Origin of the sequence: Bradyrhizobium sp. Ghvi (genome assembly GCF_900115265.1) — a bacterium.
In the GTDB taxonomy this organism is placed as follows: domain Bacteria; phylum Pseudomonadota; class Alphaproteobacteria; order Rhizobiales; family Xanthobacteraceae; genus Bradyrhizobium.
The window spans coordinates 57,672-110,134 of sequence record NZ_FOVU01000001.1 but is presented as its reverse complement, the minus strand read 5'-3'; the positions used below and the strand labels follow the sequence as shown (position 1 = coordinate 110,134).

The 52,463-nt window shown below is 64.1% G+C and carries 64 protein-coding genes, 1 pseudogene and 1 riboswitch (2 of these 66 cut by a window edge); of the genes and pseudogenes, 25 read left to right on the top strand and 40 right to left on the bottom strand.

Translation table 11 applies throughout. The annotated features are described in order from the left end of the window. The 6 genes from BM374_RS00535 to uvrC form a co-directional block, all read right to left on the bottom strand. Positions 1-538, bottom strand: the 5' portion of a protein-coding gene (locus BM374_RS00535) for a phage holin family protein (RefSeq protein ID WP_092288659.1). It extends 50 nt beyond the left edge of the window; only the first 538 of its 588 coding nucleotides appear in the window; it begins with the start codon at positions 536-538; its stop codon lies off the left edge, out of view. A 79-nt stretch (positions 539-617) separates the two neighbouring features. Continuing rightward, a complete protein-coding gene (gene prmB / locus BM374_RS00530) occupies positions 618-1,577 on the bottom strand; it encodes a 50S ribosomal protein L3 N(5)-glutamine methyltransferase (RefSeq protein WP_092288658.1) in 960 nt (319 codons plus the stop codon). Further along, positions 1,577-2,062: a molybdenum cofactor biosynthesis protein MoaE gene (locus BM374_RS00525; protein ID WP_092288657.1), complete on the bottom strand. Its 486-nt coding sequence runs from the start codon at positions 2,060-2,062 to the stop codon at positions 1,577-1,579. The genes prmB and BM374_RS00525 overlap by 1 nt, the downstream gene beginning before the upstream one ends. Positions 2,063-2,065: 3 nt before the next feature. After that, positions 2,066-2,317 carry a molybdopterin converting factor subunit 1 gene (gene moaD / locus BM374_RS00520; protein WP_092288656.1) on the bottom strand — a complete coding sequence of 84 codons (252 nt, stop codon included), beginning with the start codon at positions 2,315-2,317 and terminating at the stop codon, positions 2,066-2,068. Continuing rightward, complete coding sequence (gene pgsA / locus BM374_RS00515) at positions 2,314-2,931, bottom strand: CDP-diacylglycerol--glycerol-3-phosphate 3-phosphatidyltransferase (protein ID WP_092288655.1); 618 nt, start codon at positions 2,929-2,931, stop codon at positions 2,314-2,316. The genes moaD and pgsA overlap by 4 nt, the downstream gene beginning before the upstream one ends. 94 nt (positions 2,932-3,025) lie before the next feature. After that, complete coding sequence (gene uvrC, locus BM374_RS00510; protein WP_092288654.1) at positions 3,026-5,089, bottom strand: excinuclease ABC subunit UvrC; 2,064 nt, start codon at positions 5,087-5,089, stop codon at positions 3,026-3,028. Positions 5,090-5,342: 253 nt separating this feature from the next. Here uvrC and BM374_RS00505 point away from each other — a divergent pair, with 253 nt between their 5' ends. Then, on the top strand, positions 5,343-5,966 hold the full coding sequence (locus BM374_RS00505) for an outer membrane protein (RefSeq protein WP_177248020.1): 624 nt from the start codon (positions 5,343-5,345) through the stop codon (positions 5,964-5,966). Between the two features lie 86 nt (positions 5,967-6,052). On the opposite strand, the gene BM374_RS00500 is transcribed toward BM374_RS00505, so the two are convergent. From BM374_RS00500 to BM374_RS00485, 4 genes are all read right to left on the bottom strand, one after another. Next, a complete protein-coding gene (locus tag BM374_RS00500) occupies positions 6,053-6,268 on the bottom strand; it encodes a cold-shock protein (protein WP_008544396.1) in 216 nt (71 codons plus the stop codon). Positions 6,269-6,532: 264 nt separating this feature from the next. Beyond that, positions 6,533-7,393: a 23S rRNA (adenine(2030)-N(6))-methyltransferase RlmJ gene (locus BM374_RS00495; protein ID WP_092288652.1), complete on the bottom strand. Its 861-nt coding sequence runs from the start codon at positions 7,391-7,393 to the stop codon at positions 6,533-6,535. 151 nt (positions 7,394-7,544) lie between these two features. Further along, positions 7,545-8,258, bottom strand: coding sequence for a ribonuclease T2 family protein (locus tag BM374_RS00490; RefSeq protein ID WP_092288651.1), 714 nt, complete (start codon positions 8,256-8,258; stop codon positions 7,545-7,547). 119 nt (positions 8,259-8,377) lie between these two features. Further along, positions 8,378-8,839, bottom strand: a complete 462-nt coding sequence (locus BM374_RS00485) for a hypothetical protein (protein WP_092288650.1) — start codon at positions 8,837-8,839, stop codon at positions 8,378-8,380. A 182-nt stretch (positions 8,840-9,021) separates the two neighbouring features. Here BM374_RS00485 and BM374_RS00480 point away from each other — a divergent pair, with 182 nt between their 5' ends. Next, positions 9,022-9,327 carry a hypothetical protein gene (locus BM374_RS00480; protein ID WP_092288649.1) on the top strand — a complete coding sequence of 102 codons (306 nt, stop codon included), beginning with the start codon at positions 9,022-9,024 and terminating at the stop codon, positions 9,325-9,327. 47 nt (positions 9,328-9,374) lie between these two features. Continuing rightward, positions 9,375-9,905, top strand: coding sequence for a DUF3617 domain-containing protein (locus BM374_RS00475; RefSeq protein ID WP_092288648.1), 531 nt, complete (start codon positions 9,375-9,377; stop codon positions 9,903-9,905). A 177-nt stretch (positions 9,906-10,082) separates the two neighbouring features. On the opposite strand, the gene BM374_RS00470 is transcribed toward BM374_RS00475, so the two are convergent. The 3 genes from BM374_RS00470 to BM374_RS00460 are packed head-to-tail and all read right to left on the bottom strand — an operon-like array spanning position 10,083 to position 12,758. Next, entirely contained in the window at positions 10,083-11,471 is a 1,389-nt protein-coding gene (locus BM374_RS00470; protein WP_092288647.1) for an ATP-binding protein, read from the bottom strand. A 19-nt stretch (positions 11,472-11,490) separates the two neighbouring features. Continuing rightward, on the bottom strand, positions 11,491-12,222 hold the full coding sequence (locus BM374_RS00465) for a response regulator (RefSeq protein WP_092288646.1): 732 nt from the start codon (positions 12,220-12,222) through the stop codon (positions 11,491-11,493). Continuing rightward, positions 12,219-12,758, bottom strand: a complete 540-nt coding sequence (locus tag BM374_RS00460; protein WP_177248019.1) for a MarR family winged helix-turn-helix transcriptional regulator — start codon at positions 12,756-12,758, stop codon at positions 12,219-12,221. Before BM374_RS00460 ends, BM374_RS00465 begins: the two co-directional genes overlap by 4 nt. A gap of 341 nt (positions 12,759-13,099) precedes the next feature. Here BM374_RS00460 and BM374_RS00455 point away from each other — a divergent pair, with 341 nt between their 5' ends. The 4 genes and pseudogenes from BM374_RS00455 (at position 13,100) to BM374_RS00440 (ending at position 16,772) form a co-directional block, all read left to right on the top strand. Then, positions 13,100-14,182, top strand: a complete 1,083-nt coding sequence (locus BM374_RS00455) for a branched-chain amino acid aminotransferase (RefSeq protein ID WP_092290072.1) — start codon at positions 13,100-13,102, stop codon at positions 14,180-14,182. Positions 14,183-14,399: 217 nt separating this feature from the next. Next, on the top strand, positions 14,400-15,920 hold the full coding sequence (hisS, locus tag BM374_RS00450; protein WP_092288644.1) for a histidine--tRNA ligase: 1,521 nt from the start codon (positions 14,400-14,402) through the stop codon (positions 15,918-15,920). A 120-nt stretch (positions 15,921-16,040) separates the two neighbouring features. Then, positions 16,041-16,247 (top strand): annotated as a pseudogene (locus tag BM374_RS00445) (tautomerase family protein); the annotation flags it as partial. A gap of 120 nt (positions 16,248-16,367) precedes the next feature. Further along, positions 16,368-16,772, top strand: a complete 405-nt coding sequence (locus tag BM374_RS00440; RefSeq protein WP_092288643.1) for a thioesterase family protein — start codon at positions 16,368-16,370, stop codon at positions 16,770-16,772. Positions 16,773-16,889: 117 nt separating this feature from the next. On the opposite strand, the gene proC is transcribed toward BM374_RS00440, so the two are convergent. Then, positions 16,890-17,714, bottom strand: coding sequence for a pyrroline-5-carboxylate reductase (gene proC, locus BM374_RS00435; protein ID WP_092290070.1), 825 nt, complete (start codon positions 17,712-17,714; stop codon positions 16,890-16,892). Between the two features lie 189 nt (positions 17,715-17,903). Then, positions 17,904-18,404 (bottom strand): type III secretion system chaperone family protein, encoded by a 501-nt coding sequence (locus tag BM374_RS00430; protein ID WP_092290068.1) that lies wholly within the window; start codon positions 18,402-18,404, stop codon positions 17,904-17,906. A gap of 406 nt (positions 18,405-18,810) precedes the next feature. Further along, a riboswitch (FMN riboswitch) is annotated at positions 18,811-18,969 on the top strand. Between the two features lie 74 nt (positions 18,970-19,043). Here BM374_RS00430 and BM374_RS00425 point away from each other — a divergent pair. Continuing rightward, positions 19,044-19,601 (top strand): 6,7-dimethyl-8-ribityllumazine synthase, encoded by a 558-nt coding sequence (locus BM374_RS00425; RefSeq protein ID WP_092290066.1) that lies wholly within the window; start codon positions 19,044-19,046, stop codon positions 19,599-19,601. Positions 19,602-19,655: 54 nt separating this feature from the next. Here BM374_RS00425 and BM374_RS00420 read toward each other — a convergent pair whose 3' ends face one another. The 6 genes from BM374_RS00420 to BM374_RS00395 all read right to left on the bottom strand — a co-directional run bounded on the left by BM374_RS00420 (position 19,656) and on the right by BM374_RS00395 (position 25,172). Further along, a complete protein-coding gene (locus BM374_RS00420; protein ID WP_177248018.1) occupies positions 19,656-20,609 on the bottom strand; it encodes a ribose-phosphate pyrophosphokinase in 954 nt (317 codons plus the stop codon). 194 nt (positions 20,610-20,803) lie between these two features. Then, positions 20,804-21,430 carry a hypothetical protein gene (locus tag BM374_RS00415; RefSeq protein ID WP_092288641.1) on the bottom strand — a complete coding sequence of 209 codons (627 nt, stop codon included), beginning with the start codon at positions 21,428-21,430 and terminating at the stop codon, positions 20,804-20,806. A gap of 246 nt (positions 21,431-21,676) precedes the next feature. After that, positions 21,677-22,444 carry a peptidoglycan editing factor PgeF gene (gene pgeF / locus BM374_RS00410; protein WP_092288640.1) on the bottom strand — a complete coding sequence of 256 codons (768 nt, stop codon included), beginning with the start codon at positions 22,442-22,444 and terminating at the stop codon, positions 21,677-21,679. Then, positions 22,444-23,562 carry a class I SAM-dependent methyltransferase gene (locus tag BM374_RS00405; protein WP_092288639.1) on the bottom strand — a complete coding sequence of 373 codons (1,119 nt, stop codon included), beginning with the start codon at positions 23,560-23,562 and terminating at the stop codon, positions 22,444-22,446. The genes pgeF and BM374_RS00405 overlap by 1 nt, the downstream gene beginning before the upstream one ends. Before the next feature lie 21 nt (positions 23,563-23,583). Next, positions 23,584-24,426, bottom strand: coding sequence for a prolipoprotein diacylglyceryl transferase (gene lgt / locus BM374_RS00400; RefSeq protein ID WP_092288638.1), 843 nt, complete (start codon positions 24,424-24,426; stop codon positions 23,584-23,586). 8 nt (positions 24,427-24,434) lie between these two features. Next, positions 24,435-25,172, bottom strand: coding sequence for a dienelactone hydrolase family protein (locus BM374_RS00395; protein ID WP_092288637.1), 738 nt, complete (start codon positions 25,170-25,172; stop codon positions 24,435-24,437). 194 nt (positions 25,173-25,366) lie between these two features. Between BM374_RS00395 and BM374_RS00390 the strand changes: the two genes are divergently transcribed. From BM374_RS00390 to ychF, 4 genes are all read left to right on the top strand, one after another. After that, complete coding sequence (locus tag BM374_RS00390; RefSeq protein WP_092290063.1) at positions 25,367-25,627, top strand: accessory factor UbiK family protein; 261 nt, start codon at positions 25,367-25,369, stop codon at positions 25,625-25,627. Between the two features lie 304 nt (positions 25,628-25,931). Then, complete coding sequence (locus tag BM374_RS00380) at positions 25,932-26,660, top strand: 50S ribosomal protein L25/general stress protein Ctc (protein WP_092288635.1); 729 nt, start codon at positions 25,932-25,934, stop codon at positions 26,658-26,660. A 60-nt stretch (positions 26,661-26,720) separates the two neighbouring features. Continuing rightward, a complete protein-coding gene (pth, locus tag BM374_RS00375; RefSeq protein WP_092288634.1) occupies positions 26,721-27,317 on the top strand; it encodes an aminoacyl-tRNA hydrolase in 597 nt (198 codons plus the stop codon). Positions 27,318-27,475: 158 nt separating this feature from the next. Then, positions 27,476-28,573 carry a redox-regulated ATPase YchF gene (ychF, locus tag BM374_RS00370; protein WP_092288633.1) on the top strand — a complete coding sequence of 366 codons (1,098 nt, stop codon included), beginning with the start codon at positions 27,476-27,478 and terminating at the stop codon, positions 28,571-28,573. Positions 28,574-28,688: 115 nt separating this feature from the next. On the opposite strand, the gene BM374_RS00365 is transcribed toward ychF, so the two are convergent. Beyond that, complete coding sequence (locus BM374_RS00365) at positions 28,689-28,985, bottom strand: DUF4282 domain-containing protein (RefSeq protein WP_092288632.1); 297 nt, start codon at positions 28,983-28,985, stop codon at positions 28,689-28,691. A 160-nt stretch (positions 28,986-29,145) separates the two neighbouring features. Here BM374_RS00365 and BM374_RS00360 point away from each other — a divergent pair, with 160 nt between their 5' ends. The 3 genes from BM374_RS00360 to BM374_RS38380 all read left to right on the top strand — a co-directional run bounded on the left by BM374_RS00360 (position 29,146) and on the right by BM374_RS38380 (position 30,424). Continuing rightward, positions 29,146-29,598 (top strand): MaoC family dehydratase, encoded by a 453-nt coding sequence (locus BM374_RS00360; RefSeq protein WP_092288631.1) that lies wholly within the window; start codon positions 29,146-29,148, stop codon positions 29,596-29,598. Next, positions 29,598-30,077, top strand: coding sequence for a MaoC family dehydratase (locus tag BM374_RS00355; protein ID WP_092288630.1), 480 nt, complete (start codon positions 29,598-29,600; stop codon positions 30,075-30,077). Before BM374_RS00360 ends, BM374_RS00355 begins: the two co-directional genes overlap by 1 nt. A gap of 200 nt (positions 30,078-30,277) precedes the next feature. Next, positions 30,278-30,424, top strand: coding sequence for a hypothetical protein (locus tag BM374_RS38380; RefSeq protein WP_164936510.1), 147 nt, complete (start codon positions 30,278-30,280; stop codon positions 30,422-30,424). Between the two features lie 67 nt (positions 30,425-30,491). Here the strand turns inward: BM374_RS38380 and BM374_RS38375 are convergent, their stop codons facing one another. From BM374_RS38375 to BM374_RS00335, 5 genes are all read right to left on the bottom strand, one after another. Beyond that, on the bottom strand, positions 30,492-30,629 hold the full coding sequence (locus BM374_RS38375; RefSeq protein ID WP_177248017.1) for a hypothetical protein: 138 nt from the start codon (positions 30,627-30,629) through the stop codon (positions 30,492-30,494). A gap of 308 nt (positions 30,630-30,937) precedes the next feature. Then, on the bottom strand, positions 30,938-31,360 hold the full coding sequence (locus BM374_RS00350) for a hypothetical protein (RefSeq protein ID WP_092288629.1): 423 nt from the start codon (positions 31,358-31,360) through the stop codon (positions 30,938-30,940). A gap of 167 nt (positions 31,361-31,527) precedes the next feature. Then, positions 31,528-32,451 (bottom strand): hypothetical protein, encoded by a 924-nt coding sequence (locus tag BM374_RS00345; RefSeq protein WP_092288628.1) that lies wholly within the window; start codon positions 32,449-32,451, stop codon positions 31,528-31,530. Between the two features lie 272 nt (positions 32,452-32,723). Then, on the bottom strand, positions 32,724-33,164 hold the full coding sequence (locus tag BM374_RS00340; protein WP_092288627.1) for a nuclear transport factor 2 family protein: 441 nt from the start codon (positions 33,162-33,164) through the stop codon (positions 32,724-32,726). 198 nt (positions 33,165-33,362) lie between these two features. After that, positions 33,363-33,815 (bottom strand): nuclear transport factor 2 family protein, encoded by a 453-nt coding sequence (locus tag BM374_RS00335; RefSeq protein ID WP_092288626.1) that lies wholly within the window; start codon positions 33,813-33,815, stop codon positions 33,363-33,365. Between the two features lie 286 nt (positions 33,816-34,101). Here BM374_RS00335 and BM374_RS00330 point away from each other — a divergent pair, with 286 nt between their 5' ends. Both BM374_RS00330 and BM374_RS39265 read left to right on the top strand, forming a co-directional pair. After that, complete coding sequence (locus BM374_RS00330) at positions 34,102-34,335, top strand: hypothetical protein (RefSeq protein ID WP_092288625.1); 234 nt, start codon at positions 34,102-34,104, stop codon at positions 34,333-34,335. Between the two features lie 216 nt (positions 34,336-34,551). Continuing rightward, positions 34,552-34,641, top strand: coding sequence for an SEC-C metal-binding domain-containing protein (locus BM374_RS39265; protein WP_244552501.1), 90 nt, complete (start codon positions 34,552-34,554; stop codon positions 34,639-34,641). Positions 34,642-35,005: 364 nt separating this feature from the next. Here BM374_RS39265 and BM374_RS00320 read toward each other — a convergent pair whose 3' ends face one another. The 6 genes from BM374_RS00320 to BM374_RS00295 form a co-directional block, all read right to left on the bottom strand. Next, positions 35,006-36,091 carry a DGQHR domain-containing protein gene (locus BM374_RS00320; RefSeq protein WP_092288623.1) on the bottom strand — a complete coding sequence of 362 codons (1,086 nt, stop codon included), beginning with the start codon at positions 36,089-36,091 and terminating at the stop codon, positions 35,006-35,008. A 10-nt stretch (positions 36,092-36,101) separates the two neighbouring features. Continuing rightward, the gene (locus BM374_RS00315) at positions 36,102-36,974 is read right to left on the bottom strand and encodes a HEPN domain-containing protein (protein WP_092288622.1); all 873 of its coding nucleotides are present in this window, start codon (positions 36,972-36,974) and stop codon (positions 36,102-36,104) included. Between the two features lie 134 nt (positions 36,975-37,108). Beyond that, positions 37,109-40,009, bottom strand: a complete 2,901-nt coding sequence (gene uvrB, locus BM374_RS00310) for an excinuclease ABC subunit UvrB (protein ID WP_092288621.1) — start codon at positions 40,007-40,009, stop codon at positions 37,109-37,111. 92 nt (positions 40,010-40,101) lie between these two features. After that, positions 40,102-40,332, bottom strand: a complete 231-nt coding sequence (locus BM374_RS00305; RefSeq protein ID WP_092288620.1) for a hypothetical protein — start codon at positions 40,330-40,332, stop codon at positions 40,102-40,104. A gap of 59 nt (positions 40,333-40,391) precedes the next feature. Further along, the gene (locus BM374_RS00300) at positions 40,392-40,619 is read right to left on the bottom strand and encodes a hypothetical protein (protein ID WP_092288619.1); all 228 of its coding nucleotides are present in this window, start codon (positions 40,617-40,619) and stop codon (positions 40,392-40,394) included. 108 nt (positions 40,620-40,727) lie between these two features. Continuing rightward, on the bottom strand, positions 40,728-41,642 hold the full coding sequence (locus BM374_RS00295) for a LysR substrate-binding domain-containing protein (protein ID WP_092288618.1): 915 nt from the start codon (positions 41,640-41,642) through the stop codon (positions 40,728-40,730). 157 nt (positions 41,643-41,799) lie between these two features. Here BM374_RS00295 and BM374_RS00290 point away from each other — a divergent pair, with 157 nt between their 5' ends. From BM374_RS00290 to BM374_RS00280, 3 genes are all read left to right on the top strand, one after another. Beyond that, positions 41,800-42,579, top strand: coding sequence for a sulfite exporter TauE/SafE family protein (locus tag BM374_RS00290; protein WP_092288617.1), 780 nt, complete (start codon positions 41,800-41,802; stop codon positions 42,577-42,579). Continuing rightward, positions 42,576-42,806 (top strand): hypothetical protein, encoded by a 231-nt coding sequence (locus BM374_RS00285; protein ID WP_092288616.1) that lies wholly within the window; start codon positions 42,576-42,578, stop codon positions 42,804-42,806. Before BM374_RS00290 ends, BM374_RS00285 begins: the two co-directional genes overlap by 4 nt. A gap of 130 nt (positions 42,807-42,936) precedes the next feature. Then, complete coding sequence (locus BM374_RS00280) at positions 42,937-43,632, top strand: glutathione S-transferase family protein (protein WP_092288615.1); 696 nt, start codon at positions 42,937-42,939, stop codon at positions 43,630-43,632. Between the two features lie 60 nt (positions 43,633-43,692). Here the strand turns inward: BM374_RS00280 and BM374_RS00275 are convergent, their stop codons facing one another. Next, positions 43,693-43,896 carry a cysteine-rich CWC family protein gene (locus tag BM374_RS00275; RefSeq protein ID WP_092290062.1) on the bottom strand — a complete coding sequence of 68 codons (204 nt, stop codon included), beginning with the start codon at positions 43,894-43,896 and terminating at the stop codon, positions 43,693-43,695. Between the two features lie 114 nt (positions 43,897-44,010). On the opposite strand from BM374_RS00275, the gene BM374_RS00270 reads away from it, so the two are divergent. The 3 genes from BM374_RS00270 (at position 44,011) to hmuQ (ending at position 47,289) form a co-directional block, all read left to right on the top strand. Beyond that, positions 44,011-45,573, top strand: a complete 1,563-nt coding sequence (locus tag BM374_RS00270) for a DUF1800 domain-containing protein (protein ID WP_177248016.1) — start codon at positions 44,011-44,013, stop codon at positions 45,571-45,573. A 2-nt stretch (positions 45,574-45,575) separates the two neighbouring features. Then, positions 45,576-46,793 (top strand): DUF1501 domain-containing protein, encoded by a 1,218-nt coding sequence (locus BM374_RS00265; RefSeq protein ID WP_177248015.1) that lies wholly within the window; start codon positions 45,576-45,578, stop codon positions 46,791-46,793. A 172-nt stretch (positions 46,794-46,965) separates the two neighbouring features. Continuing rightward, complete coding sequence (gene hmuQ / locus BM374_RS00260) at positions 46,966-47,289, top strand: heme-degrading protein HmuQ (protein WP_092288612.1); 324 nt, start codon at positions 46,966-46,968, stop codon at positions 47,287-47,289. 16 nt (positions 47,290-47,305) lie between these two features. Here hmuQ and BM374_RS00255 read toward each other — a convergent pair whose 3' ends face one another. From BM374_RS00255 to BM374_RS00235, 6 genes are all read right to left on the bottom strand, one after another. Further along, positions 47,306-48,247: an aldo/keto reductase gene (locus BM374_RS00255; RefSeq protein ID WP_092288611.1), complete on the bottom strand. Its 942-nt coding sequence runs from the start codon at positions 48,245-48,247 to the stop codon at positions 47,306-47,308. Positions 48,248-48,503: 256 nt separating this feature from the next. Continuing rightward, on the bottom strand, positions 48,504-48,959 hold the full coding sequence (locus BM374_RS00250) for a GNAT family N-acetyltransferase (protein WP_092288610.1): 456 nt from the start codon (positions 48,957-48,959) through the stop codon (positions 48,504-48,506). Positions 48,960-49,033: 74 nt separating this feature from the next. Next, the gene (locus BM374_RS00245) at positions 49,034-49,846 is read right to left on the bottom strand and encodes a PAS-domain containing protein (protein WP_092288609.1); all 813 of its coding nucleotides are present in this window, start codon (positions 49,844-49,846) and stop codon (positions 49,034-49,036) included. A gap of 127 nt (positions 49,847-49,973) precedes the next feature. Next, a complete protein-coding gene (locus BM374_RS38370; protein ID WP_092288608.1) occupies positions 49,974-50,132 on the bottom strand; it encodes a hypothetical protein in 159 nt (52 codons plus the stop codon). Between the two features lie 73 nt (positions 50,133-50,205). Continuing rightward, complete coding sequence (locus BM374_RS38365) at positions 50,206-50,382, bottom strand: hypothetical protein (RefSeq protein ID WP_177248014.1); 177 nt, start codon at positions 50,380-50,382, stop codon at positions 50,206-50,208. Positions 50,383-50,536: 154 nt separating this feature from the next. Then, a complete protein-coding gene (locus BM374_RS00235) occupies positions 50,537-51,187 on the bottom strand; it encodes a glutathione S-transferase family protein (protein ID WP_092288607.1) in 651 nt (216 codons plus the stop codon). A 192-nt stretch (positions 51,188-51,379) separates the two neighbouring features. On the opposite strand from BM374_RS00235, the gene BM374_RS38360 reads away from it, so the two are divergent. Further along, positions 51,380-51,742 (top strand): hypothetical protein, encoded by a 363-nt coding sequence (locus BM374_RS38360; RefSeq protein ID WP_210188569.1) that lies wholly within the window; start codon positions 51,380-51,382, stop codon positions 51,740-51,742. Between the two features lie 67 nt (positions 51,743-51,809). Then, positions 51,810-52,463, top strand: partial view of a pyridoxal phosphate-dependent aminotransferase gene (locus tag BM374_RS00225; protein WP_092290060.1) — the 5' portion only. It continues 549 nt past the right edge of the window; the window shows 654 of its 1,203 coding nt (coding positions 1-654); the start codon lies at positions 51,810-51,812; its stop codon lies beyond the right edge, outside the window.

Sequence of the window (52,463 nt, the reverse complement as noted above, 5' to 3'; positions counted from 1 at the left end):
CCAGCAATCCGAGTGCGGCAAGCATCAGGCCAAGTTGCACGGGGCGGTTGGTTCGGCCTGAGAAAGTATGGCCGTGATGACCGCGTTCGCCCGGTGCCGTCGGCACCAGCGGAATTGTCGTCGCGACCTCTTTCACGGCCTCCTTGACAGTTCCGCGCGGGATCCGCGGCGTGGCGATCGCCACCCGCATGCGGCTGGCGAGCGGCACGATCGGCTTGGGCCGGCGGTTCATTTGGGCCATCGCCACACCCGCGCAGATCGCGGCGAGCACCAGCAGCACGACTGCGACGGCGCCAAAACCCCAGAATTGCCCGTAAGTGATGGCAACCCAGCGATACAGCGCGATCAGGCCGACAAAGAAGGCCGCGATCAGGAAAAGTCCGGCTACAGCGAACAGTCCCGCCGCGACCGCATAGGACGTCACCCGTCCGGTGGCCTGGCCGGTGCGGTCACGCAGGTAAGATTGCGCGGCACGCTTGAGATGATTGAGTTTGAGCGCCATGCCGGCGCGCAGCAATTCGCCCGATGGCGCAAGCATGCGGACATCCTCCGAGAGCGAGACATTCGTCGGAGGGTGAACGTGGCGGAATTTGACTTGTTCCGCCGGGCGCGCGCGATCAGCCGAGATCGGCGGCCGCGATCCAGAACACCTCGCCCTCCGACTCCTCGGTGTCGAGCCAGAGCAGGGGCAGTTCCGGAAAGGCCTCGTCGACCAGCTCGCGGCCGCGGCCGATCTCGCAGATCAACCCTCCATCCGGCGTCAGGTGATCGGGTGCATCGCGCAGGATGCGGCGGACGAGGTCGAGGCCGTCGGCGCCGCCGTCGAAGGCGAGTTTGGGCTCGGCCCGGCATTCCGGCGGCAATGCCGCCATGCCTTTCGCGTCGACGTAAGGCGGGTTGGTCATGATCAGATCGTATTTGCTGTCGCCGAGCGGGGCGAACAGATCGCCGCGATAGAGCGTGATCCGCTCATCCAGCCCATGTTCCCGGACATTGCGCGCCGCGACCTCGAGCGCGCCCTTGGAGACGTCGACGGCATCGACCGTCGCGTTCGGGAAGTGATACGCGGCGAGGATCGCAAGGCATCCAGATCCCGTACAGAGATCGAGCACGCGCTCGACGGAGGTGGGATCGTCGATCAGCGAGCCCGGCTCTCCGTCGCCGCCGAAATGCGAATCCAGGAGCTCGCCGATGAACGAGCGCGGCACGATGACGCGCTCGTCGACGTAGAACGGCAGGCCGCGCATGTAGATCTTGTTGACGAGATAGGCGGCCGGTTTACGCGTCGTCACGCGCTGATGGATGAGATCGAGCAGGGTCTTGCCTTCCGCCGCGGTGACGCGGGCGTGAGCAAAGCGCTCGAACTGGTCGGGATGCAGATGCAGGGCCTCGCAGATCAGGAAGGCGGCTTCGGCGACCGGATCGGTGGTGCCGTGGGCGAAGGCAAGCTTGGCCTCGACGAAACGGCTCACCGCATAGCGGACGTAATCAATCAGCGTGAGCAGCTCGGAGGGTCCGACTTTGGCGAGCTTGGGCGCGGCGCGGCCGCGCGTGGTCTTTTTCGAAACTTTTGCCATCAGGATTTGGTCCAGCGTGCGGCGGCCTCGTCGTCGCGGGCCTGGGCCTCGACCCAGCCGGTGCCGGTGGCGCTCTCTTCCTTCTTCCAGAACGGCGCGCTGGTCTTGAGATAATCCATCAGGAATTCGGCCGCCTCGAATGCCGCGCGGCGGTGCTGCGAGGCGGTGAGCACCAGTACGATGTTCTGGCCGGGCATGAACCGTCCGACGCGGTGGATGACCGTGACGCCGTTGAGCGGCCAGCGCGACACGGCTTCGTCGACATGGCGCTTGATCTCTTCCTCGGCCATCCCGGGATAATGCTCGAGCGTGAGCGCTGCGATCTTCGAACTGTCGTCATCGGCGCGGCAGATGCCGGAGAAGCTGACGACAGCACCGATATCAGTGCGGCTCCCGGTCAGGACTTCGATCTCGCGCGCGATGTCGAAATCGTCTTCCTGGATGCGGATGGCGACGGGGCAGGTGGTCACAGGGGAGGAAGCCATTGTCTAGCCGCCGGTCATTGGCGGGAAGAACGCGATCTCACGGGCGCCTGCGATGGCGGCGTCGGCCTTGACGTGGGCATGGTCGATCGCGGTGCGGATCACCTTCGGCTTCTCGAAGGCATAGGCATAGGCCTCGCTCTGGCCTGACAGCCAGGCGATCAGCTCCTCGACTGTGCGCACGCTTGGGGGCGGCTCGATGGTCTCCTCGGCCTTCCCGACGCGCTCGCGCACCCAGGCGAAATACTTCACCTTCATCCCTCGTCCTCCTTGATGAGGTGATGGATGCCGGCGCGGAAATAGTCGTAGCCCGTGTACATGGTCAGGATCGCCGAGGCCCACAGCAGGATGAGGCCGATCAGCGAAACCACGGGAACTACCTCGTCGCCGGCTGGACCTGCGAGCAGGAAGCCGATGGCGACGAGCTGAACCGTGGTCTTCCACTTGGCGAGCTTGGTCACAGGCACGCTGACGCGCAGCGCGGCGAGATATTCGCGCAGGCCCGAGACCAGGATCTCGCGGCACAGGATCACGATGGCGGCCCACAGCGACCAGCCATGGATGATCCCGTCGGCGGCCAGCATAAGCAGGCACGAGGCGACCAGCAGCTTGTCGGCGATCGGGTCGAGCATCCGGCCGAACGCCGATTGCTGATTCCAGATCCGGGCGTAATAGCCGTCGAGATAGTCCGTCACCGCGGCGCCGATGAAGATCGCGACCGCGACCCAGCGCAGCCACAACGGGTAATCCAGGATCGACTGCGCATAGATGCATCCGACTACGACGGGGATCGCGGCGATCCGGCCATAGGTCAGGATGTTCGGGAGGGACATCGCGCGGCTGGTCGTCCCTCGTGTCGTGGCGATGTTCATCCGTCCTACCAATACCGCTCAAGCCAGAAGGTCAACCGTCCGTCCCCAATTGAGGTGCGGCCTGCGACGACCATATGACTACAGCCCCTTTAGTTCATCCCGGCTGGGGATGGAAATAGTCGAAAATCCTGCGGGCGCTCTCCGCGCTCACCCCAGGAACCTTGCCGAGGTCGGCGATCGAGGCGCGTTCGATCTCCTTCAGGGTTCCGAAATGATGCAGCAAGGCACGTTTGCGTGACGGGCCGATACCCGGAATCTCCTGCAAACCGGCCTCGCGGATGTCCTTCTTGCGGAGCTTGCGGTGCGAGCCGATGACGAAGCGATGGGCCTCGTCTCGCAGGCGCTGGATAAAATAGAGCACGGGGTCGCGTGGCTCCAGCTTGATTGCCTCGCGCTCCGGCATGAACAGGGTCTCGCGGCCGGCATCCCGATCCGGGCCCTTGGCAACCGACATCAGCGACACCTGGGTCAATCCGAGATTGGCGAAGATCTCGCGGACCGCGTTGAGCTGGCCGCGGCCGCCGTCGATGATGACGAGGTCGGGCCATTGCGGGAAATCGTCGTCCTTGGCTTTGGCTGCGCTCTCCTCGGGCGGGTTGATCAGGCGCTTGAAGCGGCGTTCAAGCACCTCGCGCATCATGGCGAAGTCGTCGCCCGGCGTGATCCCTTCCGACTTGATGTTGAACTTGCGGTACTGGTTCTTCACAAAGCCGTCCGGGCCGGCGACGATCATGGCGCCGACCGCGTTGGTGCCCTGGATATGGCTGTTGTCATAGACCTCGATGCGCTTGGGCGCATGCGGCAGGTTCAGCGTCGTGGCCATGGCGTCGAGCAGGCGGCTCTGGGTTGCGGTATCGGCGAGCTTGCGGCCGAGCGCTTCCCGCGCGTTGGTCAGCGCGTGGGTGACGAGCTCCTTCTTCTCGCCGCGCTTGGGCGCGGTGACCTCGACCTTGTGGCCGGCCTTGATCGAGAGCGCGTTGGCGAGCAGCTCCATCTCCTCGATCTCGTGCGAGAGCAGGATCGACTTCGGCGGCGGCTTGTCATCGTAGAACTGGGCGAGGAAGGCCCCCAGCACTTCCTCCGGCGTAAAGCTCTTCTCCGCGCGCGGGAAATAGGCTCGGTTGCCCCAGTTCTGGCCGGTGCGGAAGAAGAACACTTCGACGCAGGAGAAGCCGCCCTCCTGGTGGATGGCGAACACGTCGGCTTCCTCGACCGTACGCGGATTGATGCCCTGCTGCGACTGGATCGCCGACAGCGCTGCGAGGCGGTCGCGGTAGAGCGCGGCCCGCTCGAATTCGAGCTCGCCGGAAGCTTTCTCCATTTCGCCGGCAAGCTCCTGCTTCACCGCATGGCTCTTGCCGGACAGGAAATCGGTGGCTTCACGCACCAGCGTCGTATAACCGCCGAAGTCGATCTCGCGGGTGCAGGGGCCGGCGCAGCGGCGGATCTGATAGAGCAGGCAGGGCCGGGTGCGGCTCTCGAAGAAGGAGTCCGTGCAGGAGCGGATCAGGAATGCCCGCTGAAGTGCGGTGATGGTGCGATTGACCGCGCCGGCGGAGGCGAACGGGCCGAAATAGCGGCCGGGGCGAGTCTGCGCGCCGCGATGTTTGAGGATCTGCGGCGCCCAATGGTCACCGGTGATCAGGATGTAGGGAAACGACTTGTCGTCGCGCAGCTGCACATTGAAGCGCGGCCGCAGCTGCTTGATCAGGTTGGCTTCCAGCAGCAGGGCCTCGGTCTCGGTCGTGGTCGAGACGATCTCCACGGTCACCGTCGCCGCGATCATGCGCAGGATGCGCGCCGGCAGCGGTGCACTCTGGCGAGCATAGCTGGACAGGCGCTTTTTGACGTTCTTGGCCTTGCCGACATAGAGCACGTCGGCGTTCGCACTGAGCATGCGATAGACGCCGGGCGAGGTCGGCGCGAGCCGGACCGCACGCTCGATCGCCTCGTGACCGCTCGCCAGCGGCTCTTCGCCGATCGCGCCGCTCTCTTCCAGAATGTCCGGCAGCCGCGCATCGTCCTCGTCGTCGCCGCCGGCAACAGCGGGATCGAGGTCGGGCGGTGTCAGCCCCTCGGGCGGGGCGTCGGCCTTCGCGGCCTGCGGCGATTTGCGCGCGTGCGCGTCGTCCGGGTTGTCGGAGGAATCGTGAACCATGGAGCGAATTTAGGCGCTGGGGGGATCGATTTGAAGTTCCGGCCATGCGGCGCGCACAGGCTCGCGCGCGCAGTTCCCGTTAACGCTTCCTTAAGTCTGTTAACAGCGCGGTAACGGGTCTTAACAGGCCTTTAACTTAAAACTCTCGATAAATCCTACGCGAAAAAGTGGTGGTTCCGTAACCATGCGGTCTGGCCTGGCGCGGCGGCGCGGGCATCGCAGGGCGTTGCGGCAGTTGCGTTGGAGTTAAGTGATGAAGAGGCTCGTTGTGGGCGCGGCCGCGTTGGTTGCTGCCGGCTGGACAGCTTCGGCGGAGGCCGCCGATCTCAATTACGGGCAGCGTGCACCCTATACCGTCAACCAGCCGCTCAACGCCTATAGCTGGGCTGGTCCCTATCTGGGCGGCAACGTCGGCTACGAGTGGGGCTCGGTGAGCAACACGTCCGTGAAGCCCTCCGGCTTCATCGGTGGCGTGCAGGCCGGCTACAACTTCCAGAACGGCCCGTGGGTCTTCGGCGTCGAAGGCGACATCCAGGCCGCCGGTGCCGACGATACCTTCGCGTCCTGGAAGTTCTCCAATCCGTGGTTCGGCACCCTGCGCGGCCGCGCCGGCTATGCGTTCAGCAACGTGCTGTTCTACGGCACCGCGGGCCTCGCCTTCGGCGAGCTGCGCGCGCAGACCTTCAACGGGACGGAGACCCACACCTCGGCGGGATGGACCGCCGGCGTCGGTGCGGAAGTCGGCCTCGCGCCGAACTGGAGCGCGAAACTCGAATATCTCTACGTCGATCTGTCGACGAGCCAGTTCGCGATTACAGGCGTGTCAAACGGCTATAGCGCCAGCATTGTGCGTGCAGGCGTGAACTATCACTTCTGATAGCCAAATAAGAAAGTACCGGACTACAACCTCCCGGCCGCTCGCGGCCGGGACTTTTTTGCGCCGATCGTTTGGAGCAAGGTCCGCTAGGAAAGGATCACGAGATTGACCGCCTTCGGGCCTTTCCCCTTCTTGTCCGGTTCGACTTCGAATGTGATCCGCTGTCCTTCGGCAAGGTCCTTCAGTCCCGCCCGCTCTACAGCGGTGATGTGAACGAAGACGTCGCGACCGCCGTCATCCGGCTTGATAAAACCGTAGCCGCGCTCGCCGTTGAAGAACTTGACCGTTCCCGTCATGGCCATCGGGAAACTCCCCCTCATTGCTCCTCCGTCGCAACGCAGACGCGCGTCGCAACATGACCGGGCATCACGGAGCCCGGGAGCTGGCCATCCTTGGGCGGACCTTATCGATCCGACCGGATCTTTCTTAGGCCTTCACTCCGCCGCAACCATTCGCGGAAGCGGAACGTAAAGCCAGTCACGGAAACAGCATAATACGGTTCTCTGCGAATTGACTACCGCTCCTGCATATTTTTCCCAAGAATGCCGGAGTGTTACGGCTTCGAGTTAAGGCTTGGGCACCTCCAATCGGAATCTGGCGGCACCCCCTTGGCCGAGCGGCACTTCCAGTTCCGGCAGGATCGTCTTGAGCTCGCTTTGCAGCGTGTATGGCGGATTGACGATCAGGAGCCCGGCAGAAGTGAGCGTCGCGCCGTCGGCTTGTGGTGCTACGCTGAATTCGAGCCGCAGGCATTTGCCCTGCGGCTTTGCTGCAGCTGCGGCGCGCGCCACAAGTTGCGCCAGCGCATCGGTGGCGCGCCTGGATTTGGCGGGGTACCAGATTACGTAGATACCGGTCGGCCATTTCGCGAAGGCCGTGGAGAAGGCACCGCCCAATCTTTCGAACTCGTCTTTCGCCTCGAAAGGTGGATCGATCAGCACCAGCCCGCGCCGCTCCTTCGGCGGCACGAAAGCCGGCAGCGCCATCCAGCCGTCGAGATCGACCACGCGGGCTTGTTCGTCGCGCCGCAGCACGTCGATCAGCGCCTTGCGCGCCTTCGGCTCGAGCTCGCAGGCCACGAGCCGGTCCTGTGGCCGCATCAGGCCGCGCGCGATCAGCGGCGAGCCCGGGTAAGCCTTGAGCTCGCCCTTCGGATTGAAGGCGCGGACGATGTCCAAGTACGGCTTGGTCAGCGCGACGCTCTCGTTCGAGAGGCGCGCCTGCATCAGCCGCGCGATCCCGGTCAGCCACTCGCCGCCGCGGCGCGCCTCGTCGCTGTCGAGATCATAGAGGCCGGCGCCCGCATGGGTGTCGATGACGCGGAAGGCGGCCGGCTTGTCCTGCAAATAGGTGAGAATGCGGGCCAGCACGATGTGCTTGATGACATCGGCGAAATTGCCGGCGTGAAAGGCGTGGCGGTAGTTCATGGCGCAGAGTTACGACATCGCGCGATGAAAGTAACTCCCGTCGTTCCGGGCGGTGCGCAGCACCGGGCTCCGAATCCATTCCGCCACCGGCCATGCGGGTCGATGGATTCCGGGCTCGCGCTTTGCGCGCCCCGGAATGACGATTGTGGCCTCATCCGCCCCTGATCGGCGGCATGGTCACCTGGTCGCGGCGGCAGGCGCGACGTTCGAGCTCCTCGCAGGCGCGGAATTGCAGGTCCTTGCTGAGGCAGATGCGGACTTCGGAGAGTCGGGTCTTGTTGCAGGTAACCGAGACGGCTGCGCTGCTCAGGCCGGGATTGGCCTTGATGAAGGCTTCCTCCACCTCACCCGGCGCTACGGTCTTGGTCTCCGACAGATCGAGATATTCGGCTGGGATCTTGATCGCGGCGCGCGCCTTGCGGATCGTCTCGAAATAATTGCGATCGGTCAGCCCGGAGCAGGTGCCGTGCTTGTCCCATTCATTGAAGATCAGGCCCGGCGCTGGCATCAAATCGAGCATCGAGGAGACGATGCTGCGGTTCAGCCGCGGCGAGGGGCGCTGGCAATATTCCGGAAAGCCGTTCTCGTATTGCGGCCAAAGCCCGTGCACCACGAAGGAATAGGGCCGTCCCTCGCACTGGATGTTCGAGCGTCCGCCGCCACGACCGCGCTCGGCGGCTTCCTCGCAGAAGGACGGCGACCATGACAAGGACAGCACGTAGAAATCAAATTCGCCGGGCGCGTTCTGTCGCTTGTCCTGTGCGATCGCGCCGCCGGTCAGCGCGATCGACCCGGCGGCAAGAACCAGGGGAAGGGTCAGGGAGATCACGAGACGGGAGAACGAATGCAATCTAAAATGAAACATGGCAACGCCTCTCAACCAGACTGTGCAATCAGCCTAGCAGCCGACAGGAACATTTCAAGAACAAAATTTGAGCGGATCGGCGATCTGCCGCTGGATCGGCTCGAATCAAACTCTTCGGCTTAGGGCTTGGCGGCGCGGCAGGACGGGTTGTAGGCCCAGTCGCGGTCGAGTCCGACCACGCACCATTCGACGCCATTGCCGTAGCCGGCAAAGCCGCCATCCTCGATGAGCGAGAAATGCACCTTGCGCACCTTGCCATCGGTGAGCATGGCGTCAGCGGTGCAGTATCTGCGCGGAATGTTGTCGGATGCCCAAGGCCGGAATGCGACCTCGTGAACGGCGGCGAAGCCCGTGATCTTCAACGACGAATTCCAGAAGGAGCTTTCCTTCTCCCAGAACTGGGTCGCAATCGTCGGCAGCGCCTTGTCGCAATCGGCAACGGCGCCGTCATAGCGCGGCCCGCTCAGCCAGAAGTTCAGCTCCAGCGGATTGGCCGCCTTGGCCTCGCCGAGCGACAACGCTCCCAACATGAGGCCGAGAACGGCGGCAAAGCGGAGCGATTTCAGGAAGGGGGCGCGCATGGGCAATCCGGACAGCTGGTCTTGCGAGGGAAGGACGGTGCCGCGAAGGTTGGAAGAGGTCAAGTGCAGCGCGGCAACACTTGGCCGGGAGTTGATCACAACGTCGCAGCCAGCAGGCTTTCCGTTCTTTTCACCGCCCTGCCGGCACCGTAGAGTGCCGGCGATCAATCGGAGTGACGGGAATGCGAATCATTGCGGCCGCGGGCCTTCTTGCCAGCCTGGTTGTCTCGGGAATGCTGGCGAGCCAGCCGGCGCGCGCCGACCTCCTTCCGGTGCCACCTTTCAAGGGCAACGACACCGGCGGCATCATCGCCTATTCGATGGCGACGCAGGTTGATGCGCGGCAGGTCGCGGTCGATCACTGTGCACGCTACGGCAAGGTGGTGAAATTCCTCGCTGTGCAGGCCTATGAGGGCGGCTACATCTCGTTCGCCTGCCGTTGGGTGCCCTACGGCGCAGCCGATCGGCCGATCCGCACGCTGTACTGAGGCATTTCGGGACGCCAGCCACGACATCTCGGCCGGGAGGCTCTCCTATGACGCGCAAGCTTGCTTTGCTCGCATCAGTCGTTTGCATCGTGTCGTCGGCGGGGAGCGCCTTCGCCGACGATCTGCCGGTGCGCAAGGCTGGTCTCTGGGAAATGAAGATGGTCAGGTCCGGCTCCGCGATGCCGGAGATGACCATGCAGCACTGCACTGACGAGAGCGTCGACAAGGAGATGAGCAACAACATCTCGCCGATGGCCAAGCAGGTCTGCGCCAAGCAGGAGGTCAAGAAGACCGCGACCGGCTATGTCAGCGATTCCGAGTGCAGCATCGCCGGCATCAACACCACCTCGCATGCCGAGATCACGGGCGACTTCAACTCGGCCTATACGGTGAAGACCTCCACGCACGCGCAAGGCGGCGCTGCAGGCAATGCTGGGCGCGACACCACCATGACGTTGGAAGCGAAATGGCTCGGTGCCTGCAAGCCGGAGCAGAAGCCCGGCGACATTGTCATGCCCGGCGGCTTCAAGATGAATGTGCGCGACGTCGACAAGCTGAAGGCGCTGCTGCCGAAGTAATAGACGGTGCGCTCCCTCGCCCTGCTCTTGCGGGGCCGCGACGAGCTTCGCTCGCGCTGAGAGGGCTGCGGTGAGGGGCCTCTCTCCACACGCGCGCTCGTCGAAGTACCGGTACCCCTCACCCGGATCGCAAGAGCGATCCGACCTCTCCCCGCAAGCGGGGCGAGGTAAGAGCAGCTACACCGGAATCCGGACGCTCGCGCGCAGTCCGCCCATCGGGCTGTCACTCAGCGTAATGTCGCCGCCATGGGAGCGGGCGATGTCACGCGCGATCGCGAGGCCAAGGCCGGTGCCGCCTTCGTCCTGGTTGCGGGCATTGTCGAGCCGGAGGAACGGCTTGAATACTTCCTCGCGCAGATGCGCTGGAATGCCCGGGCCATCGTCGTCGACCGTCACGGTCAGATAGCGGTGATCGCGCTGGCCGGAGATGGCGATGGCCTTGCCGTAGCGCGCGGCATTGGTGACGAGGTTGGCGAGGCAGCGCTTGAACGAGGCCGGCTTCACCGTCACGACCGGCAGGCCGCTGAATGTCACCGTCGCGGTGTGGCCGTGGCGCTCGGCGTCGCTGCGCAATTCCTCGAGCGCCTGCGCCATGTCGGTCGGCTGCGATTGCTCGCCGGAATCGCCGCGCGCGAAGGCGAGGTAGTCCTCCAGCATCATCGACATCTCGTCGACGTCCTTGCGCATGCCCTCCAGCTCGGGGCTGTCGCCGATCAGCGCCAGCTCCAGCTTGAAACGGGTGAGGATGGTGCGCAGATCGTGGCTGACGCCGGCCAGCATTGCGGTGCGCTGCTCCATCGTGCGCTCGATGCGCGACTTCATCTCCAGGAAGGCGACAGCCGCGCGGCGCACCTCGCGCGCGCCTCTGGGTCTGAAGTTCGGTGCCTCGCGGCCCTTGCCGAAGCTTTCGGCCGCGTCGGCAAGCCGGAGGATCGGCTTGATCTGATTGCGCAGGAACAGCACGGCGACGATCAGGAGGATCGAGGACGTGCCGACCATCCAGAATAGGAAGATTTCCGAGTTGGAGGCATAGGCGGCGCTGCGCTGCGCGAACACGCGCATCACGGCATCATCGAGCTGGATGCGGATCTCGACCAGGTTGGAGCGGCCGACCGTGTCGATCCAGAATGAGCGTCCGATCTGGCGGCCGAGCTGCACCGACAGCGTCTGGTCGAGCAGCGAGAAGAACGGCTTGGGTCCCGGCGGCGGCATGTCGCCGGGAGGCAGGAAATCGACGACGAGGCCGAGACGCTGCTGGGCGATGCGACGGATCTGATCGCGATCCTTGTCTTGCGGATAGCCCTTGTAGACATCGATCAGCGCGGCGATATCCTGCACCACCGCGGCCGACAGGCGGCGCGTTACCGTGTTCCAATGCCGCTCCATGAACACGAAGGCGACGACCGATTGCAGGATCACCATCGGCACGATCATGATGAGCAGCGCGCGGGCGTAGAGGCCGGTCGGCATCCAGCCCTTGAACGCATTGCCCATCCAACCATTGGCGGCAGAGACGCGGCCGGCGGCGCTCTTGAGCAGCGTCAGGCCGGTATCGATCGTGCTCATCTAGCGCGCTTCACTGTTTCTACGGCGAGGCTACCAGCCGGTAGCCGATGCCGCGCACCGCCTGCAGGAACAGCGGATTGGCTGGATCGGTCTCGATCTTGCGCCTGAGGCGGTTGATCTGCACGTCGACGGCCCGCTCGTTGACGCTGCCATTGCCGGTCAGCGCACTGCGCGGCACGGTCTCGCCCGGCGTCTCCGAGAGGATCCGCAGCATCTCGCGCTCGCGGTCGGTGAGGTGGATGACCTCCTCGCCTTGGCGCAATTCGCCGCGATCGAGATGATAGACGTAGGGACCGAATGCGATCTTCTCCACCGCCGCCGTCTGGACCGGTGGCGCGGCGCGCTTGAGGATGTTGTTGATGCGCAGCGCCAGCTCGCGCGGCTCGAACGGCTTTGCGACGTAATCGTCGGCGCCGATCTGCAGGCCCTCGATGCGGGCCTCGGCTTCGTGCCGCGCGGTCAGCATCACGATCGGGACCGAGGAGGACGTGCGAATGAAGCGGGCGAGATCGAAGCCGGTCTCGCCGGGCATCATCACGTCGAGGATCAGCAAGTCGAAATGCAGCCCGAGCAGTTTGGCGCGGGCATCGCCGGCGCTGGCGGCCGTGGTGACGCGATAGCCTTCAGCGGCGAGGAAGCGCGACAGGAGATCGCGGATACGGCGATCGTCGTCGACGAGCAAGAGATGCGGGGCATCGTCGGCCGGTTGCGCCGGCGGGCGGGCGAGCGTGGCAGCGAGCGGCACGGTCACTCCTTGTTGTGGTTGACGGAGGCGAAGATCGTCTCGAGCACCTTATCGGGATCGTCGCGGTCGATCATCGCGCGCAGGAAGCGCTTGACGGTCTCGGCATCATCAGGCGCCATCTCGGCAAGCGCCTTGGTGATGCGTGTCGTCTGCAGACCAGCGAGCTTCTGCACCAGCGCTTCGCCCTTCGGCGTCGCGTAGAGCAGGCGCTGGCGGCGGTCGTTGTCGCCGGTCTTTTGCACGATATAGCCCTCGTCCAGGAGCTGCTTGAGCACCCGGCCGAGCGACTGTTTTGTGATGCGCAGGACATCGAGCAGATCGGCGACCTTCAGGCCGGGGTAGCGATAGACGAAGTGCATGACCCGGTGATGGGCCCGGCCGAACCCGAAAGCCTCCAGCTCCTGGTCGGGATCGCCGACGAAATCGCGATAGGCGAAGAACAAGAGCTCGATGATATCCCAGCGCAAATTGCCTCCATCGCCTGCTGCCGGTCGTGACGCGGCAGCGTCCTGAGAGGAAGTCGCGAAATTTATGTCAGGCATATTGACGTATCTTGGGTTCAATGTTACAAAACGATCAGCCCGCACGAAATATTAGATCGTTTTCGCGGCGGGTGGCATTTCCTAGGAGCGGCCGGAGTGAGCCGGACAGGCGACGACGGCCGGATCAGATCTACCGTGCGATTGTCGAGCGGCATTTCGGCAAAACATACTGGACTTCCGCCTTCCGCAAAAGCATGTCCTCAGGCGACATGCTGGCCACGGAAACCGGCCGTAACAAGGCTGGCGGCGGTCCAGCCAGAAACCACATCAAGCCAGCCGGGCCCGAAAGCGGGCAGGCGGGCGCCGGAACGGCGCCGCCATCGGCAGCGGGAGCCAAGGACATGAGCATGAAATTCGACATCCAGCCCGCATCCAACCCGACACCTGAAAAGGACCGGGTCGCCAAGCTTGTGGATCCCGGCTTCGGGCGGGTCTTCACCGATCACATGGCGATCGTCCGCTACAACCAGGCCAAAGGCGGCTGGTACGAGGCGAAGATCGAGGCGCGCGCCAACTTCCAGATGGATCCGGCCGGCGCGGTCCTGCACTACGCCCAGGAAATCTTCGAGGGCCTGAAGGCCTACAAGCGTGACGACGGCGGCGTGAATCTGTTCCGTCCCGATGCCAATTCGCGCCGCTTCAAGGACTCCGCCGATCGCATGGCGATGGCGCAACTGCCCGAGGACGTCTTCATCGAGGCCGTCGAGCAGCTCGTGCGCATCGATCGCGCCTGGATGCCAGGCGGCGAGGGCAGCCTTTATCTGCGGCCTTTCATGATTGCGAGCGAGACCTTCCTCGGCGTGAAGCCGTCGTCGGAATACATCTTCGCGGTGATCGCCTCGCCCGTTGGCTCCTATTTCAAAGGCGGCCCCGCTCCGGTCTCGATCTGGGTCTCCGAGAATTACACGCGCGCCGCCGTCGGCGGCACCGGCGCGGTCAAATGCGGCGGCAACTATGCTGCGAGCCTGCGTGCCCAGGCCGAAGCGATCCAGCATGGCTGCGATCAGGTCGTCTTCCTCGATGCGATCGAGCGTCGCTACATCGAGGAGCTTGGCGGCATGAACATCTTCTTCGTGTTCGACGATGGCTCGCTGTCGACGCCGCCGCTCGGCACCATCCTGCCCGGCATCACCCGCGACTCCATCATCGCGCTCGCCCGCGATGCCGGAAAGACCGTGCGCGAGGAGCCGTATTCGCTCGACCAGTGGCGCAAGGATGCGGCCTCGGGCAGGCTGAAGGAAGCCTTCGCCTGCGGCACCGCGGCCGTGATCTCGCCGATCGGCAAGGTGCGCTCGGTCAGCGGCGATTTCGAGATCTCGGGCGGCGCCGCCGGTCCCGTCGCCATGGGCCTGCGCAAGCAGCTCGTCGACATCCAGTACGGCCGCACCAACGATCCGCACAACTGGATCCGCAAGGTGTTTTGATCAGCGGCGGAGCTGATCTTACGCTCTTTCTTCCCTTCTCCCGTTGTGGGAGAAGGTGGCGCGAAGCGCCGGATGAGGGGTGGTCTCCACGCGCCAGAGATAGAACGCGGGGAGAGAACCCCTCACCCGGCTTCGCTAACGCGAAGCCACCCTCTCCCACAAGGGGAGAGGGTACACCGCCCGGTTTGCCGTGGCGTACATCGGATTTAACGCCGTCATGAAAGACAAGGCCAAAAAACCCCAGAAACTGAAGGCGCGTCTGCCGCGCGGGCTCGAGGATCGCGATCCCGCCGCGATCCGGGCGACGCGCGAGATGGTCGAGAAGATCCGCGCCGTCTACGAACTCTACGGGTTCGAGCCGGTGGAGACGCCGGCGATGGAATACACCGACGCGCTCGGCAAATTCCTGCCCGATCAGGACCGTCCGAACGAGGGCGTGTTCTCGTTCCAGGACGACGACGAACAGTGGATCAGCCTGCGCTACGACCTGACCGCGCCGCTTGCGCGCTATGTCGGCGAGCGCTACGGCACCGACGGTCTTGTCCTGCCCTACCGCAGCTACCGGGTCGGTTACGTCTTCCGCAACGAAAAACCGGGGCCCGGCCGCTTCCGGCAGTTCATGCAGTTCGATGCCGACACGGTCGGCTCGGCAACGCCCGCGGCGGATGCCGAGATATGCATGATGGCGGCGGACACGATGGAAGCGCTCGGCGTTGCGCGTGGCCAGTATGTGGTGAAGGTGAACAACCGCAAAGTGCTCGACGGCGTCCTCGAAGCCATCGGGCTCGCGGGTGAGGAGAACGCAGGCCGCAGGCTGACCGTGCTGCGCGCAATCGACAAGCTCGACAAGTTTTCCGCCGATGAAGTGCGCAAGCTGCTTGGCCCCGGGCGATGGGACGGCGGCGAAGAAGGCAAGGGCGACTTCACCAAGGGCGCCAATCTGAGCGCGGCGGAGGCGGACGTCGTTCTCGCCATCACCAAGCCGCGCGAGGACTGGAAAGAGGCGATTGCGGCCGCTGAAACCTACCTCGCCAAGAGCGAGGTTGGTCAGGCCGGCGTGAGCGAGCTGGAAGAGATTGCCAAGCTCGTCACAGCATCGGGTTACGGCGCGGACCGCATCAAGATCGATCCGTCCGTCGTGCGCGGCCTCGAATATTATACCGGCCCCGTCTATGAGGTCGAACTGCTGCTCGACACCAAGGACGAGAAGGGTCGTCCCGTGCGCTTCGGCTCGGTCGGTGGCGGCGGTCGTTATGATGGTCTCGTCTCCCGCTTTCGCGGCGAGCCGGTGCCGGCGACCGGTTTCTCGATCGGTGTGTCGCGCTTGCAGGCTGCGCTGACGCTGCTTGGAAAGCTCGACACGCGGCCCGAATTCGGTCCCGTCGTCGTCACCGTGTTCGACCGCGATCGCGTCGCCGACTATCAGAAGATGGTGGCGAGCTTGCGCAGTGCCGGCATCCGCGCCGAGCTCTATCTCGGCAATCCCAAGAACATGGGCAACCAGCTCAAATATGCCGACCGCCGCAACTCGCCTTGCGTGATCATCCAGGGCTCGGACGAAAAGGCGCGCGGCGAGGTGCAGGTCAAGGACCTGATCGAGGGCGCCAAGGCCGCCGCTGCGATCGCCTCGAACCAGGAATGGCGCGAAACCCGGCCGGCGCAGTTCTCGTGCAGTGAAGCCGATCTCGTCGCGAAGGTGCGTGAGGTGTTGGCGCGCCATGACGTTAAGTGGGGCTAGCCATTCACTGGCGTCGTCATGCCGGGGCTTGTCCCGGGCATCCGCGTCTTGTTTGATGGCGGAGAACGTGGATGGCCGGGACGAGCCCGGCCATGACGACAGCAGCAGAGCAGGGAGACAACAATGCCTGAGATCACCATCAGCATGGCCGAGGGCCGCACCGACGAGCAGAAGGCCGGCATGATGCGCGACATCACGCAGGCGCTGGTGAAGAATCTCGGCGTCGACGCCGATGCCGTCGTCATCCAGATCAACGAAGCGCCGCTCCGCCACAAGATGAAGGGCGGCAAGACCTTTGTGGAGCGCGCGGCGGCGGCGAAGAAGTGACGCGTTAGCGTCATTCCGGGGCTGACTCACAATGCGCAACTGCGCATTGGGGAATCCCGATCGACAATCTCTGGATTCCGGGTTCGCGCTTCGCGCGGCCCGGAATGATGAGCAAGCACCATGGACGCACGTGATTTCATCACGACAGGCATGAGCGCCGAGCGCACGCTGGTGGTGCCGGCCGAGCGCACGGTCGGGCATTTCGTACCAGGGATGCCGATGGTCTATGCGACCCCGATGATGATCCTGGAAATGGAGATGACGTCGGGCGATGCGATCCGGTCAGCGCTTCAGCCGGGTTGGGTCACCGTCGGCACCGAGGTCGACATCCGTCATCTCGCCGCCGCACTCGTCGGCGCGACGGTGCGGACCACCGCGAAAGTGATCGCGGTCGAGCGGCGCGTCATCCGTTTCGAGGTTGAGGCATACGAAGGCACACGCAAGCTCGGCGAAGGCCGCCACGCGCGTGGGCTCGTCAATGTCGCGATGTTCAACAAGCGACTTGCCGCGGGCACGACGCCGTAGGGTGGATTAGCCGAAGGCGTAATCCACCGATTCCATCTCCGCGGAAATAGAGGAGGTGGGTTACGCCGAGCAGATGCTTTGCGCATCTGCTCGGCTAACCCACCCTACGGCACCGCCTTACTTCGCCAACTCCTTCGACCGCTTCGTCGCGGCCGCGATCGCGCGGATCATCAGATCGCGCAGGCCCGGCTCGCCCATCAGCACGCCGAGCGCCGCGGCGGTGGTGCCGCCGGGCGAGGTGACGTTCTGGCGCAGGGTAGCCGAGGGAAGATCCGACCGGTGCAGCAGCTCACCGGAGCCCGAGACCGTCTCGCGCGCGAGCTTGGTCGCCAGTGCTTCCGGCAATCCCGCTTCGACGCCGGCGCGTGCGAGCTCTTCGGCCAGCAGGAACACATAGGCGGGCCCGGAGCCGGACACGGCCGTCACCGCGTCCATCAGGCCTTCATCCTCGACCCATTCGACCGAGCCGGTGGCGCGCAGCAGCGCATCGGCCACCGCGCGTTGACCCGCGCTGACGTTCTTCGCCGCCACCGCCACCGTGATGCCACGGCCGATCGCGGCCGGCGTGTTCGGCATGGCCCGCACCACGGCGCCTCCGCAGACCTCCTGGAGCGCGGCCATCGTGGTTCCTGCCATGATCGAGACCACGGACGTCTTGTCCGAGACAAATGATTTCAGCTTCGCGCCGGCCTCGCGGAACATCTGCGGCTTCACCGCGACGACCATCGTCTCGACGGCGCCCGCCGCCTTCACGTCAGGATTGAGTGCGACGCCCTTGGCGGCCAGCGCGGTGATCTCGGGCGAGAGATGCGGATCGACCACGGCGATGCGGCGCGGATCGAGCCCGCCGGCCAGCCATCCGCTCAGCATCGCGCCGCCCATCTTGCCGGCGCCGGCGAGCAGGATGGTGCCGGTGATGTTCTGGAGAGTGTTGTTTGCCATCGTCGCCGCCAATCCGTCGTCCTGGCGAAAGCCAGGATTCCTGCGCGAGCGCTTGCGCTCGTCGCGTACCAAGGGGTTCTAATGGACGGAGGGCAGAGCAACAAGCGTTGTGCCACAAGCGGCATCACGCGGTATGAATCCCGGATTGCGCTGCGCTCGTCCGGGATGACAGCTTTGGGTGAGGCGCGACTACGCCTCGCCCACCGTATCGAACATTGCGGCGTCCATCGCCTGCGCGGTGGTTTTGCCGGCCCACACCACGAACTGGAACGCCGGGAAGTAACGCTCGCAGGCGTGGATGGCGCCGGCGAGCATGGCCTCGCATTGTGCGGTCGAGGCGGTGAGGCCGCCCGGCAGCACCAAGGCCTGGCGATGCATGATCATGCCGGTGTTGGTCCACAGGTCGAAATGGCCGATCCACAATTGCTCGTTGACCGCAGCGACCAGCCGCTGCACCTCGCTGCGACGTGCGACGGGAATCTTCATGTCGAAGGCGCAGGCCAGATGCAGCGCCTCGATCTCGCCCATCCAGGTGAAGGAGATCTGGTAGTCCGTCCATTGCCCCTTCGAGACAATGGTCAGCTCGTCATCGCCGGAACGTTCGAACGGCCAGTTGTTGCTGGCGGCGATATCCTCGACCACCGCGAGCGGATGATTTCGGGAATCGATATTGCCTTCGAGCAGGGACATGCCGTCTCGACCTCTTGCCTTCTTGTTGTCTTTGATACGCACGCGGTTGGGTCCGGCGCGCGCTCCCTAACGTCGTCGATCTCGGGAGTCGCTTTCGCGATCTCCTTCCGACCGGCGCGGCCTGTCGCGGATCAAGTGATGTGATTTGCGGAATCTGCGCAACTGGCTCCCGAGTCCGTCCACAAGCCAGGACTCGTTCGTCCACAGCTCATCTCCGCCACAATTGTTAACGAATGAGAACAAACCGGAATCGGATTCCCGAGAGCCGCCGATCGTGAATTCCGCCGCGCGAGGGCCGCGCCGCCCCTGCGGCATGGGACCATGCGGTTTTTGGCTGCGGAACAGGCTTGCCTGCTGCCCCGGACCGGCGGCATATTTCCCATTAGGCCGCTCAATCCCGGGCGGCCGATGTTCTCAGGGCGGGGTGAAAGTCCCCACCGGCGGTAAGGGCCGAGAGGCCTAAGCCCGCGAGCGCCTTCCCCAAGGTTTATTCCGAAGGGAAGGGTCAGCAGATTCGGTGCAACTCCGAAGCCGACGGTTAAAGTCCGGATGAAAGAGAACGGTCGGTGGCAGACGCATCGCAAGATGCGGCTGTTTCTCGTTCCGTGTGCCCTGATTCTGGTCCCGAAGAGGAAAGCCATGAATCAGATGTTGCAAGATCCCCAAACTTCAAAAGCTGAAACCTCCCAAGCACAACCGCCGGTTCCCGTGACCGAGCACCCCCGCTTCGCGAAGCCGCAGCGGGTGGCCTTCGTGCAGGCCTGCTGGCACCGCGACGTGGTCGAGGAAGCCCGCATCGCCTTCCTCAAGGAGGCCGAAGCGCGCCATCTCAATCATGTGGATGTGTTCGAGGTGCCGGGCTCGTTCGAGATCCCATTGCATGCGCAGGTCCTCGCCAAGACGCGGCGCTACACCGCCATCGTCGCGGCCGGCCTCGTCGTCGACGGCGGCATCTATCGCCACGAATTCGTCGCCGACACCGTGATCAAGGCGCTGATGGACGTGCAGCTGCGCACCGAGGTGCCGGTGTTCTCGGCCGTGCTGACGCCGCAGCAATTCCACGAGACCGAAGTGCACTACGATTTCTTCCGCAGGCACTTTGCGATCAAGGGCGTCGAGGTGGCGGCAGCCTGTGCCGAGACGCTGCTGGGTCTCGAGCGCCTGCGCGGCCAGGTCGCGGCTGGGATTGTGGGGTAGGCCTGCAAAGTCATTCCGGGTTCGGCGCCGACGCGCCGCCCCGGAATGACGGTGTCAGTCGAACAGGCTCGAGACCGACTCTTCCGCCGCGGTGCGTGCGATCGCGTCCGAAATCAGGCTGGCGATCGGCAGCGTGCGGATGTTCGGCGCCTTGGTCACCGCCTCGGTCGGCAGGATCGAGTCGGTGATGACGAGCTCCTTCAGCCTTGAGCCGCTGATGCGGGCGGCCGCGCCGCCGGAGAGCACGCCGTGGGTGATGTAGGCGTAGACGTCCTTGGCACCCTTGGCGATCAGCGCGTCGGCTGCGTTCACCAGCGTGCCGCCGGAATCGACGATATCGTCGACCAGGATGCAGCTATAGCCGGACACGTCGCCGATCACGTTCATGACTTCGGATTCGCCCGGGCGCTCGCGGCGCTTGTCGACGATCGCGAGCGGGGTGTTGATGCGCTTGGCGAGGCCGCGGGCGCGGGCGACGCCGCCAACGTCGGGCGAGACCACCATCACCTTGCCGAGGTCGAAACGCTCGCGGATGTCGCGCACCATCAGGGGCGCCGCGAACAGATTGTCGGTCGGGATATCGAAGAAGCCCTGGATCTGACCGGCATGCAGGTCGAGCGTCATGACGCGGTCGACGCCGGCATGGGTGATCAGATTGGCGACGAGCTTGGCCGAGATCGGCGTGCGTGAGCCGGAGCGGCGGTCCTGGCGGGCATAGCCGAAATAGGGGATCACTGCCGTGATGCGGCGCGCCGAGGAGCGGCGCAGCGCGTCGGTGATGATCAAGAGCTCCATGAGATTGTCGTTCGCCGGAAACGAGGTCGACTGGATGATGAAGGCATCCGAGCCGCGGATGTTTTCCTGGACCTCGACGAAGATCTCCATGTCGGCAAAGCGCCGGACCACCGCTTTGGTCAGCGGCATGTCGAGGCCCTGCGCGATGGCTTGGGCGAGAGCCGGATTGGAGTTGCCGGCGACAAGCTTGATGGAGCCGTTTTTGGCCGACATGGACGCTTCCTCCCGCGCTTTGCTGGATACGACGTTCAACATCTCAAGATACCCACTGGCAGCACGGTTATGACGGGCGAGGAAATATCAGGCCGGGGGCTGCGCTGGCAACCCGGGACGCTACGTTTTCCCTTTGAAAATCCTGAGTCGGGCCAACGGCTTGGCCGCAAACTGAGCCCTTGGTTTAGCGGTGGTTATTGCTGGGCGTAGCCGAGCGCCGAAGCCGGCACCTCAGCCACCGGAGCCTCGGGCGTTACGCTCGCCACCGCCGGTCCGCGCAGGCCGGGAACGGTGTTCGGCGTGTCGGGCGCTCCGCTGATCATATTGGAAAGTCCGCTGAATCCGGCCTGGGCTATCTTCCGCAGCACCAGGTCGTCGGCGGCACCCCAAGCATCACGCGTCGCATCGCGGCCGCCCTTGGCTGCGGTCGGTTCCTCGCCGGAGAGGCGCAGCGCCCGCTGCTGGTTGGCGTCGTAGACGTCCCAGACCCAGGCGATCACGGTCTTGCCGCGCACCACCTGGGCGGAGAGGTAACTGCGCACGCGGTAGGCAGCCGTCCCCTCGCGGGAGACGATCGAGAGGCTGCGCAGCTTGGATTCGCTGTCGAGCACGCCGACCATGCGATCGAACACCTGCGGCGGCGGCCCGTCGATCGATTCGAAAGCGACCGTCGCGCCGGAGCCGCCGCTCGGCGCCATCGCGTAGGAATTGGCGGGCGCGTTGCCACCGGCGCAGCCGGCCAGCACGGTCGCCGCAGCCAACAGCATGACCGCCAACACGCGCGAGCCCGCGCGGCGCAGAAAAGATGACGCTTCCCTCATTGAGGGCAGCGATATCGTTAAAATCGATTAAGGTCTAGGGCAGAGGCGACACAGGCCACTGTCATTCCGGGGCGCGCCGCCGAGCTCGGGTTTACCCGAGCTCGGCAGATTTGAAGGATCAAGTCGGCAGCAGCCGACTTGGATGGCGCGAGCCCGGATTCCATTTCTCCGCATACATTGTTGCACGATGGATTCCGGGCTCGATGCTTCGCATCGCCCCGGAATGACACGGGGTTTCTGTTGTGTTCACCCCTCCAGCGCAATCGCATGAACGTGACGGCCGTAGTCCGGCTCCTTGCGATGCACCGAGCGGCGATAGCTGAAGAAGCGTTCGTCCGCATAAGTGTCCAGCCCGAGATCGTCGATCATCAAAATGCCCGCGGCTTCCAGCCGCTTGCGGATAAAGCCGGCGAGATCGAACATCGCGTGGCCCTCGCGCGTCGACGGGATGAAAAACATGGCGTTGTCCGCATCGGCCTCGATGAAGCGCGCCACGAACTCGTTGCCGACCTCGTAGCTGTCCTGGCGGATCAAGGGGCCGATCGCGGCAATGATGCCATCGCGCGTGGCGCCGAGTTTCTCCATCGCCAGAATCGTGGTCTCCAGCACGCCCGTCAGCGCACCTTTCCAACCGGCATGGGCGCCGCCGATCACGCGCGCGGTGGGATCGACGAACAGCACCGGACCGCAATCGGCGGTGGACACGCCTAGCGCAATGCCGGTTGTCTTGGTCACCAGCGCATCGCCTTTCGGGCGCGGGCCGCTCGGCCATGGCGCTTCGGCGACGAGCACGTCGGGCGAGTGGATCTGATGCAGGCTGAGGAAGCGGTCGGCTGCGACGCCGACATGCTCGGCCATGCGGCGGCGGTTCTCTGCGACGAGGGCCTGATCGTCGTTGGAGCCGAGCCCGCCGTTCAGCGCGGCATAGATGCCACCGGAGACGCCCCCCTCGCGGGTGAAGAAGGCATGGCGCAGGCCGGGCACCGCCGACAACAGCGACGAGGTGAGCGTCATCAATGGCCTCCGGCCTGTTCGAGATCGCTGAGGCCTGCAAGGCCCGTCAGCCGAGGCTCGGAGATGCCGAGCACCTTGAACATCGCGCCCATGCCGCTGCGTCCCGTATCGGTCAATCGCTTCAGCGCCACGGAAATGTCGGTGGCGACCTCCGGCGTCGCCTTCTGCATCAACGCCGCCGCGCGGGTGTCGATGCCGACGCGCTTGAGGAAGTCGCCTTGCGTCACCGGACCGTGTACGCGCGCGCCGACATCTTCGGCTGCACGCGCGAGCGCCTGGAAGTCGACATGGGCGGTGACGTCGGCCTGACCCGGCGCCTTCAAGGGATCGGTGAAGGAGTGGCGTGCGATGGCCTGAAACGTGTCGCCGGCATCGCTGCGCAAATGGCCGTAGTCGATGATCAGCGCGGCACCGTCCTGGTCGCGCACGCGCGTGGCGAGCTTCATGATCTCCGTATCGGGCCGCCACTCGAACACGGCGCCGACAGGAGCCGCGCGGACCAGGGGCGGCAGCAGCACGTCGAAGCGCGGCGTCGGTTCGGCCGCCGCACCGAACTGGAGCTTGCCGTTGGGATCGATCTCGATCACCCGCTCGTGCCAGCCGCTTTCGCGTTTCACCATCTGGTGGATCGGCAGCACGTCGAAATATTCGTTGGCGAGGATGACACTCGGTCCCTCGGGCACGTCGTCGATGCTGTCGTGCCAGGCGATGTTGTTGCGCACGCCCGACAATGTCGCACTCTGCCGCTCGCGCAGGACGGGATTGACCTCGACCATGTGGATGTGAAGCGCCTGATAGAGCGGCGGCAGCACGCGCAGCGCACGCAACGCATCCGCCATCATGGTGCCGCGACCGGGGCCGAGTTCGATCAGCCGCAAGAATGGGGGAGAGCCCATCTGTTTCCACACCGAGGCGGTCCACAGGCCCAAGAGCTCGCCGAACATCTGGCTGACTTCGGGCGCGGTGGTGAAGTCGCCTTCACGTCCCAAGGGATCACGCGAGACGTAATAGCCGTAGCGCGGATGCATCAGGCACGTCTCCATGTATCGCCAGACCGGCATCGGGCCTGAGGATTTGATCAGTGCCTTGATCTCGTTGAGGAGCGGCTGTTCGGTCACGGCGTGCTTTCTCGAAATGAATTAACGAACGGCCCTTGCGGGTTTCGGCGCACCGCGCCGCGCTGCCAATACAATAAGTACGCCGCCGACAATAAGCATCGGGATCGACAACAGCATGCCCATGGTTAATCCGCCCCAGAGGTAGCCGAGCTGGACGTCCGGCTCGCGGAAATGTTCGCCGATGATGCGGGTCAGCCCGTAGATCAGGATGAAGCTGCCGAGGATGAGGCCCGGCCGCTTCAAGGCGCCGAAGCGGATCATCACCGCGAGCACGGTGAACAGCAGGACGCCCTCCATGCCCGCCTCGTAAAGCTGGCTCGGATGGCGCGGCACGTCGCCGCCGGATGGGAAAATCATGGCCCAAGGCAGGCTCGGGTCGGCAGCGCGGCCCCACAGCTCCCCATTGATGAAGTTGGTCAGTCGCACCAGGAAAATACCGATCGGCGCGACGCCGCAGGTGATGTCGCCGAGCGACAGGATCGAAATGCCGTTCTTCCGCGCGAACCACATCACCGCCACGACACAGCCCAGGAAGCCGCCGTGGAACGACATGCCGCCCTCCCACAATTTGAAGATGGCGGCCGGATGCTCGACGAAGAAGGGCAAATTATAAAACAGCACGTAACCGGTGCGGCCGCCGACGATGATGCCGAGCGTCACCCACAGGATGAAGTCGTCGATCTGGACCAGCGAGATCGGCGCCGGTCCGCCCCACAGGCGCTCGTTCTTCAACAGCGAGCGCGCATAGAGCCATCCAATCGTGATCCCACAGATATACCCGAGCGCGTACCAGCGGATCGCGAACGGTCCGATTTGGAGTGCGATCGGGCTGAACGATGGAAAGTCGATGAGCAGAAGGGGCATCGTGCCTGCTATTGCTGGACGAGATTGCGGCGATAGAGCGCCAGCAGACGCTCCCAATGCCGCTCGGCAGCGTCGCGGTCATAGACCGGGCGCTTGGGGAATGCGAAGCCGTGATGGGTGCCGGGATAGATCTCGACCTCGGCCTTTGCGCCTTTCATGCCATCCTTGACCTTCTCGATAATCTCCGGCGGCGCGTAGACATCGGTCTCGGCGCAGGCGAAATAGAGCTCGGCCTTGGTCTTGCCTGCCGCGAGATGCGGGCTGTCGGCCTGGTCGGTCGCGAGCTGCACACCATAGATCGAGGCGGCGGCCTTGACGCTGTCAGGGAAATGCGTGGCGGCGTTGATGGCGTACCGCCCGCTCATGCAATAGCCGACGGTGCCGACGATTTCAGTGTCCGCGGCAGCCTGGCCCTCGGCATAGGTGAGCAGCGCATGGGTGTCGTCCATGATCATGGGAATCGTGAGCGAGCCCATCAGTGCGAACATACGCTTGCGCTCCGGCGCGTTCGGGTCGGCCGGCAGTGCACCGAGCTCCATCACGCCGGAGCGGTAATAGAGGTTCGGCAGCATCACGTAATAGCCTGAGGTCGCGAGCCGGCGCGCCATGTCGCGCAGCTCCTCGCGGATCGCCGGTGCGTCCATGTAGAACAGGATGACCGGAAACGGTCCGCCCCGCTCGGGATGGACGATGAAGGTAGCGGTGTGGCCGTCGTTGGTGGGAATTGCGATCTGCTGCTCGATCATGTCGTGCGTTCCGCCTTGTGATTCTTGTTATGCAGGGACGTTGAATACGATTGCAAGGAAACCGGGCCATGACAAGGATACCGCCGCGCGGCCCTTGAACCTCTCACCGCGGATTGCCATTGTCTTTTCGCGCGTTCGCGCAAAGTTTATCGGGGCCGCCAAGAGGCGACAAAGAGACCGATCAGGAGACCGACATGACCCAGACCACCAACCGGTTTTTCGACGAGATCGGCCGCATGATGAACGATGCTGCCGGTGCGGCCCAGGGTGTCAAGCGCGAGTTCGACACGGTCATGCGCAACCAGGCAGAGAAATTCCTGCGCGACATGGATCTGGTCAAGCGCGAGGAGTTCGAGGCGGTCAAGGACATGGCCCGCCTGGCGCGCGAGGAGAACGAGGCCCTCAAGGCGCGCATCGCCGCGCTCGAGGCCAAGCTCGGCGGGGCCACTAGCTGAGGTCGTCATGCCCGGGCCTGTCCCGCCTGCGCGGCCGAAGCCGCTTCGGCGAGGCGAAGGCCCGGGCATCCACGTCTATCCTGCCACCCCGCAATGCGTGGACGGCCGGGACAAGCCCGGCCATGACGGTGTTCCGGGCCATACCGGCCCCCGCAAAAAGTCCCCGCATTTCCTTGTCATTTCCGCATCTTCCGGGTAAAAGCCCGCCACGTCCGCGGCCCCCGCACCCCTGGAGGCTTGCTGCGGCGTACGCCATGGGCCGCCTTGCGGCCCATTAACTTTTGCAAAAACAAGGACTTAGACTATGGCGACGACCGTCAAGGAATTGAAGGCGACCGCACGTCCGAAGAGCGGCAAGGGGGCCGCCCGGGCTGAGCGTCGCGCCGGCAGAGTGCCCGGAGTGATCTATGGTAACAACCAGCCCCCGCTGACGATCTCGATCGAAGATCGTGAACTGCGCCAGCGCATCCTTGCCGGCCGGTTCCTGACCACGCTGGTGGACATCGACCTCGAGGGCAAGAAGCATCGCGTGATTCCGCGCGACTACCACCTCGATCCGGTCAAGGATTTCCCGATCCACGTCGACTTCATGCGTCTCGGCGAAGGCGCCACCATCCGCATCAGCGTTCCCCTGCATGTCGTGAAGGCGGAAACGTCTCCGGGCGTGAAGCGCGGCGGCACCGTCAACATCGTCGCCCATGCGATCGAGCTGGAATGCGGCGTCGAGAGCATTCCGCAATACATCGAGGCCGACGTCGGCGCGCTGGAAATCGGTCACTCGCTGCATCTGTCGGACGTCAAGCTTCCGGCCGGCGTCAAGGCGCTGACCCGCGAGGACGCGACCCTCGTCACCATCGTGCCGCCGTCCGGCTACGCCGAAGAGCAGAAGGCCGCAGCTGCGGCTGCTGCTGGTGGCGCGGCTCCGGCGGCTGGCGCGGCTGCTCCGGCGGCAGGTGCTGCGGCTCCGGCTGCGGGCGCTGCGGCTCCGGCAGCGGCGGCCAAGGCTCCGGCCGGCGGCGAGAAGAAGAAGTAATCTCTCAAAGAGCTGGTGCGTGATCCCTGATCACGCGCTGGCCGAGGGGCGCGCCGCGTCATGCGACTCTTTGTTGGGCTCGGCAATCCCGGCGCGAAATACGCACGTAACCGGCACAATATCGGCTTCATGGCCGTCGACGAGATCGCGCGGCGTCATGGTTTCGCACCATGGCGCCGCAGGTTTCAGGGCGAGACTTCGGAAGGCACGCTCGGCACCGAGCGGGTGGTCCTGCTCAAGCCGACGACCTACATGAACGAGTCCGGCCGCAGCGTTCAGGAAGCGGCGAGCTTCTTCAAGATCGCGCCAGGTGACACCACGGTGTTTCACGACGAGCTCGAGCTTCCCCCGGGCAAGGTGCGGGTGAAGATCGGCGGCGGCATCGCCGGCCACAACGGCCTGCGCTCGATCTCCGCGCATATCGGCAACGACTATCGCCGCGTCAGGCTCGGCATCGGTCATCCCGGCGTCAAGGAGATGGTGCACGGCCATGTCCTGTCGGACTTCGCCAAGGCCGACAATGAGTGGGTGACGACGCTGTGCGACGCGGTCGCCGAGCACGCCCCCCTGATCGCCAAGGGCACGGACGCGACCTTCGCCAACAGGGTGCATCTTGCGATGCAGGCGAAGGGATTTTTGAAGGACGACAAGGAGTAGGGTGGGTTAGCCGGACCACGTCCGCCGAAGCTTCGATCAGCGAAGGTGAAAGGCGTAACCCACCACGTCACGACCGGAAAATTGGTGGTTTACGCCGAGCAGATGCGCTTCGGCATCTGCAGGGCTAACCCACCCTACGCACTGCGTTAGAGGACACGATGGGATTCAAATGCGGAATCGTCGGATTGCCCAATGTCGGCAAGTCGACCTTGTTCAACGCCCTGACCGAGACGGCCGCGGCGCAGGCGGCCAACTATCCGTTCTGCACCATTGAGCCGAATGTCGGCGAAGTCGCCGTGCCCGATCCGCGGCTCGACAAGCTCGCGGCGATCGCCAAGTCGGGCCAGATCATTCCGACCCGGCTGACCTTCGTCGACATCGCCGGTCTCGTGCGCGGCGCCTCCAAGGGCGAAGGCCTCGGCAACCAGTTCCTCGCCAACATCCGCGAGGTCGACGCCATCGCGCATGTGGTGCGCTGCTTCGAAGATTCCGATATCACCCATGTCGAGGGCAAGATCGCCCCGCTCGCCGACATCGAGACCATCGAGACCGAGCTGATGCTCGCCGACCTCGACAGCCTCGAGAAGCGCGTCGACAACCTCACCAAGAAGGCCAAGGGCAACGACAAGGACGCCAAGGAGCAGCTCGACCTCGTCAACCGCACGCTGGTGCTGCTGCGCGAAGGCAAGCCCGCGCGCCTCGTCGAGCGCAAGCCGGAGGAGGAGCGCGCCTTCGGCATGCTCGGCCTGTTGTCGTCCAAGCCCGTGCTCTATGTCTGCAACGTCGAGGAAGGCTCGGCCGCTACAGGCAATGCGTTCTCGAAGGCCGTGCAGGAGCAGGCGGCCAAGGAAGGCGCCGTCGCCGTCGTCATCTCCGCCAAGATCGAATCCGAGATCGCCACCATCTCGCGCGAGGAGCGCGCCGACTTCCTGGAGACACTGGGCCTCGAAGAGGCCGGACTCGACCGCCTGATCCGCGCCGGCTACAAGCTGCTCGACCTCATCACTTATTTCACTGTCGGGCCGAAGGAAGCACGCGCTTGGACCATCTATCGCGGCACCAAGGCGCCGGGCGCGGCCGGTGTGATCCACACCGACTTCGAGAAAGGCTTCATTCGCGCCGAGACGATTGCCTTTGACGATTACGTCGCGTTCAACGGCGAAGCCGGCGCCCGCGATGCCGGCAAGCTGCGCCTCGAAGGCAAGGAATACGTCGTGGCCGACGGCGACGTGATGCATTTCCGGTTTAATACGTAAGTCTTGTCGTTCCGGGGCGCGCGAAGCGCGAGCCCGGAATCTATCTCGCCGCTTGTTCTGAGGCCTGATGGATTCCGGGCTTGCCTCTTCGAGGCGCCCCGGAATGACAGCCCCCTCACCGCATCCCGCCGCCCTGATCCCTGATCGCGCCGAGATGCTCGTTGATGCGGAACACGATCAGGATCAGTTCCGCGGCGATGCGTGAGAACACGATGCCGACGATGACGCCCGCGATCGATTCCAGCACGACGAGAAAGCCGGCGAACGGGCTGATCGCCATCGCGGTGAGACCGGCGAAGATTCCGGAGAGGCCGAACAGGCAGATCACGCCGATCACCAGCCAGTAGAAGGTCTTGATGATCGTCGGCGTGATGAAGCGGTCCCATTGAAACAGGTCGCTGAATGAAAACATCTCTCTTCCCCCGGGCAGATCGTGCCGCCGGCCGTGTCATCTAGACAATGAGGCAGGTCCAGCCCGACTCGCCGAATGTAGCACGAGCCATGCGAGCTGGCGGGTTGAGATTGCCGCAAAGTGCGGCCACAATCTGTCCTTCCCGCAAAGCTTTTCCCACATGACCCTGACATTCGAAGATTTCCCGACCGGCCGCTACGGAACGTTCGGCCCGCGTCATGTCACCCGCGACGAGATCCTGGCCTTCGCCGCCGAGTTCGATCCGCAACCGATGCATCTGGACGAGGAGGCCGCGGCCAAGAGCATGCTGCACGGCCTGTCCGGCTCGGGCTGGCATCTCTGCTCGCTGATGATGCGGATGATGGCCGACGGGTTTATCACCCGCGCCGCTTCGCTTGGATCCCCTGGGGTCGAGGAGGTGCGTTGGCTATCGCCGCTCAGGCCGGGCGACGACCTGATGCTCGATGTCGATGTCGTCGAGGCGCGCACCTCGAAGAGCCGGCCGAACCTTGGCATCGTCAAGTTCAAATGCACGGCGCGCAATGCCAGGGGCGAAGCGCTCGCCGAGATGACCTCGCCGATCCTGATCGAGCGGCGCGGGGGAGTGGCCTGATGCGGTTCTTCGAGGACATCGAGATCGGCCAGCAGCGCGAGATCGGCAGCTATACGTTCACGCCAGAGGCCATCAAGACATTCGCCGCAAAGTTCGATCCGCAGCGTTTTCACCTCGATGAGGAAGAGGGCAAGAACTCGCTGTTCGGCGGGCTCGCTGCCTCGGGCTGGCATGTCGGCTCGGCCTGCATGAGCCTGCTTGTCGCCGATGGCCAACGCCTGGCGCGCGAGGCCGCAGCCCGCGGCGAGGAAGTCGCCGTGTGGGGGCCGTCACCGGGCTTTCGCGACCTGCGCTGGATCAAGCCGGTGCTCGCGGGCGACACCATCTCTTACGTCAACGAAGTCATCGAGAAGCGTGCCTCTGGCTCGCGTCCGGGCTGGGGCATCCTGACCGCGCGCACCATCGGCACCAACCAGCGCGGCGAGGACGTATATTCCATCACCGCCAGCGCTTTCGTGCCGATGCGCAAAGGCGGTTAGACCAGTTCCAGGATGAACGGCCAAAACAGCGCGCGAGTGTTGCCCGCGCGCTATGGACGCGATTCAGGGCGACTGCCATAAGCCTCGCGAGATGGCCGGCGGCTCACGAAGCAGCTGCCGGAACCATCGAGTTGCTAACCAATTATGAACCTGTCGCTGTCTATTTGAAACGAATTGGCAGAGTACAGGGGACGAGGACTATGGCAGACCGCGGCGCACTCAAACTGGTCGGATTCATCTTTGCGACTGCGACGCTGGCTGTGATGCTGGTCGCGGGCATGGTGGTGAAGGGTTATGCCGACGGCGCCTACACCCTGGAAGCCTCGGCTGTCGACGCGAGCCGTTAAGCGCTCGTTAACTCCGCGGGGCCACGAAGTGGCCTCCGCGCGGGGCCGCATCGCGGCCCCACTATCATCAGCGGCTATAGACGAACGCCAAAATCGCGATCGCAACAGCCAGCATCCCGACAAAGCGCAGCATGATGGTGCCGAACTGGTTCGGCGCGGGTCGCAACGGGATCGGGTCCGTGGTGTCGGGCCGAATGCTTTCCATCTGAAATGCCCCCGAGGCCCGGCCGTCGGCGGCACGGGCGCTAGGCTTTGGTCGCGGGGGTAGGGCGGAGGGTTCAAACCGCACCCACTGTCATGCCCCGCGAAGGCGGGGCATCCAGTACGCTGCGGCCCCTCGGTTCAAATCATTGACGTCTCTGGAATACTGGATCACCCGCTCCAGTGCGCAATTGCGCACAAGGCGGGTGATGACATCATTCCTGTAGGGACGGCGTGGGCCCATCGCGCCCCTGAATCAAAACCGCCGCGCCCTCAAGGACGCGGCGGCCGGTGATGCTTGGATACGCGCGATCAGCTGTTGCGCAGGCCGTCGGCGGCGCGCTTCCACTGGGCGACGTTGTCGGCGATCATACGGGTCGACTTCATCGCGGCTTGGCTGAGCTGGGCATAGCCCGAGATCTCGCGCTGGACGCGCTGGCCTTCGGCATGAAGCAGGTCGCGCAGGCTCTCGAGCTCGGAGATCAGATTCTCGATCTCGGCGAGCGAGGTCCCGGCGACGCGCTGGATCAGCGAGTTGACGTTGGTAACGGTGGCTTCCGCGCTCGAATCGAGCGGCGGCGCCTCGGTGGTCGTCGCGGCCGGCCGGCGCAGATAGGCGATGTCGTTGCGGACGAAATCGCGGATGCCGGCCTCGACTTCGGTCACGGCGGCAAGGTTGCTGTCGACCGTCTCGGTCTCGGCGGCTTCGATCTTTTCCGGACGAATGGCGTTCATCAAGGTTCCCCTGTTCGCGTTGAGCGCAGCGCGAGTGTCCCCCGCACGACGGCGTCGGTCACCAGACTAGGGCGTCGGATTTTGACCGCAACGGGGCCGAGATACGGCAAGGGCGGACGATTCGGGGGCTTTGCCGTGGCGTATGGTTAGGAATGTCTGAAGAAGCCTCACCAGCTCTTCTTGAAGCCGGCCGTCACGCTCTTGTTGATCACCCCTTGCGAGGTCTCGCCGACCGAGCCGGACACGGTGACGTTGTCGAACAGCTTCTGTTCGGCGCCGACCTTGCCCAGCCATTTGTCGTCGGTGGTCGACAGTGTCCGGCCGGCACTGATGCTGGTGCCGGTGTCGGTGATGTTCACCTTGGCGGACTGGTCGGTTTCGTAATTGCGGATCACGTGGCCACCGACGCCGGGCAGCGCCGTGGTGCCCTGCTGGTTGACGCTGTAGCCGTTCTGGAGCGTGAGGGAATAATCGCTCGACAGCGGCACCGATTTGGTCAGCGACGCCCCGAGCTTGCTCTGCTCGGAGCCGGGATCGACGCGGGCTTCCACCGCGGTCTTGTCCCAGATCACGCCCGCGCCCGGCGCGGTCGCGGCGGCCCAGGCGCTGCCGGAAGATTGCGGCAGGTTGCCGCCGTTGGCGGCCTTCTCCGCCAGCAGCTCCGACATCGTGGTCGGCTCTTTCGCCACCGTCATGTCGGCGCCGACGCGGGTGTCCCAGAACGAGGACACCGACTGCTTCACCGTGACGGCCGAGGAGCCGTTGGCATTGGCGTTGGACGACCAGTTCATGCCGTCATTGGCGGCGGCCCTCGCGCGCTTCTTGGCCTCGATGATGTCGTTGAGCGTGCCGGCATCGATGGCGAGCTGGCTCCAGTCGAGCTTGTCGACGTCGATGCCTTTGAGCACGTCGGTATCGTTGACGTCAGGGGCCGTCTCGGCGACCTCGTCGGCCTCATCGTCGGGCGCGGTCGCGGCGGGAGGCGGGGAGAAGGGCGGAATGATTTGCGCCTGGGTCGTCAGCACCGAGCCGAAAATGAACGCGGCCGCCAGCGGCAGCCGGCCCCAGCCAAAACCTGTCGTGAATTCCATTGCCCTGCCCGCAAGCCCAGTTCGCGCAGACGATGCGGCGCTATCATTGCGAAAATGTGGCACCATGAGCATGATCCGGAAAAGTGTGCAGCGGTTTTCCGAAGAGATCCTGCTCAATCAATGAAATGACGAACCAACGGGCCGCGCGCACGTCGCGCGCGCCCGATGACGAGCCTCTCCACGAGGAGCGTCTGGCGGGGCTGGCGGCCAGGACGGGTCGTGCGAGCATCAGTCGATCGGTCCCGGATTGCGGAGCCCGTTGGTATCCCCTCTCAGCCGACGCCGGTCATCCTTGGCAGATGAATGGCGCGGCCGAGTGCCTGCTCGACCAGATCGAAGGTGTCGATCAGCACGCGCATGTTGATGAGCCTGTCAGCCCTGAACTGAGCGAACTGCGCCACGCGCAAGCTGATCGGCTTGTCGGAATCCAGTGCCGTGAGCGAATAGCGCAGCATCGAGGAGGCGGAATCGACGCCCAGCATGATGCTCTCGCGCTCGAAGCGACGGACGTGGAAATTGTCGGCGAGCTGGCGGATGACCTGGAGCACCGCCGCCTTGCCCTGGCACGCGCCCAGGAACGGAAACATGTCGATCGGGCCGTAGACCGCCCAGTCGACGTCCTCGTCGATCAGGGCCTCGATGTCCTCGAAATGCCGGTCGTTGATCGCGCGATGCAATGCACGCGAGAAACGCCAGAGACTGTGCTCTGTCATTTTGGGCAGTCCTGAAAGCTGGCTTGCAAAAAAAGAAAACAACCCCATGCACCGTAAAGGCGCCTCAGGGTCGCTCAACTCATTTGAATGCAAACAAAATAGGCCGTTACGACCCAAACGCAATTCACATTTTTGCAATGCACAATTGATCGTGCCGTGTGAGATTTACAATAGAACCCCGTAATCTCCCGGGGCGGGCTACAGCCCGTCCGCCTCTTCCCCTACGATCAGCGGCCCGATCTCCCGCTCCAGCACCTGCTGCACCAGATCATAGGAATCGATGATCTCGCGGATCTGCGCGATCTGCCCGTTGCGGAAGCTGTAGAACACCGCCATGTCGAATTGCACGACGCGATCGTTGCCGCGCTTCTTGAAATGGGCATGCAGGTAGACCGCGACCTCGTCGCCATCGGCGAGGATTTGCGGCACCTTGTAGCGAAACTCGGAGTAGCGCGAAGAGACCTTCTGCCAGAACTCGCGCAGCTCGGCCTTGCCGTGGCGCGGGCCCATATGTGTCAGCACGTCGATCGGCGCGTGGGTGAGGAAATAGACATCGTCGGTGCAGCACGCCAGCGAGCCCTCGAGATCGCCGCGCGTAATGGTATCGAGCAGATGCAGCACGCGTTGCTTGTTCAACGATTCAACCGTCATGCTGCTCCCGCCCGCGCCGGCCGTGGATTGCCGACGCTATCGCGCGGCGCACGGCTCCATCAATCCGCAAAAACACAGGGATAGTCGTAAATGGGCCGCGGTTCTACGCATCGCGGTTCATCTCATGCAAGCCCTGGTTGTGGTTGCAAAAGCGTGTGTGAAGCGAGACCAGCGCCTTTGGCGCGGCAGGCATGACGACCGACGCATCTCACCATGCGGCGTGCGCGGGGGAACCCCGGCCCACCCGTGTTCGTTGAAACGCCGACACCGCAGGAGACATCGACCCATGAAATCCTCGCTCATCGCTGCCGCTGCCGCGCTTCTCGTGCTCGGCGCAACCTCCGCTGCCGACGCCAAGGGCTGCATCAAGGGCGCCGTCGTGGGCGGCGTCGCCGGCCATTATGCCGGCCATCACGGCATGCTCGGCGCAGCCGCCGGCTGCCTCTACGGCCGTCACCGCGCCAAGGAGCAGGAGAAGCAGCAGCAACAGAGCCAGGTGAACGGGCAGGGCAAGCTGTAGGCGCGCAAGCGCTACGTCTTTCCCTGCACCCCGCATCGTGATAGCGAAGCGCGGCGGCAATCGGCCGCGCTTCCCACCCGATGGAGGGCGTCATGCGCAAGTCCCGCGATCTCGAAAACCTCCCCAGCTTTCAGCGTCACGCGTAAGCGGCGGAATTCTTTCCCCTCGGAAACCCACGTCAAACGCGGCCCGCGCGTCGTCCATGGCGACGTCGAGTTGAGCGAGAAGCTCGGTCGCAACGACCTCTGCCCGTGCGGCTCCGGACGCAGGTTTCAAGACCTGCTGCATGACCTCAGGCAGCTATGACGGCTCCAACCGCAGCTACTACTTTCAGGGAGTAAGGGCGTTCTGCCGGCCGTGATGGTCGAATGCGTCATCCCGGTCTCGTGTGACCACGCGGGACCGGGATGTTTCGCGCTATGTCGCAGCGATGCCGGTGCCGCCATCTTTACCGCCTTGGCTTCCCTGGTCTAAGCGACCATCTAGTCACTCTTGGGCGGGTACCCTGGTGCCAGTCAAGACGCTCTAGGATTCCAAGTTCTCCTATTGCAGGTTGTCGCTCTCAGACAGATGACGGAATGGCGCCCCAACCGGTCGCTCGCTGCGACTGGTCGCGATCGTGCTCATGCTGTCAGGGATGGCGGTGGTGACGGCGAGTGTGGGGTGAGGGCTATCTGTCGGCCATGATCTTCTGAAAAAGGGACTTAACGGAAACGCCTGATTCATCTGCAAACTCACCAACTACGGCATCTCGAATTCGGACAGCACCGCCCCGGCCACTAAAGCCTTTGAAGTCGCCCTCGTTACTCCAGTCCCATCGCTTTCCGGATTTCAAGATCTTGAGCATATCCTCCGCCTTGTATTTTCCCTGCCCGAGCGTTCGGTCGATGACCTCTGCGCCAATGAAACATGCGCCCCAAAGTCCAGCTCCACGCAGGAGTAAGTAGCTTCCCGGAGTCGTCCAAGCTTCGGGCTGATAGCGCTTCAAAGCGAGAAAGTAGTTCTTGATAGTCTTATATTGAGCGTCAACATCGTTGAGCGCATTTAGTTTGGTGGGCCGAGAGAACATGTATTCTATGCCAGATTTCAGCGTTCTTAGTGGTATGAACGTGCCGGCAGATCGTGCGCCACCTTCATAGACGAGTCTGTAAAATGGGCTTTCTTCGTCGCTCGCAAGCTGCTCGGCGATGTAGAGAGCTGGAGATATCTTTTTTATGGTCTGTTGGCCGGCGAGACGGGCGTCTATCTTATCAAGATGGCTGGTGTTCATCCGCCTCTGATTGTTATTGATGTCCCTAAAGATGATCAGCTCCTTCTTTAGGTCGATGTTTCCCGCAATGCAGAACGACACTATACGGTCGATTGGCTCGTATCCCTCGACGCTACCGTCGCCAAAATAAAGGCGATGATTACCGTCCACTCGAGAGATGATAATTCGCTTCGAGCGCTCTGCGAGACTATCATCGATCTGTAGAATGCCGTATCCCGAAGCCTTGTCCTTGAATGTAAACTTGATCGCCTTGGAGTCGCGGGCGCATAAAAAAACCTCGGGCCAGTATCCAAACTCGCTGTTGCGAACGTACTCGTAAGCTTCGCGCGCATGTTTAGGGCTAAGGTCGCGCTGTGTTCCTGTGGGGTTCGAATCAGCATCGTAAACGTCAGGCCTCGAGATCCTAGATAGATCCGAAAGCTTGGCGAAACCTCGATAAACTTTCACGCCCAGAACTTCACCGGAAATGGCTGGAATCTTCAACATCTGCGTGATCCTATATGATCGGTTGGGCCGAGCCGAGCACGAGCCCAAGACAATGCTTCGACCAATCTCGCGGAGGCGGCTGATTTAAGAAGGTGTAGTAGTAGAGCATGGCTGCTTTCGAATACTTCAGAATATCTGGCATGCGCTGCTCTATGTCCCCAATCGCCCGCTGCGCTCTTTGCTGATGCGAGCTGCCGTGCACGATGCGACTTCTTACGTCGTATAGAGTCTTGAACATCTCGTATGCTACGTCTTTGTCTTGTTGGCAGGCAAAGGCGAGATACAGCGACAACCGAAACGATATCTCTGTTGTTTCATCCAGCATCGTTTCGAGAGCGACGGCGAGGTCAATTATTTTGTCTTCGACACGATCGCGACGAAGAGCCGAGTTGAAGCGGTCCATCATAATGCTGACGCGAGCATCGGCAGTGATCGCCTGCGACGTAAGATGAAAGACTTTCTGTAGATCGGCGGCTCCAGTTCCCTCGATTAAGCGATACTGTTGAGATACAGAGGAGGGGCCCGGCAACTGATTGTGCTTGCCAGCCTTAAATATTGCTGTTTTTTTTCTGCCGGCTTCTTGAATCACGACCGAGAAGGGGAAAGAAAGCGCGTCAAGGCCAGAGAAGAAGTTCAAAGTGTAGGCAAGCAGTTGGCCGTTTGCAAAAATCGTTTCATCTGAAACATCGTCATCCGCTTCAAAATAGATGCAGCGGAAACGCGATGTTAGAGGGCCTTGATAGTCGTTCGGACAGAACCGAAGTATTGTTCCGTGATCAGTCTCATTCACGTGAGACAAGTAATGCTTATCGGAAAAATTGAAAACCGGCCCGCGCAAAAACGTAAATGACCGCGCAAGCACGGGAAAAATAACTTTCGCCATGCTTCCCCCAACCCACTCAAATAATCCACCTTAAGCAGGAGTGGGTCAAGCCCACAGGTTGACGACGAAGGGCTGCTCGCTCGACACGCGCATCGCTGCATCGGGGTGGCCTCTCGGTAACGACCCGGGCGATTCTATCTCTTCTTCCATCCGCCGCGTCGCCCCGGCGCGCCGCCTGTCGACTTCGGCGCCGGGCCGAACTCCGGCCCCGACTGCCGTGAGTCCGTCGGCTGGATGATCCGGCTCGTGCTGCCGAACGGCTTTGACGGCAACGCCGGGCTCGCACGATACGGCAGCGATTCCGGGCCGTGCATCTCATCGAGATGCGGCTTGTGCACGCGTGGGCCTTTGCCGCCGCCGGCCTTGAGCGCTGTCGCGGCGCTCTTGTTCTTCATGGCGCTGACCGGCAAATTCGCGGCGTCGCCGTATTTTCGGGTGCCGGCATAGGCGCCGGCCTTGCTCGCCACGGTGCGCTGCTTGGCGGTGGGATCGTCCACGACCGCGAGCTCGGTGGCGCGCAGGCGCTTGACCTCGTCGCGGAGGCGGGCGGCTTCCTCGAAGTTCAGATCGGCGGCGGCCTCGCGCATCCGCGTCTCGAGATCGGCGAGGACGGCTTCGAAATTGTGGCCGATCGAGATGACGTCGTCGGTCATGTCGTGGCCGCCGACCTCGACCAGCACGTGGTCGCGCTCGTAGACGGAGTTGAGGATGTCGCCGATGTGCTTCTTCACGCTCTCAGGCGTGATGCCGTTGGCGGTGTTGTACTCGACCTGCTTCTCGCGGCGGCGGTTGGTCTCGGCGATGGCACGCTCCATCGAGCCGGTCATCTGATCGGCGTAGAGGATCACCTTGCCGTCGACGTTGCGCGCGGCGCGGCCGATGGTCTGGATCAGCGAGGTTTCGCTGCGCAGGAAACCTTCCTTGTCGGCATCGAGGATGGCGACCAGCGCGCATTCGGGAATGTCGAGGCCTTCGCGCAACAGGTTGATGCCGACCAGCGCGTCGAACGCGCCCAGCCTGAGATCCCGGATGATCTCGATGCGCTCGATCGTGTCGATATCGCTGTGCATGTAGCGGACGCGAATGCCTTGCTCATGCAGGTATTCGGTGAGGTCCTCCGCCATGCGCTTGGTGAGCACTGTGATCAGCGAGCGATACCCGGCCTGCGCGGTCGCGCGCACCTCGCCGACGAGATCGTCGACCTGCGTGCGGGCAGGCCTGATGTCGACCGGCGGATCGATCAGACCCGTGGGGCGAATGACCTGCTCGACGAACACGCCGCCGCTTTCATTCAGCTCCCAACCGCCGGGGGTCGCCGACACCGCGATGGTCTGCGGCCGCATCATGTCCCATTCCTCGAAGCGAAGCGGGCGGTTGTCCATGCAGGAGGGCAGGCGGAAGCCGTATTCGGCCAGCGTCGCCTTGCGGCGGAAGTCGCCGCGGAACATGGCCCCGATCTGCGGAATGGTGACGTGGCTTTCGTCGGCGAAGATCAGCGCGTTGTCGGGGACGTATTCGAACAGCGTCGGCGGCGGCTCGCCGGGGCGGCGTCCGGTGAGGTAGCGCGAATAGTTCTCGATGCCGGCGCAGCTGCCCGTCGCCTCCATCATCTCGAGATCGAAGGTGGTGCGCTGCTCCAGCCGCTGCGCTTCCAGCAGGCGCCCCTGATTGTTGAGCTGGTCGAGCCGCAGCTTCAATTCCGATTTGATCGACTTGATCGCCTGCACCAGCGTCGGCCGCGGCGTCACATAGTGCGAGTTGGCGTACATCTTGATGAATTCGAGCTCGTCCTGCTTGTGGCCGGTGAGCGGATCGAACTCCTCGATGTTCTCGATGGTGTCACCGAACAGGTTCACACGCCAGGCGCGGTCTTCATAGTGCGCCGGGAAGATGTCGATGACGTCGCCGCGGACGCGGAAGGTGCCGCGGGTGAAATCGGCCTGGGTCCGCTTGTACTGCAGCGCGACGAGATCGGCGATGAGCTGGCGCTGGTCGATGCGCTCGCCCTTCTTCAGCGCGAAGGTCATTGCCGTGTAGGTCTCGACCGAGCCGATACCGTAGATGCAGGACACCGAGGCGACGATGATGACGTCGTCGCGTTCGAGCAGCGCGCGCGTCGCCGAATGGCGCATGCGATCGATCTGCTCGTTGATGGACGAATCCTTCTCGATATAGGTGTCGGTGCGGGGGACGTAGGCTTCCGGCTGGTAATAGTCGTAATAGCTGACGAAATACTCGACGGCGTTGTCGGGGAAGAAGTTCTTGAACTCGCCATAGAGCTGGGCGGCGAGCGTCTTGTTCGGCGCCAGGATCAGCGCCGGGCGCTGCGTCGCCTCGATCACCTTGGCCATGGTGTAGGTCTTGCCGGAACCGGTGACGCCGAGCAGCACCTGCGAACGGTCGTTGCGCTCGATGCCCTCGACCAGCTCCTTGATCGCGGTCGGCTGGTCGCCGCGCGGCTGATATTCCGACTTGATCTCGAAGCGCACACCGCCTTCGGATTTTTCCGGGCGCGGCGGCCGGTGCGGCGTCCACACCTTCATGGAGCCGTCGTCCTTGCGGAACTCGGGCCGGCCCTCGCGGATCAGCGATTCCAGTGCGTCGGCGGTCGCCTTGACGCCGAGCGCCTCCATCTTGCTGCGCGGGGGACGTGCCAGCGCCTCGGCATCGTCCTCCTCGGTGGGAAGGCCGAGCTGCCGCGCCAGTTCCGGATCGAGCGTCGGGATCGTGGCTGCGGTGCCGTAATTGGCCTGCGGCGCTTCCTCCAGCCCGCCGGGACGATCGGAGGGAAACTCCTTCGGCGTCGAGGCACGCGCCCGATGCGCGGCGGCCTCGCCGCCGGCGCGGCGGTCGCGCGAATTGTCCGGCGGCGGTTGCAGCCCGGTGCCCGATCCCAGCCCGGCATCGCCCCGATTGATCGCAGGATTCAGAAGCTCGGCCAGTGCCGGCCCGATCGGCTGCACATCAGGCCGATGTGCCTTCGAATTCGGTGCTGTGGAGCTGGAGGATTTGGGGGGAGCAGCTTTCTTCGCCATGGGGCGAATATGGGACGAGTCCGCCCTTCAGAAAAGGGCGAATACCCGTCTGCGCGCAGGCTGCTGACAGCAGGTTGGCAGCAGGCTCGAAACTACGCCGCCGGCAGCGGTCCGTCCCCATCCACAACCGTCAGGCGCGGTTCGAGGATGTCGAGATGGATCCCGCCGCAGTCGGTGCAGCGCATGGTCCAGTACTCGCACCCGGCGCGGCCGCCGATCACACGGAGCACCGTGAGGTCGCCGTCGCATTCCGGGCATATCGACACCACCTTACGCGAATAGATTCTCGGCCGCGGATCGTCGTCGAGTTCGATGACTGACATGAACCGATGTCCCCCCTGTTATGCCGCGCTGTAACTTGGTCCAATTGCTGTCGTTGGGCTTATTCGTCGTCGCTGTCGTCCGCGTGCCCGCGGAAGCGGTCGATGTGATGCTTGGCGTCCGCGATCGCCGCATCGGGATCGGGCCAGGCGAAGCCGACTTCCATGGTCGGAAACAGCACGCCGTCGATGGCAACCGGGCTGAAATCGGCGCGCCTGATCCGGGCGTGCCACAGTCCCTTGCCAGCTTCGAAGGATTCGATGTCAAAGCCATCGTAAAGTGTCGTCATTGGTAGTCCCCAAATGCGCTCATGTCGGAGGGTCAGAGGACCACGTTTGCGGATTCCGGAATGTGAAGCGGTTCACAAGCCGGTGGGCTTTTTCACCCAATCGGGCGCTCAGTTCCGTGCGACACTGCGTCCGGATCGCCGCGGACGGGTTGCCGGTTCCGCGGCCGCCCGCATGATCCAGCGGCGGAACGCGGCGAAGTCGCGCTGTTCGGTCTGGAAACTGCGGTAGAGCAGGTACCAACGCATGCCCTTGGGGACGGAAAGGTCGAATGGCGCGACCAGCCGGCCGGCGGCGAGATCGTCGTCGATATAGGGCCGGATGCCCATGGCAATGCCGAGCCCGTCGACGGCGGCCTGGAGCGCCTGGCCGTAGAACTGGAACTCCGGTCCGCGCGGATTGATGCGGGGAAGGTTCGCGGCCTTCAGCCAGAGTGGCCAGTCCTCCGGCGAATGTTCGACGCGGATCAGGCTGGGGCCCTTGAGGTCGGCCGGACGCTTCAACGACGTGGCGAGGCGGGGCACGCAAACCGGCGTCAAATCGCCGGCGAACAGAGGCTCGGCCACGAGCCCCGGCCAGTCGCCGGTGCCAAGCTTGATGCCGCAGCTCCAGTCCTCGCCGAACGGCACCGACGCGCCGCCGGTCGTGAAACGCACTTCGATGTCGGGCTCCTCGCTGCGAAATTCCGACAGGCGCGGGATCAGCCAGCGCATCGCAAAGGTGTGGCCGACGCCGATGGTGAGCACGCGCACGCTCGCAGGCGCCGTCACCTGCGCGGTGAGGCTGGCGAGCGCATCGAAGATCGGCGTCAGCCCGCTTTGATAGGCGCGGCCGGCCTGGGTCAGCACCAGCCTGTTCGCCTTGCGCTCGAACAGCGCGACCCCGAGCCGCTCTTCCAAGAGATGCACCATGCGGCTGACGGCGGCCGCCGACACGCTCAGCTCGAGGCCGGCCCCGGCAAAGCTGCCGGTTCGCGCCGCGGCCTCGAATGCCTTGATGCCGTTGAGAAAGAGCAGGCGGCGCAAATGAATTCACCCTCAGGAAAGCTGATGCCAGGGCAAGATAACTCAGTTTGCGCGAACGCGGCAAGCGAGGCACCTTCCCCTTCGCCTCTCCCCGCAAGCGGGGCGAGGGAGAATGAACAGCCTGCGTCCCTGACTGCCCTACCAGGAGAACCGCCCCGTGACGCCCATCATGATCGCTGCCCTCGGATTGCTGATGGTCGGCACCGCGTTCCTGTCGGGGCTGTTCGGCATGGCGGGCGGGCTGATCCTGATCGGCGTGCTGCTGGCCCTGATGCCGCTGCCGACCGCGATGGTGCTGCATGCGATCACGCAGATGGCCTCGAATGGCTGGCGCGCTCTGCTGTGGCGGGCGCATATCCGCTGGCGGGCGGTGGCGAACTATCTGGCCGGCGCGGTCATCGCGCTCGCCGCCTGGTCGCTCACCCGCTACGTGCCTGACAAGCCGATCGCGCTCTTGATGCTGGGCGCCACGCCGTTCATGGCGCGGCTGCTGCCGACCAACATCAAGCCCGACCCTGATCGCCTCTGGCAGGGTACGGTCTACGGCACGATCTGCATGGGATTGATGCTGATGACCGGCGTTTCCGGTCCGCTGCTCGACACGTTCTTCCTCGGCGGCAATTTCGGCCGGCGCGAGAAGGTGGCGACGAAGGCGATGTGCCAGGTCGTCAGCCATTTCACCAAGCTGATCTATTTCGGCGGCATCATCGACCAGGCGGCGAGTCTCGATCCCGTGCTCGCCGGCGTCGCGATCGCAGCCTCGATGCTCGGCACCACGCTGGCGCGGCGCCTGCTCGAAGCCATGACCGACCAGCAATTCGTCGCCTGGTCGTACAAGCTGATCACCACCATCGCCTGCTACTACATCGCCTATGGCGGCTGGCTGCTGATTCGCACGCCGGTGCTCGCTGCCATCGACAAGGGAGGTTTGCAATGAGCGGTAAAGCCGACCCGCTGGTGCTGGATTTCGTCGAATGGGTCGCGCGCGAGCCGCGCGCCTATGCCGAGGTGATCGCGACCTGGAAGACCTCGTGTCCGCGCCTCACCATCTGGGAAGACGCCGCCGATCGCGGCTTCGTCGCCCGCGAGACGCTGCCCGGCATCGGCCTTGTCATCGCGGTGACTGAAGACGGCGAGCGGCTGCTGCGCACCAACGGGCGGTAGCGTCACATCGTCATTGCGAGCGCCAGCGAAGCAATCCAGAATGCCTCCGCGGTGATAGACCAGATTGCTTCCGCCTTCGCCAAGGCTTCGGAGGACACGTCGCCGCTCCTCGCAATGACGGAACAACAACATGTCGCTCAAACTCTACGAACTCGTCGGCACCGATGCCTCGCGCCCGTTCAGCCCGTTCTGCTGGCGCACGCGGATGGCGCTGGCGCATAAGGGGCTGACGGCGGAATCGCTGCCCTGGCGTTTCAGCGAGAAGAGTGCGATCGCCCCGCACGGCTCGGAACGGGTGCCGGTGCTGCTGCATCACGACAAGCCGGTGGTCGATTCCTGGACGATCGCGAATTATCTTGAAGACAATTTCCCGGATCGGCCGTCGCTGTTCGGCGGCGAGGGCGGCCGCGCCATGGCGCGCATGATCAATGCCTGGGGCGACATCGCCATCGTCGGCGGCATCTTTCCGCTCATCATCGCCGACATTCCGAAAAATCTTGCCGACGCCGATGCCGCCTATTTCCGGCAATCGCGGGAGGCGCGCTTTGGCAAGCGGCTGGAAGAGATCATGGCGAGCCGCGATACCGGCGTCGTCGCTTTCCGCAAATCGCTGGAGGTGTTGCGCCAGACCTTCAAGACGCAGCCCTTCATCGGCGGCAGCGCGCCTGACTATGCCGACTACATCGTGTTCGGCGGCTTCCAATGGGCGCGGGTGGTGAGCCCGTTCACGCTGCTGGAGCCTGACGATCCGGTCTATGCGTGGCGGGAAAAGCTGCTCGATGCGTTTGGCGGCATGGCGCGGAAATCGCCGGGATATGCGGTGTAATCTTCCTAGGGTGGGTTAGCTAAGCAGCGCGCGAAGCGCATGTGCTTGGCATAACCCACCCTACGAAACGGCCTCCGCCGCCGCCTTGCGCAAACAATCCCGGCACAGGCAATCCTCGCCCTTCACCGGCATCGGCAGTCGCGCCGTCTCCTCCGCGCACCAGCAATTGCCGGAGAGATCGCAGCCGAACTCGGTGCCGCAGCGGGAGCAGGTGAGGCGGCGTGCCGGCGGTTCCTGCAATGCGAATTCTTTCGAAATTGTCATGATTTGCGCCAAGGCTTCGCCGTGATTTTCATACCGGGTTCATCTCCCGCTTCGGTATATTAGGACTCACTGACACGCTCGAAAAGCGGTTGGTTCCACGCGGAGAACAAATCGATGGCTCGCGACTCGCAAGCCGCCCTCGTTGCGCTCAACCGCTTCGGCCTTGGTGCGCGCGGCGGCGCCTCCGGCGATCTCATCAATGCGGCCTCCGATCCCAGAGGCTTTGTGAAGGCGGAGCTCGCCCGTCCCTACGGCGTGTTGCTGGAGACGCCGGGCCTGCAATCGACGCCGCAGCTCGGGCAGGCCGCGTTCACCTATCAGGATCAGGTCAAGCAGGCGCGCGAAGCGGCGAAAGCCGGCGCACCGACGGAGGCACCGGCTCCGCAGGCGCCGGCCGACCAGAAGCCCGACGGCAAATTGCGGCGCAACCTGTCACTGAACACCGTAACCGCCGAGATCGCCGGCCCGATGGCCGAGGCGAAGCCGGCCGACGGCGCGATGAAGCCTGACGGCATGCAACCGGGCGCCGCGCCGCCGGCTGCGGCAAAGCCGGCGCAGCCGCTCAACGTGATCCAGAAAACTTTTCGCACCGAAGCGCTGGCGCGGTTGCAGCGGGCGATGATGGTCGATTGCGGCTTCACCGAGCGCCTGGTCGTGTTCTGGTCCAACCATTTCTGCATCTCGGCGAGCAAGGGCGAGCTGGCGCGGATGTGGGCCGGCGCGTTCGAGCGCGAGGCGATCCGTCCGCATGTGCTCGGGCGATTCGCCGACATGCTGAAGGCGGTCGAGCAGCATCCGGCGATGCTGTTCTTCCTCGACAACCAGCAATCGCTCGGCCCGGATTCGCGCGCAGGCCAGAACCGCAAGCGCGGGTTGAACGAGAATCTCGCACGCGAGATCATGGAGCTGCACACGCTCGGCGTCGGCGGCGGTTACACGCAAGAGGACGTCACCTCGCTTGCGCGCATCATCACCGGCTGGACCTTCGCCGGTCGTAAGGGTCAGATCGGGGCGCCCGGCTCCTTCGCTTTCAACGCCAATGCGCATCAGCCCGGGCCGCAGGTGCTGCTCGGCAAGACCTATGAGGCGAACGGACTGGCCCAGGGCGAGGCTGCGCTTGCAGACATCGCGCGCCATCCTTCGACGGCGAATTTCATTGCCACGAAATTCGTCCGGCATTTCGTCGCCGACGATCCGCCACCGGCGCTGGTGGCGCGCTTGCGCGACGTGTTCGTCAAGACCGACGGCGATCTCAAAGCGCTCGCCACGTCGCTGGTCGATTCCGATGAGGCCTGGAAGGCGCCGCTGACCAAAATGCGCTCGCCTTATGATTTCCTGGTCGCAAGCGGCCGGCTGCTGGCGCGTGTGCCGGAGGATCCCGGGTTCTATCTCAACAGTCTGAACCTGCTCGGCCAGCCGCTGTGGACGCCGGCAGGGCCGAACGGTTTCCCCGATACGGCTGCGGCCTGGGCTGCGCCCGAGGGCATGAAGCTCCGGCTCGACATTGCCTCGCAGATGGGTGCGCGGCTCGGGCCCAACATCGATCCGCTCGATCTGCTGGAGTTCGCCGCGGGCGATGCGGCGTCGCCCGAAACGCGCAAAACCATCGAGCGCGCGGAATCGCGCCAGCAGGCGCTGGCGCTGCTGTTGATGTCGCCGGAGATACAGAGGAGATGAAGATGATCGACTGCGTCGAAAACCGGCTCCTCACCTCGCGTCGCGGCCTGCTGCTCGGCGGTGCGTCCTTCGCGGCCTGGGCCTATTTGCCGAAATTCGCGCGCGCGGCCGATGGACGCGACCCGCGCCTCGTCGTGGTGATCCTGCGCGGCGCGCTCGATGGATTGGCGACCGTCGCGCCGGTCGGCGATCCCGATTATGCTGGCTTGCACGGTTCGATCGCGCTCGCCACGGACGGCGCGCATCCCGCGACCAGGCTCGACGGCTTCTTCGCGCTGCACCCGGCGATGCCGGAATTCGCGCGCATGTATCGCGACCAGCATGCGGCCGTGATCCATGCCGTCGCAACGCCCTATCGCGATCGCTCGCATTTCGACGGCCAGGACGTGCTCGAGAGCGGCTATGCCGGTCCCGGCCGCGTGCAGTCCGGCTGGCTCAACCGCGCGCTGGAGGCGCTGCCGCGCGGCGAGCGCGTGTCGAGCGGACTTGCGGTCGGCCCCACCACGCCGCTGGTGCTGCGCGGCAACGCGCCGACCGTCGGCTGGGCCCCGGTCGCACTGCCGCAGGCCGATGACGACACCGCGATGCGGCTGGTCGACCTCTACCGTCATCGCGATCCCGCGCTGGCCGCGGCGCTGACGCAGGGCCTCCAGCTCGAGAAGGCCGCGAGCGGCGACGACATGAAGCCGAAGCCGGGCAACGCCGTCGCGCAGATGCGGCAGGTCGCGCGCGGCGCGGCAAAATTGATGGCTGCCGATGATGGTCCGCGCATCGCCGCGCTCGCTTTCGACGGCTGGGACACCCATGCCAATGAAGGCGGCCCGGTCGGGCGACTCGCTTTCCTGCTCGGCGGTCTCGACAGCGCGCTCGCCGAATTCGAAAGTGGCCTCGCCGAGCGCTGGCGCGACACTGTCGTCGTCGTCGCCACCGAGTTCGGCCGCACTGCGCGCATCAACGGCACCGATGGCACCGACCACGGCACCGGCACGATCGCGCTGCTCGCCGGCGGCGCGGTGAAGGGCGGCCGCGTCATCTCCGATTGGCCCGGGCTCAAGCCCGCCAATCTCTATGAGGGGCGCGACCTCAAGCCGACCACCGACCTGCGCTCCGTGATCAAGGGCGTGCTGCAGGGACAGTTCGGCCTGTCTGATCAGGTGCTGGCACAGACCGTGTTCCCGAATAGCGCAAGCGCAAGGCCGATGAAGGGGCTGATGGCTTAATTACCGCCGTCATTCCGGGGGCGCGCCTTTTGGCGCGAACTATGGTGCGCAATTGCGCACCTGAGAATCCATTCCTCGACATGCTCCGCCGCCAGATGGATTCCGGGCCTGCGCCTTGCGGCGCATCCCGGAATGACGAGATAATGGCCCGAGCTCCAGGAGACCATCACCCATGTACATCGCCATGAACCGCTTCCGTGTCGCCAAGGGATCGGAAGCTGCCTTCGAGCAAGTCTGGCTGTCGCGCGATACCTATCTGGACAAGGTGCCGGGCTTCGTCGAATTCCATCTGCTGCGCGGGCCCGAGCTCGAGGACCATACGCTCTATGCCTCGCACACGGTGTGGGCCAATCACGCCGCCTTCGAAGCCTGGACCAAATCGGAGGCGTTTCGCGCGGCCCATCACAAGGCCGGCGACAACAAGCCGCTCTATCTCGGCCATCCCCAGTTCGAAGGCTTCGAAGTGGTGCAGACGGTGGGACGCGGCGCCAAATAGCGCCGGGCCGCAAGAATCAACCCAGCGTGATCTTGTCGATCTCGGCAAGGTCCTCGGCCGTAAGCTGCCAGGCGATCGCCTTGACGTTCTGCTCGACCTGTTCGACGCGGGTGGCGCCGGCGATCACGCTCGACACCTGCGGCCGCGCGGCGAGCCAGGAGAAGGCGAGCTCCAGCATCGAATGGCCGCGTGCCCTGGCGAACGCCTGGAGCTTCTCGACGATATCTTCGTTGCGCGGCGTGACGTAACGGTCGCGCAGCCGCGGCGTCTGGCCGAAGCGGGTGTTCTCGGGCGCGGCCTCGCCTCTTTTGTACTTGCCGGTCAAGAGGCCGCTGGCGAGCGGGAAGAACGGCAACAAGCCGAGCTTGTATTCCGTTGCTGCCGGCAGCAGGTCCTTCTCGATGTCCCGCACGACGAGGGAGTATTCGTCCTGGCAGGACACGAAGCGGCTGACATTCATCGCGCGCGCGACGTATTCCGCCTCGGCGATCCGCCAGGCCGGAAAATTCGAATTGCCGATGTAGCGCACTTTGCCCTGCCGGACGAGATCGTCCAGCGCCCGCAGGCTCTCCTCGATCGGCGTCAGCGGATCATAATCATGCTGCTGGTAGAGATCGATGTAATCGGTCTTCAGGCGCTTCAGGCTGGCCTCGACCGCATTCATGATGTAGCGGCGCGAGGCGCCCTGCTTGGTGCCGTCCTCGGCCATCGGCTTGGAGTATTTCGTCGCCAGCACGATCTCCTTGCGGCGGTCGCCGAGCACGGTGCCGAGCACCGTCTCCGAACCACCCTGGCCGGCATAGATGTCGGCGGTGTCGAACAGCGTGATGCCGAGATCGAGCGCGCGGTGGATTACCTTGCGCGAAGCTTCGAGGTCGATGCGCTGGCCGAAATTGTTGCAGCCGAGCCCGACCGCGGACACGCGCAGGCCGGAGCCGCCGAGATTACGAATTTCCATGGGGAGATCCCGTCACACCAAAGCAGGCGCCCATTGTGACCGCGCTGCACTGCTCCGGCAAGCGGCTCGCCGCGCTGCTGCCATGCCGCATGGCAGGGGCGGGCAAAAAAATGCGGCCCCTGTCAGACGCGGCGACTGACGGGGACCGCTTGGGGCGCTTGATCGGTGACGGGGGGCCTGATCAGACGCGACTGCAGGATAATCCCGGTGTGTAACGCGCCGGTGACAACCTCAGTTATCCACAGGCTCCGGCAAATCAGAAGATCTTGCGATAGACGATGAAGCCTGACCGTTCCGCGACCTTGTCGTACAGGCGCTGCGCAATGGTGTTGGTCTCGTGCGTCTGCCAATAGACGCGCGGTGATCCCGCTAGCTTGGCGCGCTCGTACACGCCGTAGATCAGCGCCGAGCCGACACCCTTGCCCCGCGCGGCCTCGTTGGTGAACAGATCCTGCAAATAGCAGGACGGTTCGATCGCGGTGGTACTGCGATGGAACAGGTAATGCGTGAGCCCGAGCAGCTTGCCCTCGCTCTCGGCGACCAGCGCATGCACCGGCTCGTAGGCATCGAAGAAGCGCTGCCAGGTCACCTTGGTGATCTCGGGCGCGAGCGCAGTCGGACCGGAGCGGCCGTAGAAGGCGTTGTAGCCGTCCCACAGCGGCAGCCATTGATCGTAGTCCTGCCGAGTGACGGAGCGAATGGTGAGCGACATCTGGGAAAACCGCGCTGGATGAGACGTCCTTCATACGTGATGACGGGCTCGTCGATCAATCGCGCCGTCGCGCATCACTCCGCCACGCGCAGGTACCGGATCAGCTTCTGCCCGGCGGGATCGCGCAGCGAGCGATAATAGTCGGCGCGATCAGGCGCGTCGGTGTGGCGCACGAGGTCGGTCACCGGCGTATAGCTCAGCATGCGGCCACCGTCGGGCAGCGCGGTGCAGACGAAACGCAGCACCTCGCCGTTGCGCAGCGCGATGTTGATCGGCGTGGCGTCGCCGGTCCGCACCATCTCCATGCGCTGCGCGATGAAGACGCCGAGCTCCTCCTCCGGCAGTTCGAATGCGCCGGTGTCGCGGCCGTGATACATCAGCGCGATGAAGGGCGGCTTGTCGTCGGCTTTCTCGTCAGGCAGCGCGAAATAGTCGCGGAAGGCGCGGTTGATGAATTCGGCACGGGTTTCGGCATCGAGCAGCACGATGCCGATATCGACCTGGTCGAGCGCAGCCGACAGCCGCACGGCCGTGGCGTGGTTGCGCCGCTCGGCGGCGAAAGCGTCGACCAGACGTTGGCGCATCAGGCCGGTGATGGCGGCGGCGCCGGCGGTTGTCAGCGCGAGCAAGCCGAACTGGGCGAAATCGGCCGCCGAAAAGCCGGACGTGGAGCGCTGGCTGAGTGTGAGCAGCGTCGCACCGATCATGGCGATGGCAGTGCTGCCAAATGCGGATGCAAAGCCGGAGATGGAACCGGCCAGCGCCACGACGCAGACGAACAGCGGCGCAAGCGCGAACGCGGAAGCGTGACGGTCGAGCGGGATCGCCAGCAGTGCGAACGCTGCCGTCAGCACGGGACCACAGATGGCACGCCACCCGAACCGCATGGCCTGCTCGTTCCTTCCTGAACGAGATAAGGCCGTCACACTGACCCATGGTTGCGCAAGCGCAATCCGATTTCGCGCGGTGCACTTAACCAGCGCTTGCCGGCGCGCTCAAAGCTTTCAGCTGATTTTAGGCCAAATGCGTATGCATCATCCGCCGATGCAGTCCGGGCGCATTCAGCGTCGATGCCCCCGGGCCCTTCCGGGTGCCGACGAAGATCAACAGCGATGCCGCGACCAGGATGGCCGCAGTCAGGGTGATTGCAACGATGACCACAGGCGATTTCATCGGTGTCCCGCCGCGATGCCGGTTGGCGCGGGACCACGCGGCACGTTGAAGGCAGTCAAGGATGAAACGGGGATCAGACCGGCAAGCCCATCGCCATAGTCGCCTTGGTCGACAGCACCGTGAGGGCGACGATCAGGCACAGCGAGAGCGCAGCGACGGCGAGCGAGGCCGCGACCGCGTTGGTTAGCCGGGAAGACGAGACGGTATCGGTTTGGCCTTGAAAGCCGACCGTGCCGGACGCCCGAATCATGGTCTAAATCCTTCAACGTGCGAGCGAATCACCCGCGACGTCGAACAACTTCACAATTTCAACTGGCAATATTGCGGCGGCGATCACGCCGAAAACGGCAGGATTGCGGCAAAGGTTAACGCTATGCCCGCTATTTCTTAACGCTGCACCGGTTTTACGCCCCGGCGGCGATGCTGGCGGGGTCGTCGATGTCGGCGGGGCGCCAGTCCATCGCCACGAAGCCAGGCGCGGCCTCGACGCGCTTCAGCCAATCCCGGATCGCCGGGAAGGGCTCGAGATCGAAGTCGCAGCGGTCGGCGAGGTGGGTGTAGCCGTACAGCGCAATGTCGGCGACCGTGAGCTGGCGGGCGGCGAAGTAGGCGTTGGTCTTGAGATGGTTCTCCATCACCTGGAGCGCGCCATAGCCGCGCTCCATCCAGTCCTCCAGCGCGTGGGTCTGCAGGTCGCGGCCGCCCCTGACCAGCGATAGCCAGAAATAGGCGGCGCCGATGTTGGGCTCGAGCGCGTGCTGCTCGAAGAACATCCATTGCAGCGCCTCGGCGCGATCGATGCGGTTCTCCGGCGCAAGCGGCGTGCCGACGGCGACGTACCAGAGGATGGCGTTGGACTCGGCGAGATAGCGGTTGTCGCCGACCTCGAGCAGCGGCACCTGGCCCGACGGGTTCTTGGTCAGGAAATCAGGCGTGCGGCTCTCGCCGCGCAGAATGTCCACCTCGATCGCTTCGTAAGGCTGGTTCAACAGTGCCAGCGCAAGGCGGACCTTGTAGCTGTTGCCCGAGCGTTGCATCGAATAGAGCTTGTACATTCTGGGAGTTCGATTCCGAAAGGACGGGAAGGTGCGGTGCTTGTTGCCCCGGACCGCGGCTAAACAATGATGCCGATGCGAATCCGCCGCAAGGGCTCACCAATAGAAAAACTCGAAAACCCTACTGCACTGCAACGCCGTGGAAGATCGTGTTCGCAGCTAAGCTGCAAATCAGATCACGCTTGCGTCAGCATGTCCGACTCATCACCTCGCGCGATCGTGCGCAGAGTGCGCCGAAGCCGCCACATCGTCATGGCCGGCCTTGACCCGGCCATCCACGTCCTGCCGCACAAGGAACGTGAATGCCCGGGCCGTCGCCTCGCCGAAGCGGCTTTGGCCGCGCAGCGGGACAAGCCCGGGCATGACGGCGTGCTGGTTTCGCAGCGAGAGCCACTACGCAAAATTGCTCCGAGGACAAGCCTTGCCGGATATGAGCGGTTTCCCTGGCACAGTTGCGGAAATTTGCGGGAAATCGAACCCTCTGGCCGCACGAAATCTGCAAACTTTTGCGCGATCGGGCCGAAGTTTCTTGCGGTGCAGCGGCACACGTTTTAGGGTGGGTTCATTCCCACAATCAGAGTCGTGAGGCCAAGGGCTTCACGACGCTTGTCAGGAGATGACGATGTCCTTCCTTGCCGCTGCGCTCGACCGTGTGAAGCCGTCCGCGACCATCGCGGTCACGGATAAAGCACGGGCGCTGAAAGCGGCGGGCCGCAACGTCATCGGCCTCGGCGCCGGCGAGCCCGATTTCGATACGCCCGCCAACATCAAGCTGGCGGCGATCCGCGCCATCGAGGCCGGCAAGACCAAGTACACCGCGGTCGACGGCATCCCCGAACTGAAGGAAGCCATCATCGCGAAGTTTCAGCGCGAGAACGGCCTCGCCTACAAGCCGAACCAGATCATCGTCGGCACCGGCGGCAAGCAGGTGCTCTACAACGCGCTGATGGCGACCATCAATCCGGGCGACGAGGTGATCATTCCCGCGCCGTACTGGGTCAGCTATCCCGAAATGGTGGCGCTCGCCGGCGGCGAACCGGTGTCGGTGGTCTGCACCGCAGCTCACGGTTTCAAGCTGCAGCCTGAGGCGCTCGAGCGCGCGATCACGCCGAAGACCAAATGGGTCATCCTGTGCTCGCCGTCGAACCCGACGGGAGCCGCCTACACCAAGGCCGAGCTGAAGGCGCTCACCGACGTGCTGGTCAAGCATCCGCATGTCTGGGTGATGACCGACGACATGTACGAGCACCTCGTCTATGATGATTTCCAGTTCACC

What these genes read in the sequence shown, in the direction of transcription:
- BM374_RS38360 (WP_210188569.1), top strand. Translation starts at nt 51,380, where the DNA reads ATGTCCGACTCATCACCTCGCGCGATCGTGCGCAGAGTGCGCCGAAGC.
- lgt (WP_092288638.1), bottom strand. Translation starts at nt 24,426, where the DNA reads ATGCCCCTTCTGCTCATCGACTTTCCATCGTTCAGCCCGATCGCACTC.
- BM374_RS00255 (WP_092288611.1), bottom strand. Translation starts at nt 48,247, where the DNA reads ATGGAAATTCGTAATCTCGGCGGCTCCGGCCTGCGCGTGTCCGCGGTC.
- BM374_RS00475 (WP_092288648.1), top strand. Translation starts at nt 9,375, where the DNA reads ATGACGCGCAAGCTTGCTTTGCTCGCATCAGTCGTTTGCATCGTGTCG.
- BM374_RS00365 (WP_092288632.1), bottom strand. Translation starts at nt 28,985, where the DNA reads ATGTTTTCATTCAGCGACCTGTTTCAATGGGACCGCTTCATCACGCCG.
- prmB (WP_092288658.1), bottom strand. Translation starts at nt 1,577, where the DNA reads ATGGCAAAAGTTTCGAAAAAGACCACGCGCGGCCGCGCCGCGCCCAAG.
- BM374_RS38365 (WP_177248014.1), bottom strand. Translation starts at nt 50,382, where the DNA reads ATGATTCGGGCGTCCGGCACGGTCGGCTTTCAAGGCCAAACCGATACC.
- BM374_RS00275 (WP_092290062.1), bottom strand. Translation starts at nt 43,896, where the DNA reads ATGACAATTTCGAAAGAATTCGCATTGCAGGAACCGCCGGCACGCCGC.
- BM374_RS00455 (WP_092290072.1), top strand. Translation starts at nt 13,100, where the DNA reads ATGAGCATGAAATTCGACATCCAGCCCGCATCCAACCCGACACCTGAA.
- BM374_RS00315 (WP_092288622.1), bottom strand. Translation starts at nt 36,974, where the DNA reads ATGGCGAAAGTTATTTTTCCCGTGCTTGCGCGGTCATTTACGTTTTTG.
- BM374_RS00330 (WP_092288625.1), top strand. Translation starts at nt 34,102, where the DNA reads ATGAAATCCTCGCTCATCGCTGCCGCTGCCGCGCTTCTCGTGCTCGGC.
- BM374_RS00245 (WP_092288609.1), bottom strand. Translation starts at nt 49,846, where the DNA reads ATGCGGTTCGGGTGGCGTGCCATCTGTGGTCCCGTGCTGACGGCAGCG.
- BM374_RS00355 (WP_092288630.1), top strand. Translation starts at nt 29,598, where the DNA reads ATGCGGTTCTTCGAGGACATCGAGATCGGCCAGCAGCGCGAGATCGGC.
- BM374_RS00265 (WP_177248015.1), top strand. Translation starts at nt 45,576, where the DNA reads ATGATCGACTGCGTCGAAAACCGGCTCCTCACCTCGCGTCGCGGCCTG.
- ychF (WP_092288633.1), top strand. Translation starts at nt 27,476, where the DNA reads ATGGGATTCAAATGCGGAATCGTCGGATTGCCCAATGTCGGCAAGTCG.
- BM374_RS00460 (WP_177248019.1), bottom strand. Translation starts at nt 12,758, where the DNA reads ATGCCTGACATAAATTTCGCGACTTCCTCTCAGGACGCTGCCGCGTCA.
- pgsA (WP_092288655.1), bottom strand. Translation starts at nt 2,931, where the DNA reads ATGAACATCGCCACGACACGAGGGACGACCAGCCGCGCGATGTCCCTC.
- proC (WP_092290070.1), bottom strand. Translation starts at nt 17,714, where the DNA reads ATGGCAAACAACACTCTCCAGAACATCACCGGCACCATCCTGCTCGCC.
- BM374_RS00390 (WP_092290063.1), top strand. Translation starts at nt 25,367, where the DNA reads ATGACCCAGACCACCAACCGGTTTTTCGACGAGATCGGCCGCATGATG.
- pth (WP_092288634.1), top strand. Translation starts at nt 26,721, where the DNA reads ATGCGACTCTTTGTTGGGCTCGGCAATCCCGGCGCGAAATACGCACGT.
- BM374_RS00270 (WP_177248016.1), top strand. Translation starts at nt 44,011, where the DNA reads ATGGCTCGCGACTCGCAAGCCGCCCTCGTTGCGCTCAACCGCTTCGGC.
- pgeF (WP_092288640.1), bottom strand. Translation starts at nt 22,444, where the DNA reads ATGACGCTCACCTCGTCGCTGTTGTCGGCGGTGCCCGGCCTGCGCCAT.
- uvrB (WP_092288621.1), bottom strand. Translation starts at nt 40,009, where the DNA reads ATGGCGAAGAAAGCTGCTCCCCCCAAATCCTCCAGCTCCACAGCACCG.
- hisS (WP_092288644.1), top strand. Translation starts at nt 14,400, where the DNA reads ATGAAAGACAAGGCCAAAAAACCCCAGAAACTGAAGGCGCGTCTGCCG.
- BM374_RS00345 (WP_092288628.1), bottom strand. Translation starts at nt 32,451, where the DNA reads ATGGAATTCACGACAGGTTTTGGCTGGGGCCGGCTGCCGCTGGCGGCC.
- BM374_RS00280 (WP_092288615.1), top strand. Translation starts at nt 42,937, where the DNA reads ATGTCGCTCAAACTCTACGAACTCGTCGGCACCGATGCCTCGCGCCCG.
- BM374_RS00425 (WP_092290066.1), top strand. Translation starts at nt 19,044, where the DNA reads ATGAATCAGATGTTGCAAGATCCCCAAACTTCAAAAGCTGAAACCTCC.
- BM374_RS00440 (WP_092288643.1), top strand. Translation starts at nt 16,368, where the DNA reads ATGGACGCACGTGATTTCATCACGACAGGCATGAGCGCCGAGCGCACG.
- BM374_RS00395 (WP_092288637.1), bottom strand. Translation starts at nt 25,172, where the DNA reads ATGATCGAGCAGCAGATCGCAATTCCCACCAACGACGGCCACACCGCT.
- hmuQ (WP_092288612.1), top strand. Translation starts at nt 46,966, where the DNA reads ATGTACATCGCCATGAACCGCTTCCGTGTCGCCAAGGGATCGGAAGCT.
- BM374_RS00380 (WP_092288635.1), top strand. Translation starts at nt 25,932, where the DNA reads ATGGCGACGACCGTCAAGGAATTGAAGGCGACCGCACGTCCGAAGAGC.
- BM374_RS00505 (WP_177248020.1), top strand. Translation starts at nt 5,343, where the DNA reads ATGAAGAGGCTCGTTGTGGGCGCGGCCGCGTTGGTTGCTGCCGGCTGG.
- BM374_RS00350 (WP_092288629.1), bottom strand. Translation starts at nt 31,360, where the DNA reads ATGAACGCCATTCGTCCGGAAAAGATCGAAGCCGCCGAGACCGAGACG.
- BM374_RS38375 (WP_177248017.1), bottom strand. Translation starts at nt 30,629, where the DNA reads ATGGAAAGCATTCGGCCCGACACCACGGACCCGATCCCGTTGCGACCC.
- BM374_RS00360 (WP_092288631.1), top strand. Translation starts at nt 29,146, where the DNA reads ATGACCCTGACATTCGAAGATTTCCCGACCGGCCGCTACGGAACGTTC.
- BM374_RS00480 (WP_092288649.1), top strand. Translation starts at nt 9,022, where the DNA reads ATGCGAATCATTGCGGCCGCGGGCCTTCTTGCCAGCCTGGTTGTCTCG.
- BM374_RS00420 (WP_177248018.1), bottom strand. Translation starts at nt 20,609, where the DNA reads ATGTCGGCCAAAAACGGCTCCATCAAGCTTGTCGCCGGCAACTCCAAT.
- BM374_RS00320 (WP_092288623.1), bottom strand. Translation starts at nt 36,091, where the DNA reads ATGTTGAAGATTCCAGCCATTTCCGGTGAAGTTCTGGGCGTGAAAGTT.
- BM374_RS00300 (WP_092288619.1), bottom strand. Translation starts at nt 40,619, where the DNA reads ATGACGACACTTTACGATGGCTTTGACATCGAATCCTTCGAAGCTGGC.
- BM374_RS00470 (WP_092288647.1), bottom strand. Translation starts at nt 11,471, where the DNA reads ATGAGCACGATCGATACCGGCCTGACGCTGCTCAAGAGCGCCGCCGGC.
- BM374_RS00285 (WP_092288616.1), top strand. Translation starts at nt 42,576, where the DNA reads ATGAGCGGTAAAGCCGACCCGCTGGTGCTGGATTTCGTCGAATGGGTC.
- BM374_RS00500 (WP_008544396.1), bottom strand. Translation starts at nt 6,268, where the DNA reads ATGGCCATGACGGGAACGGTCAAGTTCTTCAACGGCGAGCGCGGCTAC.
- BM374_RS00430 (WP_092290068.1), bottom strand. Translation starts at nt 18,404, where the DNA reads ATGTCCCTGCTCGAAGGCAATATCGATTCCCGAAATCATCCGCTCGCG.
- BM374_RS00485 (WP_092288650.1), bottom strand. Translation starts at nt 8,839, where the DNA reads ATGCGCGCCCCCTTCCTGAAATCGCTCCGCTTTGCCGCCGTTCTCGGC.
- uvrC (WP_092288654.1), bottom strand. Translation starts at nt 5,089, where the DNA reads ATGGTTCACGATTCCTCCGACAACCCGGACGACGCGCACGCGCGCAAA.
- BM374_RS00490 (WP_092288651.1), bottom strand. Translation starts at nt 8,258, where the DNA reads ATGTTTCATTTTAGATTGCATTCGTTCTCCCGTCTCGTGATCTCCCTG.
- BM374_RS00250 (WP_092288610.1), bottom strand. Translation starts at nt 48,959, where the DNA reads ATGTCGCTCACCATTCGCTCCGTCACTCGGCAGGACTACGATCAATGG.
- moaD (WP_092288656.1), bottom strand. Translation starts at nt 2,317, where the DNA reads ATGAAGGTGAAGTATTTCGCCTGGGTGCGCGAGCGCGTCGGGAAGGCC.
- BM374_RS00415 (WP_092288641.1), bottom strand. Translation starts at nt 21,430, where the DNA reads ATGAGGGAAGCGTCATCTTTTCTGCGCCGCGCGGGCTCGCGCGTGTTG.
- BM374_RS00305 (WP_092288620.1), bottom strand. Translation starts at nt 40,332, where the DNA reads ATGTCAGTCATCGAACTCGACGACGATCCGCGGCCGAGAATCTATTCG.
- BM374_RS38370 (WP_092288608.1), bottom strand. Translation starts at nt 50,132, where the DNA reads ATGAAATCGCCTGTGGTCATCGTTGCAATCACCCTGACTGCGGCCATC.
- BM374_RS00525 (WP_092288657.1), bottom strand. Translation starts at nt 2,062, where the DNA reads ATGGCTTCCTCCCCTGTGACCACCTGCCCCGTCGCCATCCGCATCCAG.
- BM374_RS38380 (WP_164936510.1), top strand. Translation starts at nt 30,278, where the DNA reads ATGGCAGACCGCGGCGCACTCAAACTGGTCGGATTCATCTTTGCGACT.
- BM374_RS00235 (WP_092288607.1), bottom strand. Translation starts at nt 51,187, where the DNA reads ATGTACAAGCTCTATTCGATGCAACGCTCGGGCAACAGCTACAAGGTC.
- BM374_RS00335 (WP_092288626.1), bottom strand. Translation starts at nt 33,815, where the DNA reads ATGACGGTTGAATCGTTGAACAAGCAACGCGTGCTGCATCTGCTCGAT.
- BM374_RS00340 (WP_092288627.1), bottom strand. Translation starts at nt 33,164, where the DNA reads ATGACAGAGCACAGTCTCTGGCGTTTCTCGCGTGCATTGCATCGCGCG.
- BM374_RS00495 (WP_092288652.1), bottom strand. Translation starts at nt 7,393, where the DNA reads ATGAACTACCGCCACGCCTTTCACGCCGGCAATTTCGCCGATGTCATC.